This window comes from Comamonas humi (assembly GCF_054782535.1).
Window position 1 is genome coordinate 388,294 of sequence record NZ_BAAGSH010000005.1, and the last position, 55,345, is coordinate 443,638.

General features: G+C 68.3%; 50 protein-coding genes and 2 tRNA genes (2 of these 52 running past the window's edge). 21 read left to right on the plus strand and 31 right to left on the minus strand.

Annotated elements, in window-relative coordinates; all coding sequences use genetic code 11:
- The 6 genes from accB to ACYVKR_RS06135 form a co-directional block, all read left to right on the plus strand.
- On the plus strand, positions 1-410 hold the 3' portion of the coding sequence (gene accB, locus ACYVKR_RS06110; protein WP_460479911.1) for an acetyl-CoA carboxylase biotin carboxyl carrier protein. It extends 52 nt beyond the left edge of the window; the window shows 410 of its 462 coding nt (coding positions 53-462); its start codon lies off the left edge, out of view; the stop codon is at positions 408-410.
- 10 nt (positions 411-420) lie between these two features.
- Positions 421-1,776, plus strand: a complete 1,356-nt coding sequence (accC, locus tag ACYVKR_RS06115; protein ID WP_460479912.1) for an acetyl-CoA carboxylase biotin carboxylase subunit — start codon at positions 421-423, stop codon at positions 1,774-1,776.
- A gap of 186 nt (positions 1,777-1,962) precedes the next feature.
- Positions 1,963-2,853, plus strand: coding sequence for a 50S ribosomal protein L11 methyltransferase (gene prmA / locus ACYVKR_RS06120; RefSeq protein WP_460479913.1), 891 nt, complete (start codon positions 1,963-1,965; stop codon positions 2,851-2,853).
- A 19-nt stretch (positions 2,854-2,872) separates the two neighbouring features.
- Positions 2,873-4,192, plus strand: a complete 1,320-nt coding sequence (locus ACYVKR_RS06125; RefSeq protein ID WP_460479914.1) for a DUF3426 domain-containing protein — start codon at positions 2,873-2,875, stop codon at positions 4,190-4,192.
- 27 nt (positions 4,193-4,219) lie between these two features.
- Positions 4,220-5,128: a carbohydrate kinase family protein gene (locus ACYVKR_RS06130; RefSeq protein ID WP_460479915.1), complete on the plus strand. Its 909-nt coding sequence runs from the start codon at positions 4,220-4,222 to the stop codon at positions 5,126-5,128.
- Positions 5,125-5,640: a GNAT family N-acetyltransferase gene (locus ACYVKR_RS06135; RefSeq protein WP_460479916.1), complete on the plus strand. Its 516-nt coding sequence runs from the start codon at positions 5,125-5,127 to the stop codon at positions 5,638-5,640. Before ACYVKR_RS06130 ends, ACYVKR_RS06135 begins: the two co-directional genes overlap by 4 nt.
- A gap of 104 nt (positions 5,641-5,744) precedes the next feature.
- Here ACYVKR_RS06135 and ACYVKR_RS06140 read toward each other — a convergent pair whose 3' ends face one another.
- The 8 genes from ACYVKR_RS06140 to ACYVKR_RS06175 form a co-directional block, all read right to left on the minus strand.
- Positions 5,745-6,530, minus strand: a complete 786-nt coding sequence (locus tag ACYVKR_RS06140; RefSeq protein ID WP_460479917.1) for a hypothetical protein — start codon at positions 6,528-6,530, stop codon at positions 5,745-5,747.
- A 193-nt stretch (positions 6,531-6,723) separates the two neighbouring features.
- Positions 6,724-7,803 carry a ribonucleotide-diphosphate reductase subunit beta gene (locus tag ACYVKR_RS06145; protein ID WP_460479918.1) on the minus strand — a complete coding sequence of 360 codons (1,080 nt, stop codon included), beginning with the start codon at positions 7,801-7,803 and terminating at the stop codon, positions 6,724-6,726.
- A gap of 122 nt (positions 7,804-7,925) precedes the next feature.
- Positions 7,926-10,832 carry a ribonucleoside-diphosphate reductase subunit alpha gene (locus ACYVKR_RS06150; protein WP_460479919.1) on the minus strand — a complete coding sequence of 969 codons (2,907 nt, stop codon included), beginning with the start codon at positions 10,830-10,832 and terminating at the stop codon, positions 7,926-7,928.
- Between the two features lie 396 nt (positions 10,833-11,228).
- Positions 11,229-11,801, minus strand: coding sequence for an N-acetylmuramoyl-L-alanine amidase (gene ampD, locus ACYVKR_RS06155; RefSeq protein WP_460479920.1), 573 nt, complete (start codon positions 11,799-11,801; stop codon positions 11,229-11,231).
- Positions 11,801-13,282 (minus strand): sigma-54-dependent transcriptional regulator, encoded by a 1,482-nt coding sequence (locus tag ACYVKR_RS06160; RefSeq protein WP_460479921.1) that lies wholly within the window; start codon positions 13,280-13,282, stop codon positions 11,801-11,803. The genes ampD and ACYVKR_RS06160 overlap by 1 nt, the downstream gene beginning before the upstream one ends.
- A 28-nt stretch (positions 13,283-13,310) precedes the next feature.
- Positions 13,311-14,981 (minus strand): two-component system sensor histidine kinase NtrB, encoded by a 1,671-nt coding sequence (locus tag ACYVKR_RS06165; protein ID WP_460479922.1) that lies wholly within the window; start codon positions 14,979-14,981, stop codon positions 13,311-13,313.
- Between the two features lies 1 nt (position 14,982).
- Positions 14,983-15,219 carry a PP0621 family protein gene (locus tag ACYVKR_RS06170; protein ID WP_460479923.1) on the minus strand — a complete coding sequence of 79 codons (237 nt, stop codon included), beginning with the start codon at positions 15,217-15,219 and terminating at the stop codon, positions 14,983-14,985.
- Positions 15,216-16,010 (minus strand): cytochrome C assembly family protein, encoded by a 795-nt coding sequence (locus ACYVKR_RS06175; RefSeq protein WP_460479924.1) that lies wholly within the window; start codon positions 16,008-16,010, stop codon positions 15,216-15,218. The genes ACYVKR_RS06170 and ACYVKR_RS06175 overlap by 4 nt, the downstream gene beginning before the upstream one ends.
- 98 nt (positions 16,011-16,108) lie before the next feature.
- On the opposite strand from ACYVKR_RS06175, the gene ffh reads away from it, so the two are divergent.
- The gene (gene ffh / locus ACYVKR_RS06180) at positions 16,109-17,500 is read left to right on the plus strand and encodes a signal recognition particle protein (protein ID WP_460479925.1); all 1,392 of its coding nucleotides are present in this window, start codon (positions 16,109-16,111) and stop codon (positions 17,498-17,500) included.
- A gap of 139 nt (positions 17,501-17,639) precedes the next feature.
- On the opposite strand, the gene selD is transcribed toward ffh, so the two are convergent.
- Positions 17,640-18,701 (minus strand): selenide, water dikinase, encoded by a 1,062-nt coding sequence (selD, locus tag ACYVKR_RS06185; protein ID WP_460479926.1) that lies wholly within the window; start codon positions 18,699-18,701, stop codon positions 17,640-17,642.
- Positions 18,702-18,862: 161 nt separating this feature from the next.
- On the opposite strand from selD, the gene ACYVKR_RS06190 reads away from it, so the two are divergent.
- The 3 genes from ACYVKR_RS06190 to ACYVKR_RS06200 are packed head-to-tail and all read left to right on the plus strand — an operon-like array spanning position 18,863 to position 21,181.
- Positions 18,863-19,426, plus strand: coding sequence for a YfiR family protein (locus tag ACYVKR_RS06190; protein ID WP_460479927.1), 564 nt, complete (start codon positions 18,863-18,865; stop codon positions 19,424-19,426).
- A complete protein-coding gene (locus tag ACYVKR_RS06195) occupies positions 19,423-20,664 on the plus strand; it encodes a diguanylate cyclase domain-containing protein (RefSeq protein WP_460479928.1) in 1,242 nt (413 codons plus the stop codon). Before ACYVKR_RS06190 ends, ACYVKR_RS06195 begins: the two co-directional genes overlap by 4 nt.
- Before the next feature lie 22 nt (positions 20,665-20,686).
- Entirely contained in the window at positions 20,687-21,181 is a 495-nt protein-coding gene (locus ACYVKR_RS06200) for an OmpA family protein (RefSeq protein WP_460479929.1), read from the plus strand.
- A gap of 7 nt (positions 21,182-21,188) precedes the next feature.
- Here the strand turns inward: ACYVKR_RS06200 and ACYVKR_RS06205 are convergent.
- The 3 genes from ACYVKR_RS06205 to selA form a co-directional block, all read right to left on the minus strand.
- Positions 21,189-21,284 (minus strand) — tRNA-Sec (locus ACYVKR_RS06205).
- Positions 21,285-21,316: 32 nt separating this feature from the next.
- Entirely contained in the window at positions 21,317-23,245 is a 1,929-nt protein-coding gene (gene selB, locus ACYVKR_RS06210; RefSeq protein ID WP_460479930.1) for a selenocysteine-specific translation elongation factor, read from the minus strand.
- A gap of 39 nt (positions 23,246-23,284) precedes the next feature.
- Entirely contained in the window at positions 23,285-24,694 is a 1,410-nt protein-coding gene (gene selA, locus ACYVKR_RS06215) for an L-seryl-tRNA(Sec) selenium transferase (RefSeq protein ID WP_460479931.1), read from the minus strand.
- 184 nt (positions 24,695-24,878) lie between these two features.
- On the opposite strand from selA, the gene ACYVKR_RS06220 reads away from it, so the two are divergent.
- From ACYVKR_RS06220 to ACYVKR_RS06245, 6 genes are all read left to right on the plus strand, one after another.
- Positions 24,879-26,225 (plus strand): carbohydrate porin, encoded by a 1,347-nt coding sequence (locus ACYVKR_RS06220; protein WP_460479932.1) that lies wholly within the window; start codon positions 24,879-24,881, stop codon positions 26,223-26,225.
- A 331-nt stretch (positions 26,226-26,556) separates the two neighbouring features.
- On the plus strand, positions 26,557-27,531 hold the full coding sequence (locus tag ACYVKR_RS06225) for a tripartite tricarboxylate transporter substrate binding protein (RefSeq protein WP_460479933.1): 975 nt from the start codon (positions 26,557-26,559) through the stop codon (positions 27,529-27,531).
- A 19-nt stretch (positions 27,532-27,550) separates the two neighbouring features.
- Positions 27,551-28,639, plus strand: a complete 1,089-nt coding sequence (locus tag ACYVKR_RS06230; protein ID WP_460479934.1) for a Zn-dependent alcohol dehydrogenase — start codon at positions 27,551-27,553, stop codon at positions 28,637-28,639.
- Between the two features lie 27 nt (positions 28,640-28,666).
- Complete coding sequence (locus tag ACYVKR_RS06235; RefSeq protein ID WP_460479935.1) at positions 28,667-30,235, plus strand: flavin-containing monooxygenase; 1,569 nt, start codon at positions 28,667-28,669, stop codon at positions 30,233-30,235.
- Between the two features lie 35 nt (positions 30,236-30,270).
- Complete coding sequence (locus ACYVKR_RS06240) at positions 30,271-31,023, plus strand: SDR family NAD(P)-dependent oxidoreductase (protein ID WP_460479936.1); 753 nt, start codon at positions 30,271-30,273, stop codon at positions 31,021-31,023.
- Between the two features lie 108 nt (positions 31,024-31,131).
- The gene (locus ACYVKR_RS06245; protein WP_460479937.1) at positions 31,132-31,851 is read left to right on the plus strand and encodes a TetR/AcrR family transcriptional regulator; all 720 of its coding nucleotides are present in this window, start codon (positions 31,132-31,134) and stop codon (positions 31,849-31,851) included.
- A 12-nt stretch (positions 31,852-31,863) separates the two neighbouring features.
- Here the strand turns inward: ACYVKR_RS06245 and fdhE are convergent, their stop codons facing one another.
- From fdhE to fdnG, 4 genes are all read right to left on the minus strand, one after another.
- The gene (gene fdhE / locus ACYVKR_RS06250; protein WP_460479938.1) at positions 31,864-32,790 is read right to left on the minus strand and encodes a formate dehydrogenase accessory protein FdhE; all 927 of its coding nucleotides are present in this window, start codon (positions 32,788-32,790) and stop codon (positions 31,864-31,866) included.
- 67 nt (positions 32,791-32,857) lie between these two features.
- Positions 32,858-33,484 (minus strand): formate dehydrogenase subunit gamma, encoded by a 627-nt coding sequence (locus tag ACYVKR_RS06255; protein WP_460479939.1) that lies wholly within the window; start codon positions 33,482-33,484, stop codon positions 32,858-32,860.
- On the minus strand, positions 33,481-34,380 hold the full coding sequence (gene fdxH / locus ACYVKR_RS06260; RefSeq protein ID WP_460479940.1) for a formate dehydrogenase subunit beta: 900 nt from the start codon (positions 34,378-34,380) through the stop codon (positions 33,481-33,483). Before fdxH ends, ACYVKR_RS06255 begins: the two co-directional genes overlap by 4 nt.
- Before the next feature lie 10 nt (positions 34,381-34,390).
- The gene (fdnG, locus tag ACYVKR_RS06265) at positions 34,391-37,459 is read right to left on the minus strand and encodes a molybdopterin-binding domain-containing protein (RefSeq protein WP_460479941.1); all 3,069 of its coding nucleotides are present in this window, start codon (positions 37,457-37,459) and stop codon (positions 34,391-34,393) included.
- Between the two features lie 157 nt (positions 37,460-37,616).
- On the opposite strand from fdnG, the gene ACYVKR_RS06270 reads away from it, so the two are divergent.
- Positions 37,617-38,192 (plus strand): C40 family peptidase, encoded by a 576-nt coding sequence (locus tag ACYVKR_RS06270; RefSeq protein WP_460479942.1) that lies wholly within the window; start codon positions 37,617-37,619, stop codon positions 38,190-38,192.
- Between the two features lie 82 nt (positions 38,193-38,274).
- Here ACYVKR_RS06270 and ACYVKR_RS06275 read toward each other — a convergent pair whose 3' ends face one another.
- From ACYVKR_RS06275 to ACYVKR_RS06295, 5 genes are all read right to left on the minus strand, one after another.
- The gene (locus ACYVKR_RS06275; protein WP_460479943.1) at positions 38,275-39,021 is read right to left on the minus strand and encodes a DUF1266 domain-containing protein; all 747 of its coding nucleotides are present in this window, start codon (positions 39,019-39,021) and stop codon (positions 38,275-38,277) included.
- Positions 39,021-40,217, minus strand: a complete 1,197-nt coding sequence (locus ACYVKR_RS06280; protein WP_460480081.1) for a hypothetical protein — start codon at positions 40,215-40,217, stop codon at positions 39,021-39,023. Before ACYVKR_RS06280 ends, ACYVKR_RS06275 begins: the two co-directional genes overlap by 1 nt.
- Positions 40,199-42,544: a hypothetical protein gene (locus tag ACYVKR_RS06285; protein ID WP_460479944.1), complete on the minus strand. Its 2,346-nt coding sequence runs from the start codon at positions 42,542-42,544 to the stop codon at positions 40,199-40,201. The genes ACYVKR_RS06280 and ACYVKR_RS06285 overlap by 19 nt, the downstream gene beginning before the upstream one ends.
- Before the next feature lie 103 nt (positions 42,545-42,647).
- Positions 42,648-43,184 carry a rhodanese family protein gene (locus tag ACYVKR_RS06290; protein ID WP_460479945.1) on the minus strand — a complete coding sequence of 179 codons (537 nt, stop codon included), beginning with the start codon at positions 43,182-43,184 and terminating at the stop codon, positions 42,648-42,650.
- 14 nt (positions 43,185-43,198) lie between these two features.
- Entirely contained in the window at positions 43,199-43,510 is a 312-nt protein-coding gene (locus ACYVKR_RS06295; protein ID WP_460479946.1) for an ArsR/SmtB family transcription factor, read from the minus strand.
- Between the two features lie 69 nt (positions 43,511-43,579).
- On the opposite strand from ACYVKR_RS06295, the gene ACYVKR_RS06300 reads away from it, so the two are divergent.
- Entirely contained in the window at positions 43,580-44,461 is an 882-nt protein-coding gene (locus ACYVKR_RS06300) for an MBL fold metallo-hydrolase (RefSeq protein WP_460479947.1), read from the plus strand.
- An 88-nt stretch (positions 44,462-44,549) separates the two neighbouring features.
- Positions 44,550-45,446 carry a DUF3014 domain-containing protein gene (locus ACYVKR_RS06305; protein ID WP_460479948.1) on the plus strand — a complete coding sequence of 299 codons (897 nt, stop codon included), beginning with the start codon at positions 44,550-44,552 and terminating at the stop codon, positions 45,444-45,446.
- Between the two features lie 51 nt (positions 45,447-45,497).
- Here ACYVKR_RS06305 and miaB read toward each other — a convergent pair whose 3' ends face one another.
- From miaB to ACYVKR_RS06325, 4 genes are all read right to left on the minus strand, one after another.
- Positions 45,498-46,835 (minus strand): MiaB/RimO family radical SAM methylthiotransferase, encoded by a 1,338-nt coding sequence (gene miaB, locus ACYVKR_RS06310; RefSeq protein ID WP_460479949.1) that lies wholly within the window; start codon positions 46,833-46,835, stop codon positions 45,498-45,500.
- 70 nt (positions 46,836-46,905) lie between these two features.
- Positions 46,906-47,316, minus strand: a complete 411-nt coding sequence (locus tag ACYVKR_RS06315) for a hypothetical protein (RefSeq protein WP_460479950.1) — start codon at positions 47,314-47,316, stop codon at positions 46,906-46,908.
- Positions 47,317-47,395: 79 nt separating this feature from the next.
- Entirely contained in the window at positions 47,396-47,668 is a 273-nt protein-coding gene (locus ACYVKR_RS06320; RefSeq protein ID WP_460479951.1) for a hypothetical protein, read from the minus strand.
- Positions 47,669-47,741: 73 nt separating this feature from the next.
- Positions 47,742-48,560 (minus strand): DODA-type extradiol aromatic ring-opening family dioxygenase, encoded by an 819-nt coding sequence (locus ACYVKR_RS06325; RefSeq protein WP_460479952.1) that lies wholly within the window; start codon positions 48,558-48,560, stop codon positions 47,742-47,744.
- A 184-nt stretch (positions 48,561-48,744) separates the two neighbouring features.
- Between ACYVKR_RS06325 and ACYVKR_RS06330 the strand changes: the two genes are divergently transcribed.
- Complete coding sequence (locus tag ACYVKR_RS06330) at positions 48,745-49,713, plus strand: Bug family tripartite tricarboxylate transporter substrate binding protein (protein ID WP_460479953.1); 969 nt, start codon at positions 48,745-48,747, stop codon at positions 49,711-49,713.
- The gene (locus ACYVKR_RS06335) at positions 49,713-50,912 is read left to right on the plus strand and encodes a M24 family metallopeptidase (protein WP_460479954.1); all 1,200 of its coding nucleotides are present in this window, start codon (positions 49,713-49,715) and stop codon (positions 50,910-50,912) included. Before ACYVKR_RS06330 ends, ACYVKR_RS06335 begins: the two co-directional genes overlap by 1 nt.
- On the opposite strand, the gene ACYVKR_RS06340 is transcribed toward ACYVKR_RS06335, so the two are convergent.
- The 6 genes from ACYVKR_RS06340 to ACYVKR_RS06365 all read right to left on the minus strand — a co-directional run.
- Positions 50,899-51,459: a hypothetical protein gene (locus ACYVKR_RS06340; protein WP_460479955.1), complete on the minus strand. Its 561-nt coding sequence runs from the start codon at positions 51,457-51,459 to the stop codon at positions 50,899-50,901. The two genes, ACYVKR_RS06335 and ACYVKR_RS06340, sit on opposite strands and share 14 nt — an antisense overlap.
- A gap of 56 nt (positions 51,460-51,515) precedes the next feature.
- Positions 51,516-51,592, minus strand: a tRNA-Met gene (locus tag ACYVKR_RS06345).
- Positions 51,593-51,619: 27 nt separating this feature from the next.
- Positions 51,620-52,399: an enoyl-CoA hydratase gene (locus tag ACYVKR_RS06350; RefSeq protein WP_460479956.1), complete on the minus strand. Its 780-nt coding sequence runs from the start codon at positions 52,397-52,399 to the stop codon at positions 51,620-51,622.
- Between the two features lie 33 nt (positions 52,400-52,432).
- The gene (locus ACYVKR_RS06355; protein WP_460479957.1) at positions 52,433-54,250 is read right to left on the minus strand and encodes a M61 family metallopeptidase; all 1,818 of its coding nucleotides are present in this window, start codon (positions 54,248-54,250) and stop codon (positions 52,433-52,435) included.
- Between the two features lie 138 nt (positions 54,251-54,388).
- Complete coding sequence (locus ACYVKR_RS06360; RefSeq protein ID WP_460479958.1) at positions 54,389-55,123, minus strand: DsbC family protein; 735 nt, start codon at positions 55,121-55,123, stop codon at positions 54,389-54,391.
- Between the two features lie 50 nt (positions 55,124-55,173).
- On the minus strand, positions 55,174-55,345 hold the final stretch of the coding sequence (locus ACYVKR_RS06365; RefSeq protein ID WP_460479959.1) for an FAD-dependent monooxygenase. The gene runs 962 nt beyond the window's last position; the window shows 172 of its 1,134 coding nt (coding positions 963-1,134); its start codon lies off the right edge, out of view; it ends in the stop codon at positions 55,174-55,176.

Genomic DNA, 55,345 nt, shown 5'->3' on the forward strand with positions numbered 1-55,345 from the left:
TGTCCGAGTTGGAAATCACCGAAGCAGAAGGCAAGGTGCGCATCGTCAAGGGCGGTGGCGCGGTAGCCCAGCAATACATTCCGGCCATGCCCATGCCGGTGCAGCCCGCGGCGGCCGTGCCTGCTGCCGCCGCGCCTGCGGCCGGTGCCGAGCCCGCTGCAGCCCCGGCTGCGGAAGGCCACACGGTCAAGTCGCCGATGGTCGGCACCTTCTACCGTTCGTCGAGCCCCGGCGCCAAGCCCTTTGTCGAAATCGGCAGCGAGGTGAAGGAGGGCGAGACCCTGTGCATCGTCGAGGCGATGAAGATCCTCAACGAGATCGAGTCCGACAAGTCGGGCATCGTCAAGCGCATCCTGGCTGAGAATGGCCAGGCGGTCGAGTTTGGCCAGCCTTTGTTCGTGATTGAATAAGGCTGTGCCTATGTTCAAGAAAATACTGGTTGCGAACCGTGGGGAGATTGCCCTGCGGATCCAGCGCGCCTGCCGCGAGCTGGGCATCAAGGCGGTGATGGTCTATTCCGAGGCCGACCGCGATGCCAAGTACGTGAAGCTCGCGGACGAGGCCGTGTGCATCGGCCCGCCGCCGTCCACGCACAGCTACCTCAACATGCCGGCGATCATTTCCGCCGCCGAGGTGACGGATGCCGAGGCCATCCACCCCGGCTACGGCTTCCTGAGCGAGAACGCGGACTTCGCCGAGCGCGTGGAAAAAAGCGGCTTCCAGTTCATCGGCCCGACGCCCGAGAACATCCGCATCATGGGCGACAAGGTGTCGGCCAAGCAGGCGATGATCAAGGCCGGCGTGCCTTGCGTGCCCGGCTCGGACGGCGAGCTGCCCGATGATCCGGTGCAGATCCGCCGCATCGCCAAGGCCATCGGCTACCCCGTCATCATCAAGGCGGCGGGCGGCGGCGGCGGGCGCGGCATGCGCGTGGTGCACACCGAGGCAGCGCTGGTCAATGCGGTGCAGATGACCAAGGCCGAGGCCGGCGCGGCGTTCGGCAATCCTGCGGTGTACATGGAAAAGTACCTGCAGAACCCGCGCCACGTCGAGATCCAGATCATGGCGGACAAGCACCGCAACGCCGTCTACCTGGGCGAGCGCGACTGCTCCATGCAGCGCCGCCACCAGAAGGTGATCGAGGAGGCGCCCGCCCCCGGCATTCCGCGCAAGCTGATCGAGCGCATCGGCGAACGCTGCGTGAGCGCCTGCAAGCGCATCGGCTACCGCGGCGCCGGCACCTTCGAGTTCCTGTACGAGGACGGCGAGTTCTACTTCATCGAGATGAACACCCGCGTGCAGGTCGAGCATCCGGTGACCGAGCTGATCACCGGCATCGACATCGTCAAGACCCAGATCATGGTCGCGGCCGGCGAAAAGCTGCCGTTCACGCAGCGCCAGATCAACGGCCAGCTGCGCGGCCACGCCATCGAGTGCCGGGTGAACGCGGAAGATCCGTACAAGTTCACGCCGTCGCCGGGCCGGGTCACGACCTGGCATATGCCGGGCGGCCCGGGCGTGCGCGTCGATTCGCACGTCTATGCCAACTACTTCGTGCCGCCGAACTACGACTCGATGATCGGCAAGATCATCGTGCACGGCGACACCCGCGAAGAGGCCATCGCCCGCATGCGCACCGCGCTGCTGGAGACCGCCGTGGAAGGCATCACCACCAACCTGCCGCTGCACCGCGAGCTGATGGTGGATGCGCAGTTCAATGTGGGCGGCACCAACATCCACTACCTCGAAGAGTGGCTGGCGGCTCGCAAGCGCTGAAAAAGCATAGCGGCTTGCGCTCATCGTGCAAGGTTTTTCAAATGAAAACATGTTGAAAACCTTATACAGTGAGCGCAAGCAGCTCTTGATTCCATAGTGATGGATGCTGGCATTTCGTTGGGAATGCCAGCTTTTTACTTTCTGAGGACTTGCCCTGCGCAAGCCATGTTTGCAAGGATGCCCACCATGTTCGAACTCTGCCTGCTGTGCCCGGAAGACCGGGTGGAGAGCCTCAGCGATGCGCTGGAGGCGCTCGATGCGCTGAGCGTGTCGGTGGAGGATGCCGACGCGCACACCGAGGCCGAGCAGGCGCTGTTCGGCGAGCCCGGCATGCCGCCGCCCAAGGAGGGCTGGAGCCGCAGCCGCGTGGTCGCGCTGTTCCCCAGCCGCGAGGCCGCAGCCGAGGCACAGCAGCTGCTGCAGGTGCAGGACTTCTTCGCCGGCTGCAGCGTGCTGGCCGTGCGCGAGGTGGCACAGCAGGACTGGGTGCGGCTGACGCAGTCGCAGTTCGCGCCGGTGGACATCACACCCGATTTCTGGATCGTGCCGACCTGGCACGAGCTGCCGCCCGAGGCCACGCGCAGCATCCGCCTCGACCCGGGCCTGGCCTTCGGCACCGGCACCCATCCGACGACGCGCATGTGCCTGCGCTGGATCGCGCGCCAGCCCGAGGGCAGCCTCGGCCGCACGCTGGACTATGGCTGCGGCTCGGGCATCCTGGCCATCGGCGCCGCCAAGTTCGGCGCGGCGCAGATCGATGCCGTCGACATCGATCCGGCGGCCGTCGAGTCCACCGACTACAACGCGCAGGCCAACGGCGTGCAGCTGACCGCCGGCCTGCCGGACCGCGCGCAGGGCGTCTACGACACCGTGCTGGCCAATATCCTGGCCACGCCGCTCAAGGTGCTGGCGCCGCTGCTATGCGGCCATGTGGCCGCCGGCGGCAACCTGGTGCTGGCGGGCATCCTGGAGCGCCAGGCCGACGAGCTCAAGGCCGCCTACGCGCCCTACCTGCAGCTTGAGGTGGCGGACACGGAAGACGGCTGGATCCTGATGACGGCCCGGCGCGGCGCCTGACTTCTACAATGCGCAGACCATGAGCCAGATCACGCGTTGCCCGGAGTGCCACACCCGCTTCAAGGTGGTGGACGATCAGCTGCGCATCTCCGGCGGCTGGGTGCGCTGCGGCAAGTGCAAGGCGGTGTTTGACGCGCTGGCACACCTGTCGTCCAGGCCGCAGGCGGATGCGGCCGAGCCGGTGCAGCCGGCTGCCGCGGTGGCGGCCGAAGACCGGACGCCCGCCGATGCCAGCGACGAAGGCGCCTCGGCGGTGCTGGTCACGGCGAACTCCATCGCCATCGATCCCGAGGCACCGGTGCCAGAGCTGTCGGTGCTGGTGTTTCCGCGGCGCGCAGGCTTCGGCGACTCCACCTACGTGGACTCGACCTGGAAGGACTCCTACCTCGATCCCATGCCCGAGCCGGGCCTGGCCGAGCCGCAGCCCGAGTCCGAAGCAGACCCGCAGCCCCATGCGCTGGAAAGCGAGTGGGACGGCGCGCAGGCCGCTGGCGCGCGCATCAGCCCCGCGCTGTTCTCCGCGCACGAGGACATGAAGGAACTGCACGAGCGCGAGGAAAGGCTGCTGTCCGCCGCGGCCGGCCGGCGCGACGATGCAGACCTGGTGGAGCCAGACCCGGAGGCCATCGAGCCGCACGACAGCGGTCTCGCGGCCGCACAGCCCGCGCTGCCGCCGGAGGCCGAGGCGCCGCAGGCACCGGCCCATTCCCGGCTGTCGTCGTGGAGCGCCGCCGAAGACAAGATACTGGACCGCCCCCAGCCGGTCGCTGCCGATGCCGAGGCCGCCGATGGCCTGCTGGCCGGTGCGTCGGCGGCGCCGGCGGACGAACCCCGCTTCGTGCGCGATGCGCGGCGCAAGGCCTTCTGGGGCCGGCCCGGCGTGGTGGCAGTGTCGCTGCTGGCCGCGCTGGTGCTGGTGCTGGCGCTGCTCGCGCAATGGGGCATCCAGCAGCGCGACGGCATCGTGGCCCGCTACCCCGCCGTGCGCGCGGTGCTCGAGCCCTGGTGCGCCTGGGCCGGCTGCCAGATCGCGCCGGTGCGCCAGATCGAGCGCGTGCAGATCGACAGCACGAGCTTTCGCAAGATCGCGCCCCAGCAGTTCGAGCTGAGCGTGGTGCTGCGCAACCAGGCCGCCCATGTGGTGGCCATGCCGGCGCTGGAGCTGACGCTGAACGATGCGGCCGACAAGCTGGTGATACGCAAGGTGCTGCTGCCGGCCGAGCTCGGCGCACCCGCGGCCCTGCCGGCCAGCGGTGAATGGACGGCCAACGCCGTGGTGCAGGTCGTCGCCGGCGAGGCCGAGGTGGTCGGCTACCGCGTGCTGGCCTTCTACCCCTGAATAGATCTCTCTGACAAGAAAGCGAATATGGCTTCGTTGATTTGCGGTTCCCTGGCGTTCGACAACATCATGACCTTCGAGGGCAGGTTTGCGGACCAGATCATGCCCAACCAGATCCACATCCTGAACGTGTCGTTCCTGGTGCCCACGCTGCGCCGCGATTTCGGCGGCTGCGCCGGCAACATCGCCTATGCGCTGAAGCTGCTCGGCGGCGATCCGCTGCCCATGGCCGTGCTGGGCCATGACGGCGGCAGCTACCTGCAGCGCATGCAGGAGCTGGGCATCTCGACGCGCTTCGTGGCGCAGCTGGACGATATCTACACGGCCCAGTGCATGATCACCACCGACCTGGACAACAACCAGATCACAGCCTTCCACCCCGGCGCGATGATGCAGGCGCACACCAACGTGGTGACGGCGGATTGCGGCGCGCGCGTGGGCATCGTGGCACCGGACGGGCGCGATGCGATGCTGCAGCACGCCGAGCAATTGCATGCCGCGGGCATTCCCTTCGTCTTCGATCCGGGCCAGGGTCTGCCCATGTTCAATGGCGAGGAGCTGCGCCGCTTCATCGCGCTGGCCGACTGGGTCGCGGTGAACGACTACGAAGGCCAGATGCTGAGCGAGCGCACCGGCTGGGACTTCGCCACCATCTCGCAGCAGGTGCGCGGCCTGATGGTGACGCTGGGCGCGCAGGGCTGCGCGCTGTGGGAACGCGGCGAGCAGGCCGTGGTGCCCGGCCTGCAGGCGGCCGCCACGGTCGATCCCACGGGCTGCGGCGATGCCTGGCGCGGCGGCCTGCTGTGGGGCCTGGAGAACGGCCGCAGCCTGCGCGACTGCGTGGCGCTGGGCAACCGCATGGGCGCGCTGAAGATCGCCCAGCGCGGCCCGCAGAACTACCAGCTGGACTTCGATCCCGCGGCCCTGTGGGCATGACGCTCCAGCTGCGGCACGAAACCCCGGATGACGTGGCGGCAATCGATGCCGTCACGGTCGCGGCCTTTGCCGATGCGCCGCACACCAGCCACACCGAGCAGTTCATCGTGTATGCGCTGCGCCGAGCGAACGAGCTGGCGCTGTCCATCGTGGCCGAGGAGCAGGGGCAGATCGTCGGCCACGTCGCCGTGTCGCCGGTGGCGATCACCGGAGGCCGTGGCGGCGCCGACGGCTGGTATGGCCTGGGGCCGATCTCTGTGGTGCCGCAGCGGCAAGGGCGGGGCATAGGCGCGCGACTGATGCAGCAGGCGCTGGCCGATTTGCGAGCCATGCAGGCCGCGGGCTGCGTATTGCTGGGCGACCCTGCGTACTACACGCGCTTTGGTTTTCAGACCCATGCGGGCCTGGTGCTGCCGGGCGTGCCGCCCGCGTACTTCCTGGCGCTGGCCCTGCAGGGAGTGGTGCCCGAGGGCACGGTTCGCTACAGCGATGCCTTCGATGCGAGTGCTTGATCCGCAGTGAAAAGGCCGTACGGCGACGGGCTTCGGCCCATGCCGAGGGACCATGAAAAAAACCGGCCGAGGCCGGTTTTTTTAGGCGTGTCCCGTGATCGGAATCAGGGACGGTTGCTGGTCGGGAAGGGCCATGCGGCGTTGGTGCTCAGCACCGTCTTCACCTGCTCGGGGGCTGCAGCTTCAGCCTTCTTTTCAGGGGCAGGCTTGGCGGCGGCCTTCTTGGCCGATGCGGCCTTCTTGGCAGCAGGAGCCGCCTTCTTCGCAGCAGGAGCAGCTGCAGCCTTCTTGGCCGGAGCGGCCTTCTTCGCAGGAGCAGCGGCCTTCTTGGCCGGGGCAGCAGCCTTCTTCGCAGGAGCAGCAGCCTTCTTGGCCGGGGCGGCAGGCTTCTTCGCAGGAGCAGCGGCCTTCTTGGCCGGAGCAGCCTTCTTCGCAGGAGCTGCAGCCTTCTTGGCCGGAGCTGCCTTCTTCGCAGGAGCAGCAGCCTTCTTGGCCGGAGCAGCCTTCTTCGCAGGAGCAGCGGCCTTCTTGGCCGGAGCAGCCTTCTTCGCAGGAGCAGCAGCCTTCTTGGCCGGAGCAGCCTTCTTCGCGGGAGCAGCAGCCTTCTTGGCCGGAGCAGCCTTCTTCGCGGGAGCTGCAGCCTTCTTGGCCGGAGCAGCCTTCTTCGCAGGAGCTGCAGCCTTCTTTGCGGGAGCTGCAGCCTTCTTGGCCGGAGCAGCCTTCTTGGCAGCGGCGGCCTTCTTGGCGGGGGCAGCCTTCTTCGCAGGAGCTGCAGCCTTCTTGGCGGGGGCTGCCTTCTTCACTGCGGTTTTACCGGGAGCCGACTTCGCTGCCGCTGCTTTTTTGGGTGCGGCGGCTTTGGTGTCAGCGGACTTCTTCGTCGTTGCCATGCTCTTCTCCTTCGGTCAAATGAACAACAGACTTCATGCCCGATAAGAATTCGACACGAAGTTTTGATAGCAATTGCAATTGTGCATCACAGATCCCGTCGCGGCATAGCCCTGTCAAGCATTTTTGCTAGCAATTTTGCAGTTTTTCAACATAAAACCACAATTGCACGGCCGCTGATCCGCGAATTTCCCATCAATCCCACGACAGCGCGCCGCCGGTCTGGTACTCGATCACGCGCGTTTCGAAGAAGTTGCGCTCCTTCTTCAGGTCGATCATTTCGCTCATCCAGGGGAAGGGATTTTCTTCGTTGGGGAACAGCGCATCGAGCCCGATCTGCGTGGCGCGGCGGTTGGCGATGTAGCGCAGGTAGCCCTTGAACATCGAGGCGTTCATGCCCAGCACGCCGCGCGGCATGGTGTCTTCGGCATAGCGGTATTCGAGCTCGACGGCCTTCTGGAACAGCTCGGTGATTTCCTGCTTGAACTCGGCGGTCCACAGGTGCGGGTTCTCGAGCTTGAGCTGGTTGATCAGGTCGATGCCGAAGTTGCAGTGCATGGACTCGTCGCGCAGGATGTACTGGTACTGCTCGGCGGCGCCGGTCATCTTGTTCTGGCGGCCCAGCGCGAGGATCTGCGTGAAGCCGACGTAGAAGAACAGGCCTTCCATCAGGCAGGCGAAGACGATGAGAGACTTGAGCAGGGTCTGGTCGGTCTCGGGCGTGCCGGTGTGGAAGTTCGGGTCCATGATCGCCTCGATGAAGGGGATCAGGAACTCGTCCTTGTCGCGGATGGACTGGACTTCGTTGTAGGCGTTGAAGATCTCGGATTCGTCGAGGCCCAGCGACTCCACGATGTACTGGTAGGCGTGCGTGTGGATGGCTTCCTCGAAGGCCTGGCGCAGCAGGAACTGGCGGCACTCGGGCGCGGTGATGTGGCGATAGGTGCCGAGCACGATGTTGTTGGCGGCCAGCGAGTCGGCGGTCACGAAGAAACCGAGGTTGCGCTTGACGATGCGGCGCTCGTCCTCGGTCAGGCCGTTCGGCGACTTCCACAGCGCGATGTCGCGGTTCATGTTCACTTCCTGCGGCATCCAGTGGTTGGCGCAGGTGGCGAGGTACTTCTCCCAGGCCCACTTGTACTTGAACGGAACCAGCTGGTTCACGTCGGTCTTGGCGTTGATGATGCGCTTGTCGGAGGCCTTGACGCGCTGCGACTGCGCCGCGCCTTCGGCGGCCGGGGAGGTGGTGTTGGAGTCGTCGTCGAAGGACAGCATGGGGTGTTCCGGTGATTCAAAAAGAAGAGCTGCTGGCGCTCATGTTTCTTCGGTTATGAAGTGATTTCATATTGAAATCATTGGAACATGAGCGCTGGCAGCTATGGTTTTTCAATGAGCGCTTACTGGCAAGCCTCGCAGCCCGGGTCGTCGATGGCGCAGAACTTGATGTCGGTGGCCGGGGCCTGTGCGAGCGCGGCGGCGGCTGCGGCATCGAGTGCGCTCATCGCCGGCGCGGCCTGCGAGGCGCTGGGCACGGCGTTCAGCACGCGGCTCTGCACGGTGGACTTCTCGACCTGCGTGGCACTGGTGGTGCGCAGGTAGTAGGTGGTCTTGAGGCCACGCAGCCAGGCCAGCTTGTAGGTCTCGTCGAGCTTCTTGCCCGAGGCGCCGGCCATGTAGATGTTCAGCGACTGGGCCTGGTCGATCCACTTCTGGCGGCGCGACGCGGCCTCGACCAGCCACTGCGGATCGACTTCGAACGCGGTGGCGTACAGGGCCTTGAGTTCCTGCGGCACGCGGTCGATGGGGTACAGCGAGCCGTCGAAGTGCTTGAGGTCCATGACCATCACCTCGTCCCACAGGCCCAGGCGCTTGAGGTCGCGCACCAGGTACTGGTTGATGATGGTGAACTCGCCCGACAGGTTGGACTTGACCGACAGGTTGCCGAACGAGGGCTCGATCGACGCGTCGACGCCGACGATGTTGGAGATGGTGGCAGTGGGCGCGATGGCGACGCAGTTGGAGTTGCGCATGCCGTCCTTGGCGATCTTCTTGCGCAGGGCATCCCAGTCCAGCGTCATGCTGCGGTCGACCTGCACGTAGTCGGCGTTGCCGCGCGCATCGGCCAGCAGGTTCAGCGAGTCCAGCGGCAGGATGCCCTGGCTCCACAGCGAGCCCTGGTAGCTGGAGTAGCTGCCGCGCTCCTGGGCCAGCTCGGTCGAGGCCCAGTAGGCGTAGTAGCACACGGCTTCCATCGATTCGTCGGCGAACTGCACGGCGGCGTCGCTGGCGTAGGGCGTGTGCAGCAGGTACAGCGCATCCTGGAAGCCCATGATGCCCAGGCCCACCGGGCGGTGGCGCAGGTTGGAGTTGCGCGCCTTGTCCACGGCGTAGTAGTTGATGTCGATCACGTTGTCGAGCATGCGCATCGCGGTGGCGATGGTCTTCTTGAGCTTGTCGTGGTCGAGCGTGCGGCCGCCCTGGCCGTTGTCCTTGAGGTGGCGGCTGAGGTTCACCGAGCCCAGGTTGCAGACGGCGGTTTCCTCGTCGCTGGTGTTCAGCGTGATCTCGGTGCACAGGTTGGACGAGTGCACCACGCCGGCGTGCTGCTGCGGCGAGCGCAGGTTGCAGGCGTCCTTGAAGGTGATCCAGGGGTGGCCAGTCTCGAACAGCATCGACAGCATCTTGCGCCACAGATCGACCGCGGGCAGGGTCTTGTGCAGCTTGAGCTCGCCGCTGGCGGCCTTCGCCTCGTAGCCCCGGTAGGCCTTCTCGAACTCGGTGCCGAACTTGTCGTGCAGGTCAGGGCAGTCGGACGGCGAGAACAGCGTCCACGAGCCCTTCTCGATCACGCGCTTCATGAACAGGTCGGGAATCCAGTTCGCCGTGTTCATGTCGTGCGTGCGGCGGCGGTCGTCGCCGGTGTTCTTGCGCAGTTCGAGGAACTCCTCGATGTCGAGATGCCAGGTCTCCAGGTAGGTGCAGACCGCGCCCTTGCGCTTGCCGCCCTGGTTCACGGCCACGGCCGTGTCGTTGACGACCTTGAGGAAGGGCACCACGCCCTGCGATTCGCCGTTCGTGCCCTTGATGCGCGAACCCAGGGCGCGCACGCGCGTCCAGTCGTTGCCCAGGCCGCCGGCGAACTTGGACAGCAGCGCGTTTTCCTTGATCGATTCGTAGATGCCGTCGAGGTCGTCGGGCACCGTGGTCAGGTAGCACGAGGACAGCTGCGAGCGCAGCGTGCCGCTGTTGAACAGCGTGGGCGTGGACGACATGAAGTCGAACGACGACAGCAGCTCGTAGAACTCGATGGCACGGCCGTTGCGGTCGGCCTCGCCCAGCGCCAGGCCCATGGCCACGCGCATGAAGAAGGCCTGGGGCAGCTCGATGCGGGTCTTCTTGACGTGCAGGAAGTAGCGGTCGTACAGCGTCTGCAGGCCCAGGTAGTCGAACTGCTGGTCGCGCTCGGCCTTCAGCGCCGCGCCCAGGCGCGGCAGGTCGAACTTCAGCATCTCGGGGTTCAGCAGCTCGTTGTCCACGCCCTTCTGGATGAAGCCCGGGAAGTAGTCGGCGTAGGCGGCGCCCATGTCGCTGGCGGCCACGTCCTGGCCGATGACTTCGCGCACGATGGTGTGCAGCAGCAGGCGCGCGGTGACGAAGCTGTAGTCGGGCTCCTTCTCGATCAGCGTGCGCGCGGCCAGGATCGAGGCCTTGAACACTTCGTCCATCTGCACGCCGTCGTACAGGTTGCGCAGCGTCTCGGTCAGGATAGGCGCGGGCTCCACGTCCTTGCCCAGGCCCTGGCAGGCGGCGGCGATGCGGTCGTTGAGCTTCTTCACGTCGAGCACGACGCGTTGGCCGCCTTCCAGCACATGCAGGCTGGGCGAGGATGCCGGGGCGTGCTGGGTCTGCAGCTGCGAGCGTTCCTGGTTGCGGCGCTCGCGGTACAGCACGTAGGCGCGGGCCACTTCGTGCTTGCCGCTGCGCATCAGGCCCAGCTCGACCTGATCCTGCACGTCCTCGATGTGGAAGGTGCCGCCGCCGGGGCGCGAGCGCATCAGGGCGCGCACCACGGTCTGGGTCAGCTCTTCGACTTCTTCGCGCACGCCGGCCGAGGCCGAGCCTTGGGCACCGTGCACGGCCAGGTAGGCCTTCATCATCGCCGTGGTGATTTTCTGCGGCTCGAACGGAACCACGGCGCCGTTGCGGCGCATGATCTGGTAGTCAGGAAGAACCGTGGAACCGGGGATGGATCGGTCGCTGGTGGCGACAGCGGTCAACTCTGCAGAAAGCGGCGCAGCGTTCATGGTGTCCTCTTTGGATGGTACGGAAAAACAGGGGGGAAACAGGCGCGGATGACCAGCAAGGCAGCGATCGGCGTGATGGACTGCAACACTATAGGTAGTGTCTGGAGATCCTGCGAAACACTACTGGTAGTGTACAGCGCAATGGCTGCCTTGTTGGTGTCAGCAATTGTGTTAGGTGGGCACGCGACCCGCCGGGAGCCGCCGCAGCGCCTTGCGGCATCTGCATTTGCGGTGCCGGAATCAGCATCCATGCGATCCGGTGCGGAGCTTTGGCTGCCGGCCCTCGGCACCATGCGGATGGCGGCGGGGCGATGGGGGGCGCAAAAAGGGCGTGATTGTGGCAAAAGCTGCACAACGGGTAAACCCTAGGGGTTTTGTGTGCGTGGCGTTGCCGGCTCAGGCGGGCGGCGGAAACATCTGCGGCGGCCAGCCCAGCTCGTGCCGCAGCCGCTGCCAGTCGAAGCCGGGGCCGGGGTCCTGCTTGCGGCCTGGCGCGATGTGCTCATGGCCCGCGACCTGGGCGATGGGGTAGGCCGCGCGCAGCTCCCGGCCCAGCTGCGCGAGCTGCCGGTACTGCGCCGGCTCGAAGCGCTGGCCTTCCAGGCCCTCGAGTTCGACGCCGATGGAATAGTCGTTGCAGCGCCCGCGCCCCTGCCACTCCGAGGCGCCGGCATGCCAGGCCCTCTGGTCGCAGCTGACGAATTGCCACAGCGCGCCGTCGCGCTCGATGAAGAAATGCGCCGACACCTCGATGCCGCGGATGCCTTGGTAATAAGGATGTGCGTCCCAGTCGAGCCGGTTGGTGAACAGCTGCTGCACCGCGCCGGTGCCGTACTGGCCGGGCGGCAGGCTGATGGAGTGCACCACCAGCAGATCCACCGGCATGCCGGCCGGGCGCTCGCCGAAGTTCGGCGACGGGCAGGGCCGCGCACGCTGCAGCCAGCCATCGTTCCACTGCGGGCCTGGCATCAGCCGGCCCCTTCGCTGTCGTTGATCTGCAGGCGGTCCATGCGGTAGCGGATCTGGCGCAAGCTGATGCCCAGGCGGCTGGCCGCGGCCGTGCGGTTGAAGCCGCTTTCGCGCAGCGCGCGGATCAGGATGTCGCGCTCCTGCTGGTCCATCCAGCCCTGCAAGTCGCTGGGCAGCGGTTTTTCGCGCGGGTAGGCCGGGGTGGCGGCCTCGGGAGCGGCGGGCACGGCGGCTGCCGCGGCCAGCGCCGGCTCCAGCGGAACGGGGCGCGTGCCGCCGTCGGCGGGCGGCTGGGGAGCGGCTTCCGGCATCGGCGGCTCGATCCGCAGCTCGGCGCCATCGCTCAGCGCCGCGGCGCGCTGCAGCAGGTTCTCCAGCTCGCGCACATTGCCCGGCAGCGGGTGGCGGGCGATCTGCTGCAGCGCGGCCGGCGTCAGCCGGGGCAGCGGCTGCGGGCTGTCGGCGCCCAGGCGCTCGAGCAGCACCTCGCACAGTTGCGGCAGGTCTTCGCGGCGCTCGCGCAGCGGCGGGATCACGACCTCGATGACATTGATGCGGTAATAGAGATCCTGGCGGAAGCGCCCCGCCTGCACGTCGCTGGCCAGGTCGCGGTGCGTGGCGCTGACGATGCGGACGTCCACCGACTCCTCCTGGCTGTCGCCCAGGCGGCGCACCTTGCGTTCCTGCACGGCGCGCAGCAGCTTGGCCTGCATGGACAGCGGCAGCTCGCCGATCTCGTCGAGGAACAGCGTGCCGCCGCGCGCGGCCTGGAAGAAGCCGTCGCGGTCGTGCGCCGCGCCGGTGTACGAGCCCTTGCGGGCGCCGAAGAACTCGGCCTCGAGCAGGTTCTCGGGGATGGCGCCGCAGTTGACGGCGATCAGCGGCCCGCCGGCGCGCTGGCTCAGCGCGTGCAGCGCCTGGGCGGCCAGCTCCTTGCCGGTGCCGGATTCGCCGTGGATCAGCACCGGCGCCATGCTGCTGGCCACCTTGGCGACGCGCTCGCGCACCTGCTGCATCGCGGCCGAGGTGCCGACCAGGCGCTGCAGCGCCACGCCGCCCGGGGCCTGCGGCGCCTTCGGCTCGGGCGCCTTTCTGCCGGACTCGGTGGCCACGCCCTGGCTGGCGGAGGCCACGACCTGGCGGAACTGCTTCAGGTCCACCGGCTTGGTGAGGTAGTCGAACGCGCCTTCGCGCAGCGCGGCCACGGCGTTGTCGGCCGAGCCATAGGCGGTGATGACGATGCAGCGCTCGTTGCGCTGCTGCTGGCGCAGCAGCAGCAGCAGCTCCATGCCCATACCGTCGGGCAGGCGCATGTCGGTGATCAGCACATGGAAGGATTGCTGCGCCAGCTGCTCGCGCGCCTCGGTGACGGAGGCTGCGGTGCTGACCCGGTAGCCCTCGCGCAGCAGGGTCAGCTCGTACAGCGTGCGCAGATCGGGTTCGTCGTCGACGACAAGAATATGGGTGCTGTCGGAGGTCATGCGCAACGGGGTCAACGGGGCAGGGGAATCACTCGGTGTAGTTGGACTGGGCCGGCAGCCGGAACTGCACCACGAACGCGTTGCCCGCGACGGCGGGATCGCTGGTCAGCGACTGGCGTTCGTAGCGGATTATGGCGCCGTGCCGCGCGCACAGCTCGCGGCAGATGTACAGGCCCAGGCCGCTGGAGCGGCTCTCGGACGAGAAGAAGGGCTCGAACAGATGGTTCTGCACCGAGGCGTCGATGGTCGGGCCATCGCTCCACACCGTCATCTGCACGGCGCCGGCGGTGTTGCTGCGGGTCACGACGCGCAGCGCGCCGGCTTTGCGGCTGTGGTAGCGCTGGGCGTTGTCCAGCAGGTTCACCAGCAGCTGCCGCAGGTGGCCGGCATCGAACGCCACCAGGCTGGTGTCGGCGGCCAGGTGCAGCGTGAGCTGGCGCTCGCCGGGCGGCTGCGCCAGCCATTCCTCGCCGATGGCGCGCACCTGGGCGTCCAGCTCGAGCACGGTGTCGCCGTCGCGCTGGATCTGGCTCTGCACGCGGGCGATGTCCAGCACCTCCTCGGCGATGCGCGACAGCCGCTCGGCGTTCTGGCGCACGATGGTGGTCAGCCGGGCGAGCGCGGGGTTGCCCAGATCGCGCAGGTCTTCCTCCAGCAGCGCATTGGCCTGCATGATGGCCGACAGCGGGTTGCGGATCTCGTGCGCCACCGCGGCGGACATGCGCCCCATCGCGGCCATCTTCTCGGTGCGCAGCCGCGCCTCCATCTCGCGCACGTCGTGCACGAACAGCACGCACAGCGGCTGGTTGTCGCCCTGGGCCAGGCCGGCTTCGGGGTCGGGGATGGGCTCGGTCAGCCAGCTGTGCACCTGCAGGCCCAGCGGGCTCTCGCCGGGCGCGAGCAGGTTGACCTGGTAGCTCAGCGGCTGCTTCTGCGCGAAGGTCGTGGCGATCTGCTCCAGCACGGGGCGCCAGATGGGCAGCTGGTCCAGCGCCAGCGGCAGCAGCGGCCGGCCGAGCAGCTTGCTGGCCGCCGGGTTCGCGGCAATGATGCGGCAGCGCGCATCGGCCACCATCACGCCGTCGGACAGGTTCTGCAGCACCAGCCCGTTGATCTGCTCCTGCTGGTGCGCGGCCGCCGTGCTGCGCAGGGTCTGCAGGCGTTCGCGCTCCAGGCGGATGGCCAGCACATGCACCAGGATGCCCACGCCGAAATAGGCAGCGCCCGAGATGCCCGCCTGGAACAGGCTGCGGGCCAGGTCGCCGCCGCTGCCGTTCACCGCCGACAGGAAGGCGTGGACCAGCAGGAACAGCGTGGCGTAGGCGCAGGTGGCCAGCACCACCAGCCAGCCGCCCAGCGCGCCGGCGATCAGCACCGGCAGGCCGAGCAGCGGCGTCACGCTGAAGCCGCCGGTGCGGCCGAATTCCAGCACGGTGATGAGCAGCAGGTCCAGGCCCAGCGTGGGCAGCCAGGCATGGACCTTGTCCGGCGCGGGCGGGCTGCGCACCACGGCCGCGTAGATCAGGGCCAGCGCGTCGTAGATGGCCAGCACGCCGATGGGCCACATGCGCGCATGTGAAGGCGTGGTGGAGGCCTCGGCGATCGCCAGCAGCAGCGCCACCAGCAGGCGGCCGGCCAGGAAGCCGCGCCACAGGCGCAGGCGCGGGGCGTCGGAATACGGGGCCGCTGCTGCGCTCACGTCACGGCGCGGAGGTGTCGGCCGCCGCGTGCTGGCGCGAGCAATAGAACTTGCCGCGGCTGGCTACCGCGTCGGATTGCGGCACGTGCACCTGGCAGACGGCGCAGTGCACCATGGGCTCCGGCGGCGCCAGCTTGCGGGGCGGAGGGGGCGGCGCAGCCGTATCGCCGGAGGCCCGGCCGCTGCGCCAGAAATGCCAGGCCACCAGCAGGACGGCCAGCACGAGCAGGTATTTCATGGTCGACTCAGAATGACTTCCAGCACGAAGCGCGAGCCCGCATAGGCCAGCAGCAGCAGGGCCGCGCCGGCATACAGCACGTTGACGGCGCTGCGGCCGCGCCAGCCGAACCGGCGCCGCCCGATCAGCAGCACGGCGAAGGTGACCCAGGACAGCAGCGAGAACACGGTCTTGTGGTCCCACTTCCAGGCGCCGCCGTACAGCACGTCGCCAAACAGCCAGCCGGCCAGGAGCGTGGCGGACAGCAGCACGAAGCCGGCGAGCACGAAGCGGAAGGTCAGGCGCTCGAGCGTGAGCAACGGCAGGCTGCCGGGCTGGGCGGCGGGGTTGCGCATCTGCTTTTCGGCATGGCCCATCAGCACCGCGTGGACCACGGCGGCCGCGAACAGGCCGTACGAGGCCACGCCCAGCGCCAGGTGCAGCGGCAGCCAGGGCGAGGCCTGCATGTGCAGCGGCTGGCCCGGGAACAGCGCGGCCAGCAGCACCGCCGCCGCGCCCAGCAGGCCCAGCGCCCAGCGCATGCGCAACTGCGGGAACATCTGGCGCTCGATGGCATACACGGTCATCACCAGCCAGGCCGTCATCGACAGCGCCGGGCCAAAGCCGAAGCGCGGCGTGCCCAGCAACCAGGCGGCCGCCAGCGTGCAGGCATGCAGCACCCAGGCCAGCCGCAGCACGCCCATGGCCCGGGCTTCGCTGGTGCGCGATCCCAGCAGGGCCGGAATGGCGTATGCCACTGCTGCGCCAATGGCGAGCAGCCAGCCGACAGGTGAGGCACTGGGTAAAATCATGGGTTCACAGTGTAGCCTTTCACACCCGCGGCAATGCGGCGCAGGGCGGCACGCCCCAGGCCTTTTTGACCCGCCCCCACTCTTTTCAGGAAACCCGCATGGCATCCGCGCTGACCGACAAACTTTCGCGACTCGTCAAGGAAATGCGCGGCCAGGCGCGGATCACCGAATCCAACGTGCAGGACATGCTGCGCGAAGTGCGCATGGCCCTGCTCGAGGCCGACGTGGCGCTGCCGGTGGTGCGCGACTTCATCGCCCGCGTCAAGGACAAGGCGCTGGGCCAGGAGGTGCTGGGCTCGCTCAAGCCGGGCCAGACCCTGGTGTCCATCGTCAACAAGGAACTCGCCGCGACCATGGGCGAGGGCATTGCCGACATCAACCTCAATGCGCAGCCGCCGGCCGTGATCCTGATGGCCGGCCTGCAGGGCGCGGGCAAGACCACGACCACGGCCAAGCTGGCCAAGCACCTGATTGAGAAGCGCAAGAAGAAGGTGCTCACCGTCTCGGGCGACGTGTACCGCCCCGCGGCCATCGAGCAGCTCAAGACGGTGACCAAGCAGGCCGGCGCCGAGTGGTTCCCCAGCAGTCCTGACCAGAAGCCGCGCGACATCGCGCTGGCCGCGATCGACTATGCGCGCAAGCACTATTTCGACGTGCTGCTGGTTGACACCGCCGGCCGCCTGGCCATCGACGAAGTGCTGATGCAGGAAATCCAGGACCTGCACGCGGTGCTGAACCCCGTGGAGACGCTGTTCGTCGTCGACGCCATGCAGGGCCAGGACGCGGTGAACACCGCCAAGGCTTTTAAAGAGGCGCTGCCGCTGACCGGCATCGTGCTGACCAAGCTCGACGGCGACTCGCGCGGCGGCGCGGCGCTGTCGGTGCGGCAGGTGACGGGTGCGCCGATCAAGTTCGCCGGCGTATCCGAGAAGATCGACGGCCTGGAGGTGTTCGACGCCGACCGCCATGCGCAGCGCGTGCTGGGCATGGGCGACATCGTCGCGCTGGTCGAGCAGGTGACCCAGGGCGTGGACCTGCAGGCCGCGCAGAAGATGGCCGAGAAGATCAAGAGCGGCGACGGCTTCGATCTGAACGACTTCCTCGCGCAGCTGCAGCAGATGAAGCAGATGGGCGGCCTGTCGACGCTGATGGACAAGCTGCCGACCGAGCTGACCAAGAAGGCCGGCTCGGTGGACATGGACAAGGCCGAGCGCGAGGTGCGCCGCAAGGAGGGCATCATCTGCTCGATGACCGCCAAGGAGCGCGCCAAGCCCGAGATCATCAAGGCCACGCGCAAGAAGCGCATCGCCGCCGGCGCCGGCGTTCAGGTGCAGGAGGTGAACCGCCTGCTCAACGAGTTCGACCAGATGCAGCAGATGATGAAGAAGATGAAGGGCGGCGGCCTGATGAAGATGATGAAGAAGATGGGCGGCATGAAGGCCATGAAAGGCATGATGGGCGGCGGTGGCATGCCCAAGCTGCCGTTCTGAAATGTGAGCATCTAGCGCTTGATCAGTAAGGTTTTTAGATGGATTTCTATTGAAAACCTAGGTGGAATAAGCGAAAGCCGCTATGCTTTATGAAAAAACGCCTGCAGATGCAGGCGTTTTTTCTGGGGGCGGCGAAGCCTCAGGCCACGACCACGCGCGCCGCGCCGGCGCGCATCTCGCCGACCACGGCCGCGTCGGCGAAGCCATGCTGGCGGAAGCTGGCCAGCACCGCCGGCGCCGCTTCGGGCTCGCAGGCCACCAGCAGGCCGCCCGAGGTCTGCGGGTCGGTCAGCAGGTGGCGCGTGGCCTCGGGCAGCTCGGCGGGCAGGTCGACATCGCCGCCATACGCGGCCCAGTTGCGGCCCGAGGCGCCGGTCACCAGGCCCTGTTCGGCCAGTGCGCGCACGCCCGGCAACAGCGGCAGGTGGCGGCTGTCGATATGCGCCGAGAGGCCCGCGCCGCGCGCCAGCTCCAGCGTGTGGCCCAGCAGGCCGAAGCCGGTCACGTCGGTCAGCGCGTGCACGCCCTCGATGCGCGCCAGGTCGGGGCCGGGGCGGTTGAGCTTGGTGGTGTTCTCGATCATCGCGGCGTAGCCGGCGGCGTCGAGCTGTTCCTTCTTGAGCGCGGCCGACAGCACGCCCACGCCCAGCGGCTTGCCGAGGATCAGCACGTCGCCCGCCTGCGCGCTGGCGTTGCGCTTCATCAGCTTGGGGTGCACCAGGCCGATGCCGACCAGGCCGTAGATCGGCTCGACCGAATCGATGGAGTGGCCGCCCGCCAGCGGAATGCCGGCGTCGCGGCACACCGATTCGCCGCCCTGCAAAATCTTGGCGATGACGTCGTGCGGCAGCGTGTTGATCGGCATGCCCACGATGGCTAGCGCCATCAGCGGCGTGCCGCCCATGGCGTAGATGTCGGACAGCGCATTGGTCGCGGCGATGCGGCCGAAGTCGAACGGATCGTCGACGATGGGCATGAAGAAGTCCGTCGTCGCGACGATGGCCTGCTCGTCGTTGATCTGGTAGACGGCGGCGTCGTCGGCCGTCTCGGTGCCCACCAGCAGCTGGGGGAAGAACTGCTTGGGCAGCGCGCTCTTGCTCATCAGCTCGGCCAGCACGCCGGGCGCGATCTTGCAGCCGCAGCCGCCGCCATGCGACAGCGAGGTGAGGCGGGGGAAGGAAGTGTTGGTGTCTGGGGTCATGCCATCTGGCCCGCAAGGGGACGGAAAGGGAGGAACGGCCGCGGGGCGCGGCCGCCTATTATCGGACGCTATCGTGCGCCCGCGGTGCGTGGGGAAAAATGATTCAGAATGCACCATGGTGGGGCGCAGGCAGTGGCTGCGCCGGTTCAAGGAGCCTGCAGTTGGCATATCACGAGCAAACGAGAGCGCTCGCCCGGCCGGGGCGGGCCTGGCGCTGGCTGCTGCTGGCCCTGTGGGGGCTGGCGGCGGCGCTGCCGCTGGCGCGCGCCGACAGCGCGGTGGAAGAGGGCGTGTCGCGCACGGTGCTGGGCATCCTGGGCTATACCCGCTGGCCGGTGGAAGGCCCGGTGCTGCGCCTGTGCGTGGTGGGCGAGACCGACTATGCGCGCACGCTGCTGAACGCCAAGGCGCAGACGGTGGGGAACCGGCCGCTGGAGGTGCTGCGCGCCGACCCTGGGCAGGCCGACGCGCTAGCCAACTGCGACGGCATCTACGCCGGCCACCTGGCCGAGCCCGCCTGGCGCGAACTCATGCGCAACTTGCAGGGCCGCGCCATGCTCACCATCAGCGAACGCGGGGCGCTGTGCCGCATCGGCGCCATGTTCTGCCTCAAGCCGGCCAAGGAGGCCGTGGGCTTCGAGGTCAACCTCGATTCGGTCGCGCGCAGCGGGGTGCGGGTCAATCCACGGGTGCTGCAGCTGGCGCGCCAGGGTGCGGCGCCATGATGAGGCCCGCGATCCTGAGCAATGCCTCGCTGCACGCCGTCATCCGGCGGGCCCACCTGCGCATGGCCTGGGTGTCGATCACGCTGGCCGGAGTGCTGCTGCTGCTCGTGGGGCTGGTGGTGCTGCGGCTGTACCTGGCCAACAACCTGCAGTTGATGGCGCGCTCGGTGGCCTACACGGTGGAGGCCTCGGTGGTGTTCGCCGACCGGGCGGAGGCCGGCCGCGTGCTGGACGACATGCTGCGCCACGAAGGCATCGCGCAGGCCCGGGTTGTCGAGGCCGATGGCCAGGTCTTCGCCGAGTGGCTGCCGCCCGAGCCCGAGGCCTCGGCCCGCGTGGGCGAGTGGCTGGCCGCGGGCCTGCGCCTGCCGCCGGGCAGCGCCGAGATCCGCCAGGCAGGCCGGCTGATCGGCGAGGTGCAACTGCGCAGCGACGGCGCCGGGCTGGCGCGTTTCCTGGGCACGGGCCTGGTGGCGCTGCTGCTGTGCCAGGGCATCAGCGGCTATGTGGGGCTGCGCCTGTCACGCCGTATGCTGGCGGACATTGCCGAGCCGCTGGGCGAACTGGCGCGGGTGGCCCGCGCCGTGCGCCACGACCGCTCGATGGAGCAGCGCGTGCCGCCGGCGCGCATTGCCGAGTTGCGCGAGCTGGGCGACGACTTCAACGCGCTGATGGCCGAGCTGCAGCTGCGCCATCTGCGGCTGCAGCAGCAGAATTCGCTGCTGGCCCAGCAGGCCATGAGCGACAGCCTCACCGGCCTGGCCAACCGCGCGCACTTCGAGCAGGGCCTGCAGCGCGCGCTCGATGAGGCGATGGAGCTGGACCAGATGGTGGCCGTGCTGTTCGTGGATGCGGACCGCTTCAAGGAAGTGAACGACCGGCTCGGCCACGCGGCCGGCGACTGTTTGCTCCGGGCACTGGGCGAGCGGCTGCGCCAGCAGGTGCGCGAGACCGACCTGGTGGCGCGCGTGGGCGGCGACGAGTTTGCGGTGCTGCTGCACCCGGTGCGCGGCGCCGGCGATGTGCAGCCCGTGATCGAGAAGATCGTGGCGGCGATGAAGCCGCCGATCCTGACTGAAAATGGAGACCGGCTCTATCCCGCCGTCAGTGTGGGCATGGCCGTCTACCCGGAGCATGGTGCGGACATGCAGGCCCTGCTGGCGCATGCCGACCGGGCCATGTACGAGGACAAGGCCAGGCGCCGCGAGGTTGGCGCGCACACGTTCAAAGAGGCATGAAGTGCAACGAGATCGATATCTGATGGGACGCGCCGGTGGCATGGCGTGGTTGCGGACGGGGCTGCTGGCCGCCGCCTTGGTCGTGGCGGGCTGCCAGTCGGCGCCGGTGGCGCCCCCCGAGGCGGGGCTGACCCCGCAGCAGCAGGTGCTGCGCAGCCAGGGCTTCGTGCAATCCGACCAGGGCTGGGAGCTGCAGATGCCGGGCAAGCTGCTGTTCGAGTTCGATTCGGCCGATCTGGGCGCCGGGGCGCGGACGCGCATCCTGGAGCTGGGACGGGCGCTGTCGGAGGCGGGGGTCGACCGGCTGCGCATCGAAGGCCATACCGACGACCGCGGCAGCGATGGCTACAACCTGCGGCTGTCGCAGCGCCGCGCCGAGGCCGTGGCGCAGCTGCTGGCCGAGGCCGGCATGGCCCGGGACCGCCTGGAGATCCGGGGCCTGGGCCGCTCCAAGCCCGTGGTGCCCGGCCAGGCCGCCGAGAACCGGCGCGTGGCCATCATCGTGCCCTTGCCCTGAGGGGCGGTGGCGGAAAGCAGCAGGAGTTGAACCTACCCGGGAGCGGCTGACGCCCCCCACCGGGTTTGAAGCCCGGCCGCACCACCGGGTGCGATTGCCTTCCAACATGAAGCGGCGATTGTAGCCAGTGCGCGCTCAGCCTTGGCCGGCCCAGCTCGCATCGGGCCGGATCAGGTGGGCGTCGCGCACGCGGCGGGTGTAGCCCACGCGGTCGAAGTATTCGAGCAGCTGGATCGCGCGCTTGCGGCCCAGGCCCGTGGCGTCGCGGAAGGCCGCGGCCGGCACCTCGCCGGGCCCGCCGGCCTGCCGCGCCTCGGCCGCCAGCCGGGCCAGCAGCGCGGCCAGCTCGTCCATGCGGCCGCTGTCGTAGAACAGGTCCTTGACCACCTGGTGCAGCGCGCCCTGGCGCGCGAGCTTCGGCAGCAACTGGCGCACCACCTCCTCGCCCAGTTGGTGGTCGCGTGCCAGGTCGCGCACCCACGGCGGATCGTAGCGGCCGGCGGCGATCGCCGGCCGCAGCCGCTCGGCCAGGGCCTGCTCGGCGTCGCTGAGCTGCAGCCGGTGGCCGGGCAGGTGCAGCCAGGCGCCCTGGGCGGCGATGGCGCCGTCGGCCGCCAGTCCGGCCAGCAGCGCCTGCCACAGTGCATCCGGCGCCAGCGCGGGGCAGGCCATGCGGCGCAGCCGCGCGGAGTTGACGCCAGGCTCGTCGGGGTACTGCTCATGAAAGCGCTGCAGCACACCGAGCACCTGCGCGGCCAGCTGCTGGCGGCGCGCCTTGGCCACCAGCAGCGCATCGCCGCCGGGCAGGGGCAGGCGCAGCGTGGCGGCGGGCAGGGCCTCGTCGGCCAGCTCGCGGCCGCACAGGCGCTGCAGCCGGCTGCGCTCCATGCCATGCGGCGCCTGGGCGATGAGCGCCCCGGCGTCGCCGTCGTCGACCAAGGTTTGCGCCGCATCGAGCCAGGCCATGCGCTCGGCGCTGCGGCGCTTGCGCGCGGGGGCGTCGGGGTCGAGCACCCGGCCGCCGGCGATGGTCTGGCTGGCCTGGGCGTTGCGCACGATGAAGCGGTCGCCGGGCAGCAGGAACAGCGGCGCGTCCAGCACCAGCTGGGCGCGTGCGGCGCCGGCCGGGGCGATGGCGCCATCCTGCAGCGGCACCACATGCGCGGTGCAATGGCCGGTGGCGGCATGCACATGCACCGAGGTCCAGGGTGCGACGGCGGGCGCGTCGGGCAGCGACTGCCATTGCACGTCGAGGCGCTGGCTGGCCTGCAGCGCGCGCGGGTCGGCCATCCAGTCGCCGCGGGCGATGGCGTCCTTGGCGATGCCGGCCAGCTTGAGCGCGCAGCGCTGCCCGGCGCGGGCCGTGTCGCTGGCGCGGTTCTGCGCATGGATGCCGCGCACGCGCACGGCCTGGCCGCTGGCGCTGTGCTGCACGCTGGCTTCCACGCGCAGCTCGCCGGCAAACACGGTGCCGGTGACGATGGTGCCCTGGCCGGGCAGCGTGAAGACGCGGTCCACGGCCAGCCGGAACAGCCCCTGCGCGCTATGGCTGGCGGCCTGCTGCGCGCGCTGCCACAGGTGCGCCTGCAAGGCCGCCGTGCCCGCATCGCCCGGCTGGGCGGCAGCGGTGCAGAACAGCGGCGCGCCGGCCAGCGGCGTGGCTGCGAGCAGGGCCTGCACCTCTTGCTCCACCGCCTGCAGCCGCGCGCCGTCCACGCGGTCGGCCTTGGTGATGGCGACGGTGCCCTCGCGTACGCCCAGCAGCTGCACGATGGCCAGGTGCTCGCGGGTCTGCGGCATCACGCCGTCGTCGGCCGCCACGACCAGCAGCACATGGTCGATGCCGGCTGCGCCGGCGGCCATGGTGTGCACGAACTTCTCGTGGCCGGGCACGTCGATGAAGCCCAGCACGCCGCCGTCGGCCAAGGGCGCATAGGCGTAGCCCAGCTCGATGGAGATGCCGCGCGCCTTCTCTTCCTGCAGCCGGTCGGTGTCCACGCCGGTCAGCGCGCGCACCAGCGTGGTCTTGCCGTGGTCGATGTGGCCGGCGGTTCCGATGATCATGCGAATACTATGAAAATATGAGCTATTGGCGCTTGTGTATCAAGCGCTGGCGAGCAATTTGGCTTGATTCTCGAACAGTGGCTGCTGGTCGGCCTCCAGGCAGCGCAGGTCCAGCCACAGCGCGCCGTCGCGGATGCGGCCGATCACCGGGCGCGGCAGCTGGCGCAGCCTGGCTTCGAGCTGCTGCAGCAGCTGGCCTTCGCGCTTGCGGTCGGCGGGCGTGATCTTCAGGCCGTGGCTGGGCAGGGTCTCGACGGGCAGCGCGCCGCTGCCGATCTGGCTCAGCATGTCGGCGCCCTCCACCCGGTAGGCCTCGCCCAGCGCCTGCTGCAGCAGCGGCTGCAGCTGCGCGGCCTGGGCGCGCATATCGGCCTGCGGGCGGGTGAAGAGGCGCAGCGTGGTCAGCCGCTGGGCCAGCGTCTCGGGGTGGCGGTACAGGCGCAGCGTGGCTTCGAGCGCAGCCAGTGTGAGCTTGCCCACGCGCAGCGCGCGCTTGAGCGGGTGGCGCTTGATGCGGGCGATCAAATCCTTGCGGCCCACGATCAGGCCGGCCTGCGGGCCGCCGAGCAGCTTGTCGCCGCTGAAGGTGACGAGGTCCGCGCCGGCGGCCAGCGTATCCTGCACCGTGGCCTCGTGCGGCAGGCCCCACTGGCGCAGGTCGACCAGGGTGCCGCTGCCCAGGTCCACGGCCAGCGGCAGGCCGCGCGCGTGGGCGATCTGCGCGGCCTCGGCATCGGGCACGCTCTTGGTGAAGCCGGTGATGGCGTAGTTGCTGCAGTGCACCTTCATCAGCAGCGCGGTGGCGTCGGTGATGGCGTTCTCGTAGTCGCGCGCATGGGTGCGGTTGGTGGTGCCGACCTCGACTAGGCGGGCGCCGGCATGCGCCATCACGTCGGGGATGCGGAAGGCGCCGCCGATCTCGACCAGCTCGCCGCGCGAGACGATGACCTCCTTGCCCGGCGCGAGCGTGGCCAGCGCCAGCAGCACGGCGGCCGCGTTGTTGTTGACCACGGTGGCGGCCTCGGCGCCGGTCAGCTCGCACAGCAGGTCGTTGATCAGGTCGTCGCGGTCGCCACGGCCGCCGCTGGCCAGGTCGTATTCGAGGTTGGCCGGCGCGGTCAGGGCCTGCACGGTAGCGTCCACCGCCTCCCGCGGCAGCAGCGCGCGGCCCAGGTTGGTGTGCAGCACGGTGCCGCTGAGGTTGAACACCGGCACCAGGCGCGAGGCATTGCGCCGTGCCAGTTGGTCGGCGGTGTGCGCGAGGATGCCTTCGTCGCTGCCGGCCCAGTCGGGCAGGGCGTTGCCGTCGCGCCAGTGGCCGCGCAGCTCGGCCACGGCCTCGCGCACGGCGGCGGTGGCGGCCGTGCGGCCATGCTGTGCCAGCAGCGGCGCGGCGGCCGGGGCCTGCAGCAGGCGGTCGACGGATGGGGGCTGGAACGCGGGCGTCATCGAGTCATGGGGGCGGGCAAAAGTCCCGATGGTACGGCAGATGCGGCGAGCGCCCAGTGCTGCCGCGGCCGGGTCATCATTTATTCATTTTTCTGTCATGAAGAGCGCCGATAATTCGCGGCGGCAGCGCGCCCGGGTGCAGGTTTGGGCAACCCGGGCGACGGCCCGTGCCTGGAGAAAAACAATGAACCGCCACCTGCTGCCTGTGCTGACCCTGGCCGCGCTCGCTGTTGCCGCCGGTGCGCGGGCGCAGGAAAACGCCGGCGACGCCGACCGGTTGCGCATCGACGAGCCCGCCAATGTGGAGGCGCACCTGCAGGCCACCTATATCTGGCAGCGCAAGCCCGCGTTCGGCGCGGCCTACAGCGGCGCCAACAGCCTGCGCCCCGAGCGCGAGAAATCCTATTCCTTCTCCGGCACGGCCTTCCTCGGCGTGCGGGCGGCGCCGGGGCTGGAGTTCTACCTGAACCCCGAGGTGATCCAGGGCGTGCCGCTGTCGCACCTGACGGGCCTGGGCAGCCCGACCAACGGCGAGATGCAGAAGGTGGCCGGCGCCAACCCCAAGGGCTATATCCCGCGCGCTTTCGTGCGCAAGACCTGGAATCTGGCCGGCGAGCAGGAGGCCGTGGAGTCGGCGCCGAACCAGATGGCGGGTACGCGCAGCAAGCGGCGCGTGGTGCTGAGCGCGGGCAAGATGTCGGTGGTCGATGTCTTCGATGCCAACCCCTACAGCCACGACGCGCGCAGCCAGTTCATGACCTGGTCGTCGCTGGCGCAGGGCGCCTACGACTACGTGGCCGACGCGCAGGGCTACACCTGGGGCGCGGCGCTGGAGTATTTCCACGACGACTGGGAGCTGCGCGCCGGCCGCTTCGTCGGCCCGCGCGAATCCAACGGGCAGAAGCTGAACTACCGCGTCTTCCGCTTCTACGGCGACCAGGTCGAGGCCGTGCACCACCACGACTGGGACGGCAAGCCCGGCGCGGTGCGCGTGCTGCTGTGGCGCAACCACGAGGAAATGGGCAGCTTCCAGGATGCGCTGGACTTCGCCCGTGCCAACGGCGGCACGCCGGCGCTGGCGAATGTGCGCCGGCCGCAGACCAAGTGGGGCTACGGCCTGCACCTGGACCAGGCGCTGGCGGAGAACATCGGCGCCTTCGTGCGCTACAGCTGGGGCGATGGCCGCACCGAGACCTACTCCTTCGAGGAGGTGGACCGCAGCACGCAGCTGGGCGTGGTCCTCAAGGGCGCGGCCTGGGGCCGCGAGGGCGATACGCTGGGCCTGCTGGCGGTGCGCAACCAGCTGTCGGCATCGCACCGCGGCTACCTGGCGCAGGGCGGCCTGGGCGGCTTCATCGGCGACGGGCGGCTGAACTACCGGCCGGAGCGGGTGACCGAGATCTACTACAACCTGCAGCTGGCCAAGGGCCTGTGGCTGGGGCTCGATGTCCAGCAGGTGCGCAACCCCGCCTACAACGCCGACCGCGGGCCGGTGCGCGCGTATGCGCTGCGGCTGCATGCTGAGTACTGATCAAAAAAAGGAGTGGCTGGCGCTTGCTGTGCAATGGGTTCAATAGGATTTCTATTGAAATTCATCGTCTGACAAGCGCTGGATGCTCTCTTTTTAGATAAACCTCCCAACAGCCCAGGCCGCGCGCTCCTGGCTTCGTTGCGCCAACCCTGCCCTGACTCCAGCCCCGGAATCAGTCGCCTAGGGATAAACACTATCCGGATAAACGATGTGCGGTGGCGGTTTTCTGTCTCTGGACAAAAATTAAATCAACTGATTTAATTTGCTGCAAAGGTTGGCCAGGCATGGCGGCTGGCCTGGTGTGCAGATCAGAACCATCACAGGAGACAACATGCAATCCACGTGGATCACACGCCGCGCCCTGCTGCAGGCGGCCGCGGCAAGCGCCACCAGCGTTTCGCTGCCGTCGATGGCGCAGCTGGGCGGTGGCAAGAAGCCGCTGCGCATCATCGTCGGGACGGCCGCGGGCGGCGCGGCGGATGCGATCGTGCGAGCCATGGGGCCAGGCATCGAGGCCGAGCTGAAGGTGCCGGTGGTGGTCGACAACCGGCCTGGCGGGCAATCGGTGATTTCGCTGGAGGCGCTGGCGGGCCAGCCGGCCGACGGCAATACGCTGCTGTATATCTACAGCGGCTACGTTGCCACCCAGGTGACGCAGCGCTTGTTCGACCTGGACAAGAGCACGATCCCGTTGGCCCGGGTCGGCACCTCGCGCATCGTGATGCTGGTGCGCGGCGACTCGCCCTTCCAGTCCCTGCGCGAGATGCTCGACTTTGCGCGCGCCAACCCCGGCAAGCTGAACTACGCCACCCTGGGCGATGCCGGGGTGGAGCACCTGAAGATGGCGCAGATCACCAAGGCCGCCGGCGTCGTTGCCACGCCCGTGCCCTACAAGACCGGCCCCGATGCGGTCAAGGACCTGATCGGCGGCGCGGTCGATTGCTACATGGCGCCGGGCCTCTTCGCCAAGATGTATGCGCCGTCGAAGCGGGTGAAGGTGCTGGCGGTGTTCGATGCCCAGCGCTGGTCGGATTTTCCCGAGGTACCGACCTTGCAGGAGGCCGGCATTCCGGTGGACCCCTTGCGCTACTGGGGCGGTTACGTGGCCCGCGTGGGCACGCCGCCCGAGACCGTGCAGCGCCTGTCCAAGCTGCTGGGGCGCGTGGCGCAGCTGCCGGAGGTGCGCGAGCGCTTCGAGGGCACGGGGCAGTCGGTGGACGTCGAGGACGACCCCGAGAAGTTCCGCCACCAGATCCAGGGCGACAAAGCCTGGATCACCGATGCCTACCGCCTGATCCGTACTTGATTTGCAAAGGAGTCGCCACATGAAAGCCGCAGTTCTGGAGAAATTCAACGAGCCCTTCGTCATCCGTGACATCGAGTTGGCAGCGCCGGGGCCCGACGAGGTCTTGGTGCGCACCGCCGCCGTGGGCATTTGCCACAGCGACATCCACATGCAGGAAGGCATCCGGCCGAACCTGCCGCTGCCGGCGGTGCTGGGCCATGAGGTGTCGGGCGTGGTCGAGCAGGTCGGCTCCGGCGTGCGCGACCTGCAGCCGGGCGACCACGTGGTGGGCACGCTGGCGGCCTTCTGCGGCCATTGCCCGCACTGCATCGCGGGCCGGCTGGTGCTGTGCCAGGACACCAGCGTCAAGCAGCCGCCGGGACAGGCCAGGCGCCTGCGCGCAGCAGACGCACCGGTCAGCCAGGTCTACAACCTGTCCGGCTTTGCCGAGCAGATGCTGGTGCACCGCAGCACGCTGGTGCGCATCCCCAAGGAGATGCCGCTGGACCGCGCCGCCCTGCTGGGCTGCGCCCTGACGACGGGTGCCGGCGCGGTGTTCCGCACGGCGCAGGTGCGTGCCGGCTCCAGCGTGGCCGTCATCGGCTGCGGCGGCATCGGGCTGGCCGCGATCAATGGCGCGCAGATCGCCGGTGCGGCGCGGATCATCGCGATCGACCGGCTGCCGCACAAGCTGGAGCAGGCGCGGCAGTTCGGCGCCACCGACACCATCGATGCCTCCAGCGGCGATGCGGTGGAGCAGGTGCGGCAACTGACCGGCGGCGGGGTGGACTATGCGTTCGAGTGCATCGGCCTGCCGGCCACCGTCGAGCAGTGCTGGGCGATGCTCAAGCCTGCCGGAGTGGCCACCATCCTGGGGATCTTCGGCCCCGGCGCCAAGGTCAGCGTCGCCGGCATGGACCTGCTGCAGGAAAAGCAGCTGCGCGGCTCGATGCTGGGCTCGGTGCGGCCGCCCGAGGACATTCCGGCACTGGTTGATCTCTACCTGCAGGGGCGGCTCAAGATCGACGAGCTGATCTCGCGCCGGATTCCGCTGGAGCAGATCAACGAGGGGTTCGATGCGCTGCGCCGCGGCGAGACGACCCGTTCCGTCATCGTGTTCGACCTGTAGTCCCCTCCAGTCTTGCCAGGAGTGTCCATGCCTTCCACCTCCCACGTTCGCGGCGACCAAGCCGACCTATCCGCGGAATGCCTCGATGTGCTTTTCATCGGCGCCGGCATCTCCGGCATCGGCGGCGCCTACCACCTGCGCCAGCAGTCGCCCCACCGCAGCTTCGCCATCCTCGACGAGCAGGACAGTTTCGGCGGCACCTGGTGGACGCACCGCTACCCCGGCATCCGCTCGGACAGCGAGCTCTACACCTTCGGCTACCGCTTCAAGCCCTGGGTCGGGGCGCCGATCGCCACCGCGGCGGAGATCCTCAAGTACCTTGGCGATGTCGTCGAGGAGAGCGGCCTGGACCGGCATATCCGCTACCAGCACCGGGTGCTGAGCGCATCGTGGTCGACGGCGGAGGCGCGCTGGACGGTGAAAGGCGTGCGCACGGACACCCAGGAGCCCTTCGCCATCCAGGCCCGCTTCCTGTGGATGGGGCAGGGCTACTACCACCACGACAAGGGCTACATCCCCGAGTGGCCCGGCATGGCGGACTTCCAGGGAACGCTCATCCATCCGCAGCAATGGCCGCAAGACCTGGACATCGGCGGCAAGCGCGTGGTCCTGATCGGCTCTGGCGCCACGGCGGCCACCGTCATTCCCGCGATCGCCGGGCGCTGCGCGCACGTGACGATGCTGCAGCGCTCGCCCACCTATTTCAAGACCGGACGCAATGCCAACGAACTGGCCGACATGCTGCGCGGCCTGTCCATTCCCGAGGAATGGGTGCACGAGATCGTGCGCCGCAAGCTGCTCAAGGAGCAGCAGGACGTGGTGGACGCGGCATTTTCCGATCCCGAGGAACTGCGCGAGCGCCTGCTCGCGGGGGTGCTCGAGCACCTGGGCTCGCAGGAGATGGTGGACCAACATTTCACGCCACGCTACCTGCCCTGGCGCCAGCGGATCGCCTTCGTGCCCGATGGCGACCTGTTCAAGGCCATCCGCTCGGGTGGCGCGTCGGTCGTCACGGACGAGATCGAGCGCTTCGAGGCTGGCGGAATCCGCGTGAAGTCGGGCGATCTGCTGGAGGCCGACATCGTGGTGGCGGCCACCGGCCTGGAGCTGGCGGTGATGGGCGGGATTGCGTTCTCCGTCGATGGCCGGCCGGTCGATTTCGCCGAAACCGTGATGTACCGCGGCGCGATGTTCACCGGTGTTCCCAACTTGCTGTGGGTCTTCGGCTACTTCCGTGCCAGCTGGACACTGCGGGTGGACCTGCTGGGCGATTTCTTCGGCCGCCTGCTGGCGCATATGGACCAGCAGGGGGCAACGCAGGTCACGCCCGCCCTGCGCCCCGAGGATGCCGGCATGCAACGCCTGCCCTGGGTCGAGCCGTCCAGCTTCAACCCCGGCTATCTGATGCGCGTGATGGACCGCATGCCGCAGCAAGGCAGCCAGCAGCCCTGGCAGCACACGCAGGACTACTGGCGCGACAGCGAGGAACTGCCCGCTGCCAGCCTGGAGGATGGGGCGCTGGTCTATGGCGGCAGCCTGCAGCATGGTGTACCGCGGGTGTCCGAGCGCGAGCCCGCCGTCCAGGATCTGGCCTAGAAGTCCATTCGGTAACTTTGCAGGAGAGCAGTTGCATGCGCATGGCCAACAAGCACGTCGTCGTCACCGGCGGCGCCAGCGGCATCGGGCTGGCCACGGCCCGCCGCTGCCTGGAGGAAGGCGCCCGCGTCGCCATCGCCGATCTTGCCGCCAGTGAGCGTGGCTTCGAGGCGGCGCGAGCGGCCGATCCGCTGCTGCGCACCGCGCGCTTCATCGCCACCGATGTCACCTCGGCGGACAGCGTCGATGCGCTCTTTGGCGAGCTGGCCGCTTCCTGGGGCGAGGTACACGGCGTGTTCAACAACGCCGGCATTGCCCTGGCGGGCCCGGCGGTTGATTTCGGGGACGAGGACTATCTGCGTGTGCTCGATGTCAATCTGCACGGCGTGTTCCGCGTCGCCAGGGCGGCCATGCGTCTGATGGGCCGCCAGGGGCAGGGCAGCATCGTGAACTGCGCCTCGGTGCTCGGAGCGTCGGGGCGCGCGGGTGCCTCGGCCTATTGCGCGTCCAAGGGCGGCGTGGTCAACCTCACCCGAGCCCTGGCGATGGAGGCGGCACCGCGGCAGGTGCGGGTGAATTCCGTCAGCCCCGGGTTCATCGATACGCCCCTGCTGGCCGCGATGCCGCACGACAAGCGGCAGGCCTTGGCGAGGCTGCATCCGATGGGACGGCTGGGGTTGGACGGCGAGGTGGCGAACGCCGTGCTGTTCCTGCTGAGCGATGAAGCCAGCTTTGTCACTGGCAGCAATCTGGTCGTCGATGGCGGGTATTCCGCGGGCAAGGACTGAGCGTGCCCGGCTGCAGCGCCGGATACACTCGCTGCGTTGATTCAAGCGCGAGGATGTGGAGTGGAAAGGGACACCGCAGCAGCCGAACCGGGGACGCCGGCCAAGGCCATGAAAACCCGCGAACGCCTGCTGCTGACGGCGGAGCGGTTGATCGCCGAGGAGGGCGCAGGCCAGGTGTCGCTGCGCCGCATCAACGCCGAGGCCGGCGCCCGCAATCTCTCGGCGATCCACTACCACTTCGGCTCGCTGGAGGGCGTGATCACCGCGATCTTCGAGTACCGGGCCCCCACGGTGGAGCAGCAGCGCAGCCACATGCTCGATGAGCTGCAGCGCAGCGGGCGGCAGCCGAGCGTTGAGGACGTTCTGCGCATTGCCGTGTGGCCGTTGGCGGCAACCATGCTGAGCGATGCCGCGGACAACCACTATGTGCGCTTCCTCTCCGCGATCAACCGCGTGCCGCAGCTCGATACCTGGGAGGTGGTGCCGCGGCGCAATCGCCGCAGCATCATCCGCTGCTACCTGTTGCTGCGGCGCATGCCGCTGGCCGTGCCCGCGGACATCCTGCACCTGCGCATCATCATGGGGCTGCGCGAGATGTTCCACGTCCTTGCGGATGTGGATCACAACGTCCGCGAACGCCACCCGGGTCTGCGTGACCCGCTGGTGGTCTTCCATGCGAATGAGCTGATCACCCGGCTGATGAGCGCGCTGCAGGCCCCGGTCAGCGAGGCCTCGCAGGTGGCGCTCGATACCCTGCGGGCCAGCGCCGCGCCTGGCAAAGCCTCGGTCTATGGCGTGGACTCGATCCTGCTGCCCGAAATCCGCTGAACAGCCCCGGGACTATTGCGGCTCGGCCACCGCCACATACAGCAGCGGATTGCCGCTGGCGCGCTGGAACGCGGTGTCGCTCATCAACAGATCGAGCGTGAGCGTGGCCAGGTCGTCGGCCAGCGGCTCGGCGAACGGGTCCTTCTCCTGGTTGACCAGCTTGCGGTAGCTGCCGCACTCACCGCAGGTCTCGGCCACGACCACGTCCTTGCCGCCATCGATGCCCTGGTAGTGGATGCCCTTGGTCGATTCGCAGTGCGAGCACTTGACGCGCACCATGTGCCACTCGCTGGCGCAGCAGCCGCAATGCAAGTAGCGGTGGCCCGCGGCCTGGCCGCCGATGCGCAGCACCGAGGCCACCGGCTCGCCGCCGCAGACCGGGCAGACCGTGGCGGGGTCGGTGTAGGGGATGTCCGCCACGTCAAGCCGGCTGGCACGCACAGCAAAGACGACCTGCAGCGCGGCCATCACGAAGGGCGCCAGGCCCACGTCGCGCGCGGCCAGCTCCTTGGTGAGCAGGCGGTTGGCGATGGCGTCGCGGCCTGCGGCGTCCAAGGCCTGCAGCTCGGCGATCAGCGGCTGCAGTGCCGCCGGCAGGCCGTGTTCGCCCGACAGCGCCTGCAGCATGGTGTCCAGCACCTGCTGCCAGGCGGGATCGAGGTGCTCGGCGGCGGGCAGCAATGGCATCGAGAACTGCTGTGCCCGCGCGATCAGCGCGGCATCGGGCGCGCTCAGTTGCAGCGACTGCGCCGCCGCGTGCTGGGCCTGCACCAGCTGGGCCACGAAGCGCAGGTAGTCGGCGATCGGGTTGCCTTCGGCCAGCTGGAGGATGCGCGCGGCGCGCTCGCCGAACAGGGTCTGCGGCTGCGGCAGCACCACGCGCGGAAAGCTGGTGCGGTCCAGCGATTCGATGTCGCCGGGCTGGAGAATGCGTTGCATGGGGATTCCAAATGAAGACCGGCAGCACCCGGGGGATGCTGCCGGCAGGGTCAGCCAATGGCAGGGCTCAGTCCTTGCCGCCGGTCATGCGGCGGAACCACAGCGGATGGTGGTGGCGTGCCCAGGCGCGGGTCACGGTGCCGCGCACCATGGCACCCATGGTGCCCTTGGTCCAGATCGCCGCGTAGACGTGCAGGATGATCAGGCCGATCATCCACACGGCGGCAATGGCGTGCACCAGGGCCGCGGCGCGCACCACGTCCACCGGCAGGTTCCACCAGGAGCGCCACATCAGCACGCCGGTGACGGTGATCAACAGCATGCCGATGACCAGGCCCCAGAACAGCAGCTTCTGGCCGCCGTTGTACTTGTCCTGCTCGGGCATGGGGTGGTGGCTGTCGGCGGCGAGCTTGGGCACCTGCTTGAGCCACTGGATGTCGCGCTCGCGCACCACGTTGGCGCAGGCGAAGCGCGCCGCCAGCACCAGGAAGCACACGGCCATCACCACGCCGATGTAGGGGTGCAGGATGCGCGTCCACGGGCCGCCGCCGAAGAGCTGCGCCAGCGGAAAGAACGCCGGGTGGAAGAACGCCAGGCCGGACAGCGCGAGCAGCACGAAGCAGATCGCCACGATCCAGTGGTTGATGCGCTCCGATGCCCGGTAGCGCACGATGTCACGGGGATTGCGGTTCATACGCCTGTCTCCTTTCGTGCCTCGTCTTCGTCCTCTTCCGGCACCTCCAGCGGACCCTTGGCGACGTAGTGGAAGAAGCTGCCGACGGCAGCCACGCCCAGCGCCGCCAGGGCCAGCGGCTTGGCCACGCCCTTCCACAGTCCGACCATGGGGCTGATCTTCGGATCGTCGGGCAGGCCGTGGTAGATCGACGGCTTGTCCGCATGGTGCAGCACGTACATCACGTGCGTGCCGCCCACGCCTTGCGGGTCGTACAGGCCGGCCTTGGCGAAGCCGCGCTCCTTTAGGTCGGCGATGCGGGTATCGGCCTGGGCCTTCATGCCTTCCTTGGTGCCGAACATGATGGCGCCGGTCGGGCAGGTCTTGACGCAGGCCGGCTCCTGGCCCACGGCCACGCGGTCGGAGCACAGCGTGCACTTGTAGGCCTTGTGGTCCTTCTTGGAGATGCGCGGCACATCGAACGGGCAGCCGGTGACGCAGTAGCCGCAGCCCACGCAGTTCTCCTGGTGGAAGTCGACGATGCCGTTGCTGTACTGGATGATGGCGCCGGGCGACGGGCAGGCCTTGAGGCAGCCGGGGTCTTCGCAGTGCATGCAGCCGTCCTTGCGGATCAGCCATTCCAGGTTGCCCGATTCCTCGTTCTCATACTCGGTGAAGCGCATCACCGTCCACGAGTTCTCGGTCAGGTCGTTGGGGTTGTCGTACACGCCGTGGTTGGAGCCGACCTCGTCGCGGATGTCGTTCCATTCCATGCAGGCCGACTGGCAGGCCTTGCAGCCAATGCACTTGGAGACGTCGATCAGCTTGGCGACTTCGCCCGAGCGCGGCGAGCGCGCGCTGGGCGAGGACGTGGTGGTGGCCGAGCGGCGCTTGATGTCGAGGGATTGCAGTGACATCGGTTTCTCCTTACGCCTTCTCGACCTTCACGAGGAAGGTCTTGAACTCGGGGGTGTTGGTGTTGCCGTCGCCCACGAAGGGCGTCAGCGTGTTGGCGATGAAGCCCGGCTTGGTCACGCCCTTGAAGCCCCAGTGGATCGGGATGCCCACGTGGTGCACGGGCTTGCCCTCGATCTGCATGGGCTTGATGCGCTTGGTGACCACGGCCACGGCCTTGATGTACCCGCGCTTGGAGCTGACCTTGACGCGGTCGCCCGCGACGATGCCGATCTCCTTGGCCAGCGCCTCGCCGATCTCGACGAACTGCTCGGGCTGCGTCACCGCGTTCACCAGCGCATGCTTGGTCCAGTAGTGGAAGTGCTCGGTGATGCGGTAGGTCGTGCCCACGTGCGGGAAGTCCGCGGCCTTGCCGAAGGTCTCCCAGACATGCGGGAACACGCGCGCCGCGGGGCTGCTCGTGGCCTTGGGGTTCTTCGGGTGCAGCGGGTTGTAGCCCAGCGGCGTGTCGAAGGGTTCGTAGTGCTCGGGGAACGGCCCTTCGGCCATGCCCTTGCGGGCGAAGAAGCGCGCCACGCCCTCGGGGTTCATGATGAACGGGCCGGTGCCGGCCTCAGGCTTGATGGCCAGGCCGTAGTCGGGCACGTCGGCGCCGCCCCAGGACGAGCCGTTCCACTTGACCAGCACGCGCTTGGGGTTGAAGGGCTTGCCCTCCAGGTCGGCCGAGGCGCGGTTGTACAGCACACGCCGGTTGGCCGGCCAGGCCCAGGCCCAGTTCAGCGTGTTGCCGATGCCGGTGGGGTCGCTGTTGTCGCGCCGCGCCATCTGGTTGCCGGCCTGCGTCCAGGCGCCGGCGTAGATCCAGCAGCCGCTCATGGTGCTGCCGTCGTCGCGCAGTTCGCCAAAGCCGGAGACCTGCTCGCCAGCCTTGCGCAATACCTTGCTCGAGTCGGCTGGATCGGTCAGGTCGACCAGCGCACGGCCGTTGTACTCCTTGGCCAGCTCTTCGGAACTGGGGTGCTTGGCCTGGGCATAGGGCCACCAGAGATTGAGCATGGGGTCAGGGAACTTGCCGCCGTCCTTGCGGTACATCTCGCGCAGGCGCAGGAACAGCGTGGACATGATCTCCACGTCGGTCTTGGCCTCGCCCGGCGGCTCGGCCGCCTTCCAGTGCCACTGCAGCACGCGCGACGAGCTGACCACCGCGCCTTCCTCCTCGGCGAAGCAACTGGTGGGCAGGCGGAAGACCTCGGTCTGGACCTCCTCGGTCTTGATGTCGTTGAACTCGCCGTAGTTCTTCCAGAACTCCGAGGTCTCGGTGGCCAGCGGGTCCATGATGACTAGGAACTTGAGCTTGGCCAGGCCCGAGCGCACGCGGTTCTTGTCCGACAGCGCCGCCAGCGGGTTGAAGCCCTGGGCGATGTAGCCGTTGACCTTGCCTGCGTTCATCAGGTCGAAGACCTGCAGCATGTCGTACTCTTTGTCGAGCTTGGGCAGGTAGTCGAAGGCCCAGTTGTTCTCGGCCGTGGCGGCCGAGCCGTACCAGGCCTTCATCAGGCTGACGTGGAACTTGGGGTAGTTCTGCCAGTAGCTCATCTGGCCCGGGCGCAGCGGTTTCTGCGTGCGCGCGGTGATGTACTTGCCGTAGTCCTGCTCGGCCTGGCGCGGCAGCGTCAGGTAGCCGGGCAGGCTGGACGACAGCAGGCCCAGGTCGGTGAGGCCCTGGATGTTGGAATGCCCGCGCAGCGCGTTCATGCCGCCGCCGGCGATGCCGATGTTGCCGCACAGCAGCTGCACCATCGCGCCGGTGCGCAGGATCTGCGCGCCGATGGAGTGCTGCGTCCAGCCCAGTGCGTACATGATGGTGGCCGCGCGGCCCGCCACCGCCGTGCTGGCGAACTGCTCGCAGACGTGCAGGAACTTGGCTTTGGGCGTGCCGCAGACGCTCTCGACCACCTCGGGCGTGTAGCGCGAGTAGTGGGCCTTGAGCAGCTGGTAGACACAGCGCGGGTGCTGCAGCGTGGTGTCGGTCTTGACGAAGCCGTCCTCGCCCAGCTCATAGTCCCACGAGCTCTTGTCGTACGTGCGCTTGCTTTCGTCGTAGCCGGAGTAGATGCCGTCGTTGAACGCGAAGTCCTCGCGCACGATGAAGCTCATGTCCGTGTAGTTGCGGACATAGTCGTGGTGGATCTTGTCGTTGCTGATCAGGTAATTGATCACGCCGCCCAGGAAGGCGATGTCCGAGCCCGAGCGGATCGGCGCGTAGAAGTCCGCCACCGAGGCCGAGCGGTTGAAGCGCGGATCGACCACCATGAAGTGCGCCTTGTTGTGCGCCTTCGCTTCGGTCACCCACTTGAATCCGCAGGGGTGTGCTTCGGCGGCATTGCCGCCCATGATCAGGATAACGTCCGCATTCTTGATGTCGACCCAATGGTTCGTCATCGCTCCACGGCCAAACGTCGGGGCAAGACCTGCCACCGTCGGGCCGTGTCAGACACGGGCTTGGTTGTCGAATGCGAGCAAGCCCCAGGAGCGGGCGATCTTGGCGGTGAGGTAGCCCACTTCGTTGCTCGCGGCCGAGGCGGCGAGCATGCCGGTGGTGGTCCAGCGGTTCACGGTGAGGCCGTCGTCGGTCTTCTCGACGAAGTTAGCGTCGCGGTCGGCCTTCATCAGGCCGCCGATGCGCTCGAAGGCCTCGTCCCACGAGATGCGCTTCCACTCGGTGGAGCCGGGCGCGCGGTACTCGGGGTAGTGCAGGCGGTTGGGGCTGTTGATGAAGTCCAGCAGGCCTGCGCCCTTGGGGCACAGCGTGCCGCGGTTGACGGGGTGGTCCGGGTCGCCTTCGACGTGGATCACGGCCTGGCGGGAGTTCTTGCTGCCGTCGCCGAGCGCGTGCATCAGGATGCCGCAGCCGACGGAGCAGTAGGTGCAGGTCTGCCGCGTGACCGTGGTCGCTGCGAGCTTGTACTGGCGGACTTCGGCGAGTGCGGCGGTGGGCGAAAAGCCCATCACCGCCAGGCTCGATCCCGCCAGCGTGGAGCCGGTCACTTGCATGAACCGGCGTCTGGAGAGTTGCTTCATGGGGCGTCCTCGCTTTCTCTGGGAAGGAGGTTATAGAAATGGAAACAGTTTGCCAAGCAACGATTCTACGGTCGATATGTTTTGCGTTGCGTGAATATTGTTTTGATAGAAAACGGCTTTTGTCCCGGCGGCGGCCCACTTGTGAATAATAGGCCGCATGAACGACGACGGTATGTACAAGGAAGGCGCGGCCTCGCGGCGCGAATGGCTGCTGGCCGCGGTGCTGGGGGCGGGCGCGCTGCTGGCGGGCTGTGCCTCGCGGCCGGCGGGGCAGGGCGGCGCGGCGCGCGGCTCGGGGCCGGTGCGCCAGGGCGGGGCGGTGGCCGAGGGCGTGAGCCTGGGGCTGGACGGCCAACTGCGCGAGCCGCTGTATGCGCGGCTGATGATGGTGGTGAACACGCCCTACACCTATGGCGGCAACACGCCCGAGGGCGGCTTCGACTGCAGCGGCCTGGTGCTGTATGCGGTGCAGGGCATCACCGACCGCCGGCTGCCGCGCACCACGGCGCAGTGGGCGACGGTGAGCGCGTCCATCGATCCGGGCCGGCTGCAGCGCGGCGACTTCGTGTTCTTCAACACGCTGGGCGGGCGCTATTCGCACATGGGCATCTATGCGGGCAACGACCAGTTCGTGCATGCGCCGTCTACGGGCGGCATCGTCAGGACGGTGCCGATGAACAACCCGTATTTCTCGCGCCGCTTCACCGATGCGCGCACGGTGTTTGCCGTTTAAAAACCATAGCTGCTGGCGCTTGCCATATCTCGATTTCAGTATCAAATAGTATTGAAATCAAGATGGAATGAGCGGTAGCTGCTCATGTTTTTGAAAGCTCGTCCAGCGGCAGCTGCCAGGGCATCGCGTGCCAGGGATGCTGCGGCGAGGCGGTCCAGTCGGCCACGTCGGCCTCGCTGAAGGCCTTGCCCAAGGTGTCGGCGCGGCCCTGGGCGATCCACTGCGCGCGGCCCCGCGCCCAGGCCTGGCCGTAGGCCAGCCAATCGCCGAAGCATTGCTGGGCGCGGCAGGCGTTGAGCCGCAGCACCTCGCGGTGCATGTCTTCGGGCAGCCAGCCGAGCAGGAAGGCGCAGCGCACATAGAAGGCCACGCGCGCGCAGGCGAAGGCCATGGCGGCGCGAGGGTCGTCGCCGGCCTGCAGCTTGTGCAGGTCGAGCGTGAACCAGCGCTGGCGCAGCAGGTCGGGCAGCAGCTTGGCGATGCTGGCGTCGTCCAGGTCGGTGCGCATGCCGAGGTGGTGCAGCACCATGGGGCGCAAGCTGCGGGTCAGCGCATCGTCGGCGCCGGCGAGCTCGCGGTGGGCAAAGCCGCCGTGGATGCTGTGGAAGGCCATGGGGTGGGCCAGGGCCAGCGACCAGTCCAGCGTTGCGCTGCCCGCGCTGTAGCTGGTGGAGGCGTCACCGCGGCGGCGTGCCTCCTGGACCCGGCGCCAGCTGCCGCGCACGATCCAGAGCAGGCCCAGCAGGGCCACGGTGCCGAGCAGCCAATGGATGCGGCCCAGCAGGTAGACCAGCACCCAGGGCGTGACGAGGAAGAGGAACTTGCGCATCAGGGCACCGTCCTGGCACGCCTTTCGCGCTTTTTCGCCAGCTGCAGCGCCTGCTGCAGCGCGGCGGTCTTGGGCATGTGCTCGACGATGGCCGCATCCACGTCGTCCTTGCGCGCGGCCACCATCCACTGCAGCAAGGGCGAGCGCAGGTCGAGCCGGGGCAGCAGGTCGGGGTGCTCGGCGAGCAGCCACAGCTGTTCGGCCTCGGTGTGCAGCTCGGCCACGGCGCACCAGGGCGCGGCCTCCTGGCCGGGGGGCAGCAGGTGGACAGGGCGGCGCACGACGCCCATGGCGATGGCGTCGTCCGGTTCCTCGCCGCGCGGCTGCAGGTGGTTGAGCAGGGCCACCACGTCGCCCGCGTAGCGCGCGATCGGCGGGCGGTTCTGCTTGCCCTTGATCTGCTCGACCTGCAGGCTGCCGTCCTTTTGCACCTGGGCGTTGACGGTGATGCGCGGCTGGGCCTGGCCGGTGCGGTAGCTGAACAATCGCATGCGGCCCTGCTCGCAGGCCTCGGCATAGTGCTCGCCATAGCCGCCTCGCAGCTGCTTGCGGTCAGCAAACTGGCCCACGCAGTGGCCCATCATCTGGCTTTCGTAGGCCATCTCCTGGCGCAGCTGGGGGCTGCGGCCATCGAACTCGACGAAGCTGCCGTGCTGGCCGGGCAGCAGGCCGCGCACGGCGGCCGGCGTGTGCTCGACCCAGCCACGGCTTTGTTTTTGCGCAAAGGCCAGGTGCTCCAGCGTCCAGCGCGCCAGCGCCTGCGGGCAGTTGACGCGCTGCAGCTTGCCTTCGAGCGAGGTGCCCTGGCGCGTGGACAGGAACTCCACCAGGCGCGCCTCCAGCGCCAGCACCACGGGCGCGTCGGGGTCCACCCACCAGAGCCGGGGCAGGGCTAAGCCGCGGGATTGCTGCTCCAGGCGCTCCAGCACCCAGCCGGGCGGCGTCTGGCGGCCGAACACCGCGGCCAGCGCCTGGCCGTCGGCGATGGGCTGCAGCGCCGGCGGCTCGGCCTGGAGGTTGCCGACGACATGGCGGTAGAAGTGGTTGCCCAGCCAGGCCGTGATCTCGGGCGCATCGCCGCGCGCGGCGCTGCGTTCGCGGATGCGCGCCTTGATGTGCGGGGCGTTGACCACGTCGCGCGCCTGGTAGGCGCTGCCTGCCTGGGCGCCGGCCTGGCTCACCAGAACTTCCACCAGGGCTTGCGGCCGGCGGCCGGGGACTGGCCCCGGGCTTCGGCCAGCTTGCGCTCGGCCTTTTCCAGGCCGTCCTGCGACATGCGGGCTTCGGCCTCGTTGTCGTTGCCCAGTGCGAATTGCCGCTTGGCGTTCCGTCCCAGATGGGTCGCGGACTCGCGGTGCAGGGCCACGGCTTCTTCGAGGTGCTCGGGCCAGGCTTCGAGCGCGCCGGCCAGCCGGCGCAGGGGGTAGCTGTCCTGCAGGGCGCGCACCTCGGCCTGGTGGGCGCGCAGGCGCGGCAGCACCAGCTCGGGGCGGAAGACCGAGAAGAAGTCCAGCAGCGACATCATGCAGGCCAGGTAGTCGCGGCGCTCGTCGCGCTGCTCGTCCTCGTCCAGCCCGGCATACCACTCGTCCAGGCGTTCGAGCCAGATGCTGATCTCGTCGCCGCGATCGAGCTTGTACAGCGACAGCGCCACGGTGGGGAAGTAGCGCGTCGGCTCGTGGCGTCCGTAGCCATGGTCCTGCGCAAAGTGCCAGAGCTGTTCGGCCTCGGCGACGATGCCGGCATCGTCGTCGCGGCCGTTCGCGCACCACCACAGGCCGTCATGGTGCTCGGCGAACGGGCTGGCGGCCAGGCCCTTGCGGTGCAGTTCGGCCGCCTCGTCCCAGCGCTCCTGGTCGCGGTACTTGATGGCCAGGTTGTTGCACAGCATCGAGTACACGTGCAGGTCGGCATCCTTGAAGCGGCCCTGGCCCGTGGCCCAGAAATGCTCGAAGCGCGCCAGGCCTTCCTCGTAGTAGCGCAGCACCAGCGGCTCGCGCACCTCCTGCGCGGGCACGTGCTTCTTGCCGCCCATCAGCGGGGCGAGGTCGTCCTCGTCGTCCAGCACCACGCCGGCCGCATAGCACCAATGGGCGCCGTGGGCCTCGGGGAAGGGGCGGGCCAGCGCCTCCTGCAGCGGCAGGGCCGCAAAGCGCGCGGCCCACAGCGTGGGCAGCTTGTCGCTATCGGCGATCTCGGGGTGCAGGCCCACGGACTGCTCCAGCAGCGGCAGGGCCTGGTCCATGCGGCGCTTGGCCGCGTGGCCCATGCCTTCGATCAGCGCCAGCACGGGATGCCCGGGCTCGCTGGCGCGCACGCGCGCCAGGTAGTCGTCGGCCGGCAGCGGCGGCAGGCGTTCATCGGCCTGGGCCAGCAGCCGGCGCATGTCTTCCTCGATCTGCGCCCAGGCGAGGATCAGCGCCCAGGTGTTGGCCTGGGGGGAATCGGTGTCCGCCAGCTCCAGCGCGATGCGGTAGGCGGCCTCGGCCGAGCCGGGGCGGGCGTGGAGCACGCTCTCGAGCGCCAGCGGGGCCAGCTCGTCCAGGCGGCCGGCGTCGAGCAGCCATTGCAGCAACTGCGCGGTGAACGGGTCGCCGTCGTCGTCGGTCAGGCTGAAGCGGCCCTGCGGCGCGAGCTGCAGCGCGGCGTCTTGCTGGCCCATCTGCTCGCAGGCCTGGGTCTGCAGGCGGGCGATCCTGACCCGGCGGTGGGCCTTCACGGCCTGCGACGGCGGCGGCACCTCGGCGCGCGCCAGCCATTGCTCGCAGGCCAGCAGCAGCGCCGGCAGGCTTTGCGGGGCCAGCGGCAGCAGGCGCTGGGCCACCCGCATCCAGCGGTCGAAGTCCAGCGCCTGGCCGGCATCGGCCTGGCGCAGGCCGTCGATGGCCGCCTGCACCTGGCGGGCCTGGGCGGTGTCGTCGGCGCGCAGCTGGGCCAGCTCGGCTTTCTGCAGGCAGGCCCAGGCTTCGCCGAAGGCCTGGTCGGCCTCGTGCTCGGAGCGGCTGCGCTCGTATTCGCGGCGCAGGTCTATGCCTTGCTCGGCAATGCCGTAGGCCTCGGCCTGCTGGGCCAGGGTCTGCCAGCCGTTCCAGTAGATCTCGGGGTCGGCGCTGTCGGGCAGCTGCGCCAGCAGCGTGGCCGCGGGCAGCAGCAGCGCGCAGGCGCCATCGCGGTCGAAGCGCAGGCGGCTCTGGATGTCGCTCAGCGCCAGGCTGGCCGCGCCGGTGGCGCGGTCGGTCCCTTCGTGGGCCTGCAGGGCCGCCTCGCGGTGGGTTTGCAGCAGGGCGTTGGCGGCCTGCGGCTGGTCGAGCAGCAGCCAGAAATCGTGCAGGCGCTCCAGCTCGGGCACGCTGGCCGGCGCGAAGCTCTGCTGCTGCATCAGCTCGACGGCCGCGGCCACGCGGTCGCGGTGGTCGATGGCGCCACTGCCATGCCCGTCGTCGTGGAGCAGCTCATGGGCCTGGTCCAGAAAAGCGTGCAGGGCGTCGCCGTGCAGCGCGGCGGCTTGGCGTGTGGAATTCATGGAGCCTCGGTTGCAAAAGGGGGCGGCAGCCCCCACAAAAAACCTGCATCCTAGCCGCTGCGCACGCCGCCCCGGGGGCCGGCGGCCAGAGTTTCACCGCCTGTTACAAACCGGTGGCGGCCAGTGCGCGACGGTTCCAGGGCATCTTCATCAGCAGCCGCGCCATGCCGCAGAACCCGGTCAGGCCGGCGAAGACCAGGCCGCAGCCGACGAAGCCCGGCAGCAGGTAGAACCAGGGCGAAACCACGGTGCCCAGCGCCGTGCCGCCCGTCACCAGGGTGCCGGCTGCGATCATCACCTGGCGCTGCAATTCCAGAGGCTGCGAGGTGTCGCGCCGGACCGGCAGGCCGGCCTGCTTCCAGCCGTCGAGGCCGCCTTCGAGTACATAGGCCTCGCCGCTGGTGGCGGCCCGCAGCGCCTGGGCGTTGAGCCGGGTGCGCTGGCCCGAGCGGCAGTGGAAGACGACGGCCCGGCCCTGCAGCGCCGGCGCGGCGGCGGGCAACTGGTCCATGGGGATGTTGCGGGCGATGGCGATGTGCTCGCGCGCATGCTCGTCGGCCGGGCGGATGTCCACCAGCACGGCCTTGCCTTCATCAAGCAGGGCCTTGGCGGCCTGGGGGGAGAGGGTCTGGAGGGTCATGGCAGTGCTCGCTTTCAGGGGCAGAAAATGTCTTTGAGCGTGGCGATCAGCCGGGCCACGTGCGGGTTGGCGATGCGGTAGTACAGGGTCTGGGCTTCGCGCCGGTAGCTCACCAGTCCTTCGTCGCGCATGCGCGCCAGGTGCTGCGACAGCGCGGACGGGCTCAGGCTCACCTGCTCGAGCAGCGCGCCCACGGTCATCTCGCCGTGGCTGAGCAGCAGGCACAGCACCAGCAGCCGGTTTTCGTTGCCGACGGCGCGCAGCAGCGCGGCGGCCTGGGCCGCGCCTTGCTGCATGAAGAGCTGTTGGGGGTCGGTGCTTGACATATTTGGTTTAGATATTTCTAATTTAGATTATTCTAAATAAATGCGCAAACCCCTGCGGACATCGCTGCCATGAACCCTTCCAGTCCTTCGCCCCGCATCCAGGCCTTCTTCGACCCGGCCACGTTCACGGTCACGTACCTGGTGTCCGATCCAGGCAGCGGCGAGGCCGCGGTCATCGACCCGGTGCTGGACTACGACCACCGCAGCGGCCGCATCAGCACCGCGTCGGCCGACCGCGTGCTGCAGGCCATCGCCGACCAGGGGCTCGCGCTGCGCTGGATCCTGGAGACCCACGCCCATGCCGATCACCTGAGTGCGGCGCCGTACCTCCAGCGGCACACCGGCGCGCCGGTGGCCATTGGCGAGCACATCCGCGAGGTGCAGGCCCTCTTCGGCCCGGTGTTCCATGCGGACGACGTGTCGGGCGACGGCCGCGAGTTCGACCGGCTGCTGCGCGACGGCGAGGTGCTGGCGCTGGGCGCGCTGTCCATCGAGGTGCTGCACACGCCCGGCCACACGCCGGCCTGCGTGGCCTACCGCGTGGGCGATGCGGTGTTCGTCGGCGACACGCTGTTCATGCCCGACTACGGCACGGCGCGGGCCGACTTTCCGGGCGGCAGCGCGCGCCAGCTCTACCGTTCCATCCAGCGCCTGCTGGCGCTGCCGCCCGCCACGCGCCTGTTCCTGTGCCACGACTACCTGGCGCCGGGGCGCGAGGACTATGCCTGGGAAACCACGGTGGTCGCGCAGCGCGCGAGCAATGTGCATGTGCACGAGGGCGTGGACGAAGACGCCTTTGTCGCACTGCGCGAAAAGCGCGACGCCACGCTGGCAGCGCCCGCGCTGCTGCTGCCGTCGGTGCAGGTGAACATGCGCGCGGGGCGGCTGCCGCCGGCCGAGGCCAATGGCGTGTCGTACCTGAAAATTCCGGTGCGGGTGGATGGCAGGTAAAAGTGTTGCAACAAAGGGTGAAGCGCGGGATGCAGGCCCGCAAATGGCTTTAAGGTAGCTGCCATTGGCCCTTGAGAGAGACCTGCCCATGGAAGAGATCAACGCGCACGAACCCGTGTCCCGCCAGTACCAGCGCCAGCGCCGCCGGGGCGGCATGGGCAAGGCCGTGGCGCTGCTGGTCCTGGTGCTTGCCGCCGGTGGCTACGGCTGGTGGAAATACGGCCGGCAGATGGTGGCGCCGGCCCCGCAGGCCGAGACACCGGCGCAGCCCGCGCCCGAGGCTGCCAGCCCGCCCAGCGCGGCTGACAAGGCTGCGTCCGAGGCCGAGGAGCACCACCCGCTGGAGCCCGCCGCGGATGCCCAGGGCAACCCGCCGCTGGCGCCCGATGCGAACACCGCCTTCGACAGCGCCGTCACCGGCTGGCTGGGCCGCGAGCGCAGCCTGCGCTTCGTGGCGGCCGACGGGCTGGCGCGGCGCATCGTCGCCACCATCGACAACCTGCCGCGCAGCCACGTGGCCTCGCAGCTGTGGCCGCTGCATCCGGTGGGCGGGCGCATGGCGGTCGAGGGCAGCGGCGCGGACCTGCACATCGCCGCCGGCAACGCCGCGCGCTATGGCGCGGTGGTGGATTTCGTGACTGGGCTGGACCCGGCGCCGGGCGTGGCGCTGTACAAGCGCGTCTACCCGGTGCTGCAGCGTACCTATGAAGAGCTGGGCTACCCCGGCAAGCACTTCAACGACCGGCTGGTGGCGGTGATCGACCACCTGCTCAAGACGCCCGAGCCGGTGCAGCCGCTGGCGCTGAAGCTGGTGCAGGTGCAAGGACAGGTGGCACCACAGCAGCCCTGGCTGCGCTACGAGTTTGCCGATCCGCAGTTGCAGGCGCTGTCCTCGGGGCAGAAGATCCTGCTGCGCATGGGCCCGGAGCATGCAAGCCGCGTCAAGGCCAGCCTGCGCGCCGTGCGCGCGCAGATCACAAAATGATAGCTGCTCGCGCTTGATGGACGGGTGCTGGAGGCCGATTTTTCTTGAAAATCAGCCCTGCGTGACGACCTCGCCGCGCAGCGTGTAGGCCTTGGCCTCGGTGATCTTCACGTCGATCATCTGGCCGATGAGGCGCTCCTGTTTCCCATGCGCGGGGAAGTTCACCACGCGGTTGCACTCGGTGCGGCCCATGAGCTCGCTGCCGTCGCGCTTGCTGATGCCCTCGACCAGCAGGCGCTGCACCGTGCCCACGCGCTCCTCGCTGATCTCGCGGATGTGGGTGTTGATCACGGCCTGCAGTTCCTGCAGGCGGCGCAGCTTCACGTCGTGCGGCGTGTCGTCGTGCAGGCTGGCGGCGGGCGTGCCGGGGCGCGGGCTGAAGATGAAGCTGAAGCTGTTGTCGAAGCGCACGTCGTGGATGAGCTTCATCATCTTCTGGAAGTCGTCCTCGGTCTCGCCGGGGAAGCCGACGATGAAGTCGCTGCTCATCGCCATCTCGGGGCGGATGGCGCGCAGCTTGCGGATGGTGCTCTTGTACTCCATGGCCGTGTAGCCGCGCTTCATGGCCATCAGGATCCGGTCCGAGCCGTGCTGCACCGGCAGGTGCAGGTGGTTCACCAGCTTGGGGAGCTTGGCGTAGGCCTCGATCAGGCGCGGAGTGAACTCGTTGGGGTGGCTGGTGGTGTAGCGGATGCGCTCGATGCCGGGGATCTCGGCCACGTATTCGAGCAGCAGCGCAAAGTCGGCCATCTCGGTGGTGTCGCCCATCTTGCCCAGGTAGGCGTTCACGTTCTGGCCCAGCAGCGTGACTTCCTTCACGCCCTGGTCGGCCAGGCCCGCGACCTCGACCAGCACGTCCTCGAACGGACGGCTGACCTCCTCGCCGCGCGTATAGGGTACGACGCAGTAGCTGCAGTACTTGGAGCAGCCTTCCATGATGGAGACGAAGGCCGAGGCGCCTTCGACGCGCGCGGGCGGCAGGTGGTCGAACTTCTCGATCTCGGGGAAGCTGATGTCCACCTGCGGCTTGGCCTTGGCCGCGCGGGCGTTGAGCAGGTCGGGCAGGCGGTGCAGGGTCTGCGGGCCGAAGACCACGTCCACGTAGGGCGCGCGCTTGATGATCTCTTCGCCCTCCTGGCTGGCCACGCAGCCGCCTACGCCGATGAGCACGCCTTTTTCCTTCAGGTGCTTGTAGCGGCCGAGGTCGGAGAACACCTTCTCCTGCGCCTTCTCGCGCACCGAGCAGGTGTTGAACAGGATGAGGTCGGCCTGCTCCGGATCGTCGGTGGATTCATAGCCCTGGGCCGCGCCCAGCACGTCGGCCATCTTGTCCGAGTCGTACTCGTTCATCTGGCAGCCAAAGGTTTTGATGAAGACTTTTTTGGACATGGTGTTCTTGCAATGAAAATGGCTGCCAGCGCTTGCTGGGAAAGCGCTGGCAGCTATCAAAAATAGAGGATTACTTCAGCAGGCCGCTGAAGAAGCCGTTGTCGGCGCTGTCGCGCTTCTGCTGCGCCTCGGCGGGGTTCAGCACCCACGCGGCGTGCAGGCGGCCGGTGGCTTTCTCGATCACGTAGTTGACCTTGAGCGGCTGGCCGATCACCGTGTTTGGGCGGGCCAGCGTGTTCTGCGGCGTGTAGAGCTTGAAGGCCGGCGCCAGCAGCATGGCCTTGCCGTCGACCGTGGCCTCGCTCAGGCTGGCGACCACCAGGGTGCCGCGCAGCGCGGCGGCGGGAAAGTTGCGCACCGGGCCGTTGAAGCCCGCATAGGTCTGGGCCTGCGCCCAGGTGGCGAAGGGCGCGAGCAGCGCGGCCGACAAGGTGGCCAGCGCGAGCCGGCGCAGGGAGCGGTGGGGGGAGCAGCGTTGCATGGTGTATATCCAGGGGCTGGGGCTCGCATTCTACAAAGCCCGGCGGTGCCGCAGTCGGCCGCTGGGGCTTGCCGGGCCTTCAGCCACGCGACAGCAACCAGGCCGCCAGGGCGGCGGCAACCACCGCCGGCACCGCGAAGACGATCAGCAGGATGGGCAGCTCCTCGCGCACGCTGTAGCCCGCATGGGTGACGCCGACCCACATGTTGGCGAGCGCGACCGCCAGCCAGGCCGGCACGAACCATTTGGCGCCCAGCGCCACATTGGCCGTGCTGGCGCCCCACAGCCAGCCGAACAGGGCAAAGAGGCCGAGCAGCACGATGCCGCCGCCGATCACCAAGGCCATATGCATGGGATGCTCCTTCGTGGACAGACAGGGATGGGCGGACCGCGCCGGACCGCCCTGGATGGCACTATAGCGGGCCTCAGGCGTCCAGGCGGTAGCTCGACACGGCCAGCCCGCCCATGAAGGCATCCTCGTGGTAGACGCGGGTGGCGGCTTCGTTCTCGGCCGCGCCCACGGCCACCATCAGCGGCAGCAGGTGCTCCTCGCGCGGGTGCGCCAGGCGTGCGGCGGGCGCGGCTTCCCAGTCGACCAGCCGCTGGCTGCGCTCGGCGGGTGCGGCGCGCATGGTGTCGTCCAGCCAGTCGTCGAAGGCCTTGGACGGCGCATGCGCCTGCGGGCCGAAGGCGCGCAGGTTGTGGTACGAAAGGCCGCTGCCGATGATGAGCACGCCCTCGTCCCGCAGCGGCGCGATGGCGCGGCCCAGTGCCAGGTGCTCGGCCGGGTCGAGCCCGCGCCTGAGCGACAGCTGCACCACCGGGATCCGGGCCTCGGGGTAGATGGCCTGCATGGGCGAGAACATGCCGTGGTCGTAGCCGCGCTCGGCGTCGAGCGCCTGGGGCAGGCCGGCCGCCTGCAGCAACTGCGCCACGCGCTGCGCCAGCGCCGGCGAGCCGGGCGAGCGGTAATGCACGTGGTAGGTGTGCGCGGGAAAGCCGCCGTAGTCATAGAGCATGCCCGGCTGCGGCGTGGCCTGCACGGTGAACGCCGGCTCCTCCCAGTGGGCCGAGACCATCAGCACGGCCTCGGGCGGGCGCGGCAGCTGGTTCGGCATGTCGGCCAGCGAGTCTTCCAGCAGCCGGTAGGTGTCGCCCATCTCGGCCTTCATCCACGGCCAGGGGCCGCCGCCGTGGGAGATGAAGTACACGGGCATGCGGGCGGTGGAGACGGTATTGGTCATGGTGGGGTGGGGCCAGGGTTGCGGCGCGGTTCAGTATGGCATGTAGATGAGGGCGCCTGCCGCCTTTCAAGGCCAGCCTTGCCGGCCGTCGATTGCATCGGTCATGGGTCCCTGGTATTTACCCCAGGCCAGCGTGCCTGGCTTTCTTCGATAATCTATGTACCAGTTGGTACATGAGGAAAAAATGCGTAGAACCTATCTGAAAACGGCGCTGGCGGCGATGCTGCTCGGCAGCGCGGCGGCGGGGGCCTGGGCGGACGGCGCCTGGCCCGCCAAGCCCATCCGATTCGCAATCCCGCAGGCGGCCGGATCGGCCAACGACGTGCTGGCGCGCACGCTGGCAGAGCAGTTGTCCCGCGAGCTGAAGCAGGCCGTCGTGGTGGAAAACAAGCCGGGTGCCAACGGCTCGCTGGCGGCCAGCTTTCTGCTGTCGCAGCCGGCCGACGGCTACACCTTGTTCATGGCCGGGGTCTCCAACCTGTCGTGGAACCCGTACCTGTACAGCAACCTGTCCTACGATCCGGCCCGCGATTTCGACGGGGTGGCGGTGTTTGCCGATACGCCCTTCGTGTCCATCGTCTCACCCAGGCTGGGCGTGAAGAACTTCGCCCAGTTCAAGGAGCTGGTGCAGAAGCATCCCGGCAAGTACACCTATGCCTCGGCCGGCATCGGCAACTCCACCCACCTGGCCACCGAGCTGATCAAGAAGCAGGTCGGCCTGCAGATGGAGCACGCGCCGTTCAATGGCGCCGGCAGCACCACCAGCGTGATCGCCGGGGACACGCCGTTCATGACCACGCCGCCGGGCGCGATTTCGGAAATGATCAAGTCCGGCAAGCTGGTGGCGGTCGCCGTCACCGGTGACAAGCGCCTGAAGGCCCTGCCCGACGTGCCGACCTACAAGGAATTGGGCTACGACGTCGTGGTGCCGGGCTGGTACTCCATCGTGGCGAAGAAGGGCACCGACCCGCAGATCGTCAAGCGCCTGAACCAGGCCATCAACCAGGCCCTGCAGACCCCGGCCGTGCAGGACCGCATGCAGGCGCAGTCGCTCGACGCGGTGCGCTCGCAACCGTCCGACGTGAAGGCCTTCATGGAGCGCGACGCCAAGGGCTGGGGCGCCTTGATCAACGAACTGGGAATCAAGCAGTAATGCCGAAGCTGAGCACCAGAACCTTCCAGCAGCGCCTGCAGACCATGCAGGCCCTGATGCAGAGCCACGCCGCCGATGCGATCGTGTTCACCTCGGCCGACTTCATCCAGTACGCGACAAACTTCGCCGTCGACGTGCTGCCCTGGGAGCGCCCGATCTTCGCGGTGGTGACCGCCGATGGCCAGGTGCGCGTGGTCTTCAACGAGTTGTCCACTAACCACACGCGCTTTTCGATCGAGAAGGGCGACCTGTGGGTGGGACTGGAGCAGATCAGCTTCTACGCCGAGCACCCGCGCATCACCAACCGCCTGCCGCTGGCCAGCGAGCTGCCGGCATTGCTCGCCTCCGTGCTGCGCCGGCTGGGCCTGGCGGGCGGGCACCTGATGGCCGATGGGGTGGGCGGTGTGCTGCAGCAGGCCGTGGCGCAGCTGCCTGCGACCCGCGTGAGCGCCATGCCGCAGGCCCTGCGCTCGCTGCGCTGGGTGAAGAACGATGAGGAGCTGGCCATCATGCGCGCGCTGGCCGGGCTGACCGACTGGACGCAGCAGCGCTTCAAGGAACTGTACCGCCCGGGCCTGCAGACCCAGGTGCTGGACTTCCAGGTGGCGGCGCTGATGGCCGAGGAAGCGGCCCGGCGCTTTCCCGGCGAGAGCTTCGACGTGCTGCGCTGCTGGACGCTGAGCGGCCCGGCATCGGCCTCGCCGCACGGCGACGGGGCGAATTGCGGCGCCGTCATCAGCAAGGGCGATACCATCGTCAACTTCGTGCTGCCGCGGCTCAATGGCTACTACGTCGAGAACGAGCGCACCTGGTTCGTCGGCAAGCCGGGCGACATGCAGAAGCGCTGCTTCGAGGCTGCGCGCGAGGCCACCGAAGCCGGCGTGGCGGCGGCGCGGCCGGGCAACCGGGTCTGCGACATCGATGCGGCGGCGCTGGCGGTGATCTGCAAGGCGGGGCTGGATGAATACGTGTTCCACCGCACCGGCCACGCCGTGGGCCTGATGCTGCACGAGTACCCGGAGGACATGGCCTTCAACTACCGCGAGCTGCTGGTGGGCGAGGTCTATTCGTCGGAGCCCGGCCTGTATGTGCACGGGCTGGGGGGCTTCCGCATCGACGACACCGTGGTGGTGGGCGGCACGCCCGAGGTGCTGGTGGCTACGCCCAAGACGCTGGAGTTCGCGACTATCGACGCTTGAGCTGGCCCGCGAGCATCTGGTCGAACAGCTGAGCGGCCTGGGCGATGCTCTCGGCCTCCTGCGTCAGCAGCAGGTCGAGCATCAGCCCGCGGATGCAGGCCAGGCGCAGGCGCGCATACTGCAGGGCTTCGCCGGCGGGCAACTGGTAGTGCTGCGCGTAGCTGGCCGACAGCAGGCCCAGCCACTCGTCGACAAAGGAGCGCGCGAAGGCCTCGTGGCCCTGCGGCGAACGCAGCACCTTCACATAGATCTCGAAGATGATGCGGAAGATCTTCTGGTATTCCGGCGTCGAGAAATAGGCCCAGGCCCGCGAGATGCCGTGGGCGGGCTCCGCCTGCTGGTCGGCGAAGTACTTGCGCGACTTGTCCAGCTCGATGCGGCGGATCTCGTTGATCAGTGCCTCCCAGAAGCCCTCGGAGCCGCCGAAGTGGTAGTTGATCATGCGGTGGCTCGTGCCTATGCCCTGCGCGATGGTGCGGATGGACTCGTCGGCCAGGCCGTGCTCGAGCACATGGGCGGCGGCATTCTGGATGATGCTTGTCTTCATGGCCAGACTCCGGAAAGCAAAAAGCCCTGTCTTGCGACAGGGCTTGGTGCTTGAAATGGTGGTCGTAGTGGGACTTGAACCTACGACATCAGCATTATGAATGCTGCGCTCTAACCAACTGAGCTATACGACCGGAAGACCAGCATTATATACACAATTTTCAGCTGTGGCTGAAATTCGCTGCGCGTTTGTTGACGAAGGCGTCCATGCCTTCCTTCTGGTCGTTGGTGGCGAACAGCGCGTGGAACAGGCGGCGCTCGAACATCACGCCGTCGGACAGGCCGCCCTCGAAGGCGCGGTTGACCGATTCCTTGGCCGCCATCACCGCGATCTGCGAGAAGCCGGCGATGATGATCGCCGCGCCCAGGGCTTCTTCCATGAGCTTGTCGGTGGGCACCACGCGGCTGACGAGGCTGGCACGCTCGGCCTCGTTTGCGTCCATCATGCGGGCGGTGAGGGCCATGTCCATGGCTTTGCTCTTGCCCACGGCGCGGGGCAGGCGCTGCGTGCCGCCGGCGCCGGGGATGACGCCGAGCTTGATCTCGGGCTGGCCGAACTTCGCGTTCTCGGCGGCGATGATGAAGTCGCACATCATCGCCAGCTCGCAGCCGCCGCCCAGCGCGAAGCCGCTGACGGCCGCGATCACCGGCTTGCGGATGCTGCGGATGGTTTCCCAGTTGCGGGTGATGTAGTCGCCCTTGTAGGCATCGGCAAAGCTGTACTTGGCCATGGCGCCGATGTCGGCGCCGGCGGCGAAGGCTTTTTCGCTGCCGGTGATGATCATGCAGCCGATCTTCTCGTCGGCGTCGAAGGCCTTCAGGGCTTCGCCCAGTTCGTTCATGAGCTGGTCGTTCAGCGCGTTGAGCTGCTTGGGGCGGTTCAGCGTGATGATGCCGACTTTGTCCGCCTCGGTGCGGACCTCGATCGTTTCGTATGCCAAGGGAGTCTCCTGTTGATGCATGGGCGGTGCTAACTATACCGAGGGATTCAGCCAGCGATCCACCAGCGCCGCGTCGCGGATCGCGAGCGTGACGGTGGAGCCGTCGCCCTTGGCGGCATCGGCCTGCTTTTTGGCAGCTTTTGCCGTGCCGGCGCCGGGGAGCGCGAGCGGCAGGCGCAGCAGGCGCTGGTCGCGCGCCACCAGCGCCTGCACGCTGGCGGCCGTGCCGGCGTACAGCGGCAGGTCGTCGAGCCGACGCAGGCGCCAGGCCTGCGGCTGGCCTTCGTGGACGTGTTCGATGCCCAGCCATTCGTCGCCGGCCATCATGCCGGCGGCCTCGGCCGCGCCGCCGCGCAGCACGGCCTTGATGGTGATGCTGCCATTGGCCTCGGCCACGCGCAGGCCCAGCCGCTGCGCGAGCTGGGGCCGGTCGTCCTGGCAGTGCACGCCGTGCGCGGCCAGCAGTTCGGCCAGCGGCAGGTCGGCCGTGCCGTGCGCCCAGGCGGCGATCTCGCCGGCCCAGCTGCGGCCGCTCAGCTCCTGCAGCACCTGCAGCAGGTCTTCCTCGCGCATCGGGCCGCCTTTGCAGCGCTTGTAGACGGCGCGCATCACGTGGTCGAGCGTGGTAGCGCCTTCCTGGCGCAGGGCCAGGTCGAGGCACAGGGCCACCAGGCTGCCCTTGGTGTAGTAGCTGACAGTGGCGTTGGGCGTGTTCTCGTCCTGGCGGTAGTACTTGACCCAGGCGTCGAAGCTGGCCTGGGCCACGCTCTGCACCAGCCGGCCGGGGGTCTGCAGCACCTGGTTGGCGGTCTTGTTGATGAGCTTGAGGTACTCGGCGTTGTCGATCAGGCCGGCGCGGCGCAGCACCAGGTCGTCGTAGTAGCTGGTGAAGCCTTCGAAGAACCACAGCAGTTCGGTGTAGTTCTCCTGCTCGTAGTCGTACTGGGCCAGCTCGATGGGGCGCAGGCGCTTGACGTTCCAGGTGTGGAAGTATTCGTGGCTGATGAGGCCGAGCAGCGTGGTGTAGCCGGCGCTGGGCTTGGCCTCATCCACGCGCGGCAGGTCGCGGCGGTTGCAGACCAGGGCGGTGGAGTTGCGGTGCTCGAGGCCGCCGTAGCTGTCGTCGAGCACGTTGAGCATGAAGACGTAGCGCGCGAACGGCGGCTTGCCCTTGGGGTGCCACAGGCGGATCTCGGCCTCGCAGATCTTCTTGGTGTCGGCGATCAGGCGTTTGCCGTCGAAGCTGGGCGCGGCGCCCGCGACGACGAAGCGGTGCGGCACGCCGCAGGCGGTGAACTCGGCGCTCCAGAAGTCGCCCATCTCCACCGGGCAGTCCACCAGCTCGTCGTAGCCGGCGGCGTGGTACAGGCCGAAGCCGCGCTGGTTGACCCTAGCGGGCGCGAGGCCGGTGGCCAGCTGCCAGCTCCGGGCCTGCGGCTGGCCGGCGGGCGCGCGGATGTGGACGGCGTGCAGTTCCTGCTCGTGGCCGTGCACGCGCAGGAAGACGCTGGTGCCGTTGAAGAAGCCGCGCTGGCTGTCGAGCCAGGCGGTGCGCACCGAGGTGTCGTAGGCGCAGACCTGGTAGCGCAGCGTGAGCATGGCGCCGGCCGCGCAGTCCAGCTGCCAGGTGTTCTTGCCGAGCTGCTGCGCGGCGATCTGCTGGCCGCTCTGGAAGGCCTGCAGGCCCTGCAGGTTCTTGGCGAACTCGCGCACCAGGTAGCTGCCCGGTATCCACACCGGCAGCGAGACGCGCTGCCCGGCCTGGGGCCGCGCCACGTTGAGCGTGATCTCGTACAGGTGTGCGTGCAGGTCGGCGGGGGCGATGGTGTACTGGATTGCGGGGATGGCCATGGTGGTGGAGTAGGTTCTTATAAAAACAATAGCTGCTTGCGCTTGGTATACCTAGGTTTCAGATGAATTTATATCTGAAACCCAATGCAAGCAAGCGCCAGCAGCTATATTTTTGTGGCTATCGGTGTGGGCGCGGGCTCAGCCGCCGGCGGCCTTCATGCGCTTTTCCAGCTCGGGCGCGGTGATGGCGCCGGGCACGCGCGTGCCGTTGGCGAAGAAGATCGTCGGCGTGCCGGTGATCTTGTACTTGCGGCCGAACTCCATGTTGCGCTGCACGGCGGCCACGTCGCACGAGGAGGGCGCGGCGGCGGCGTCCTTGCCCTTGGTCATGTGGTCGGTCCATTCCTTGGCCGGGTCCTTGGCGCACCAGATGTTGCGCGACTTCTCGACCGAGTCGGGGCTGAGGATGGGGTAGAGGAAGGTGTAGATGGTGACGTTGTTCACGCCCTGCAGCTCCTTCTCGAAGCGCTTGCAGTAGCCGCAGTTCGGGTCTTCGAACACGGCGATCTTGCGCGAGCCGTCGCCGCGCACGACCTTGATCGCGTCCTTCAGCGGCAGGCTGCTGAAGTCCACGGCGGTGAGCTTGTTCAGCCGGTCCTCGGTCAGGTTGCGGTGCGCCTGGGTGTCGATCAGCTCGCCCTGGATCAGGTAGTTGCCCTTGGCATCGCTGTAGAACACGTCGGTGCCCACGCGCACCTCGTACAGGCCAGCCATGGGCGTGGCCGACACCTCGTCGATCTTCTGCAGCTGGGGAATGCGCTCGGACAGTGCCTTGCGGATGGCGGTTTCCTGCGCCTGGGCCGACAGGCCCAGCAGCAGCGCCGCGCCGCCCAGCAGGGCGGGAAGAAGTCGCGTGGTGGTCTTTGCTTGCATATGCGTATTTGTGTAAAGAGTGGGCCTGCGCCGTTCGAGCAGGTGCGCGGTCAAAAGTTCATTCCCATCGCCTGGCGGGTCACCCAGGCCTTCAGCGGACCGCTGCGCTCGAAACCATTCATGCCCCAGTTGCGCAGGCTGGACAGCGCCGGCTCGGAGCGCGCGAACAGCTGCTGCAGCCCGTCCATCACCAGGCCCATGGGCAGCAGGCCGGCCTTGCGT

What these genes read in the sequence shown, in the direction of transcription:
- accC (WP_460479912.1), top strand. Translation starts at nt 421, where the DNA reads ATGTTCAAGAAAATACTGGTTGCGAACCGTGGGGAGATTGCCCTGCGG.
- prmA (WP_460479913.1), top strand. Translation starts at nt 1,963, where the DNA reads ATGTTCGAACTCTGCCTGCTGTGCCCGGAAGACCGGGTGGAGAGCCTC.
- ACYVKR_RS06125 (WP_460479914.1), top strand. Translation starts at nt 2,873, where the DNA reads ATGAGCCAGATCACGCGTTGCCCGGAGTGCCACACCCGCTTCAAGGTG.
- ACYVKR_RS06130 (WP_460479915.1), top strand. Translation starts at nt 4,220, where the DNA reads ATGGCTTCGTTGATTTGCGGTTCCCTGGCGTTCGACAACATCATGACC.
- ACYVKR_RS06135 (WP_460479916.1), top strand. Translation starts at nt 5,125, where the DNA reads ATGACGCTCCAGCTGCGGCACGAAACCCCGGATGACGTGGCGGCAATC.
- ACYVKR_RS06140 (WP_460479917.1), bottom strand. Translation starts at nt 6,530, where the DNA reads ATGGCAACGACGAAGAAGTCCGCTGACACCAAAGCCGCCGCACCCAAA.
- ACYVKR_RS06145 (WP_460479918.1), bottom strand. Translation starts at nt 7,803, where the DNA reads ATGCTGTCCTTCGACGACGACTCCAACACCACCTCCCCGGCCGCCGAA.
- ACYVKR_RS06150 (WP_460479919.1), bottom strand. Translation starts at nt 10,832, where the DNA reads ATGAACGCTGCGCCGCTTTCTGCAGAGTTGACCGCTGTCGCCACCAGC.
- ampD (WP_460479920.1), bottom strand. Translation starts at nt 11,801, where the DNA reads ATGCCAGGCCCGCAGTGGAACGATGGCTGGCTGCAGCGTGCGCGGCCC.
- ACYVKR_RS06160 (WP_460479921.1), bottom strand. Translation starts at nt 13,282, where the DNA reads ATGACCTCCGACAGCACCCATATTCTTGTCGTCGACGACGAACCCGAT.
- ACYVKR_RS06170 (WP_460479923.1), bottom strand. Translation starts at nt 15,219, where the DNA reads ATGAAATACCTGCTCGTGCTGGCCGTCCTGCTGGTGGCCTGGCATTTC.
- ACYVKR_RS06175 (WP_460479924.1), bottom strand. Translation starts at nt 16,010, where the DNA reads ATGATTTTACCCAGTGCCTCACCTGTCGGCTGGCTGCTCGCCATTGGC.
- ffh (WP_460479925.1), top strand. Translation starts at nt 16,109, where the DNA reads ATGGCATCCGCGCTGACCGACAAACTTTCGCGACTCGTCAAGGAAATG.
- selD (WP_460479926.1), bottom strand. Translation starts at nt 18,701, where the DNA reads ATGACCCCAGACACCAACACTTCCTTCCCCCGCCTCACCTCGCTGTCG.
- ACYVKR_RS06195 (WP_460479928.1), top strand. Translation starts at nt 19,423, where the DNA reads ATGATGAGGCCCGCGATCCTGAGCAATGCCTCGCTGCACGCCGTCATC.
- ACYVKR_RS06200 (WP_460479929.1), top strand. Translation starts at nt 20,687, where the DNA reads ATGGGACGCGCCGGTGGCATGGCGTGGTTGCGGACGGGGCTGCTGGCC.
- selB (WP_460479930.1), bottom strand. Translation starts at nt 23,245, where the DNA reads ATGATCATCGGAACCGCCGGCCACATCGACCACGGCAAGACCACGCTG.
- selA (WP_460479931.1), bottom strand. Translation starts at nt 24,694, where the DNA reads ATGACGCCCGCGTTCCAGCCCCCATCCGTCGACCGCCTGCTGCAGGCC.
- ACYVKR_RS06220 (WP_460479932.1), top strand. Translation starts at nt 24,879, where the DNA reads ATGAACCGCCACCTGCTGCCTGTGCTGACCCTGGCCGCGCTCGCTGTT.
- ACYVKR_RS06225 (WP_460479933.1), top strand. Translation starts at nt 26,557, where the DNA reads ATGCAATCCACGTGGATCACACGCCGCGCCCTGCTGCAGGCGGCCGCG.
- ACYVKR_RS06230 (WP_460479934.1), top strand. Translation starts at nt 27,551, where the DNA reads ATGAAAGCCGCAGTTCTGGAGAAATTCAACGAGCCCTTCGTCATCCGT.
- ACYVKR_RS06235 (WP_460479935.1), top strand. Translation starts at nt 28,667, where the DNA reads ATGCCTTCCACCTCCCACGTTCGCGGCGACCAAGCCGACCTATCCGCG.
- ACYVKR_RS06240 (WP_460479936.1), top strand. Translation starts at nt 30,271, where the DNA reads ATGCGCATGGCCAACAAGCACGTCGTCGTCACCGGCGGCGCCAGCGGC.
- ACYVKR_RS06245 (WP_460479937.1), top strand. Translation starts at nt 31,132, where the DNA reads ATGAAAACCCGCGAACGCCTGCTGCTGACGGCGGAGCGGTTGATCGCC.
- fdhE (WP_460479938.1), bottom strand. Translation starts at nt 32,790, where the DNA reads ATGCAACGCATTCTCCAGCCCGGCGACATCGAATCGCTGGACCGCACC.
- ACYVKR_RS06255 (WP_460479939.1), bottom strand. Translation starts at nt 33,484, where the DNA reads ATGAACCGCAATCCCCGTGACATCGTGCGCTACCGGGCATCGGAGCGC.
- fdxH (WP_460479940.1), bottom strand. Translation starts at nt 34,380, where the DNA reads ATGTCACTGCAATCCCTCGACATCAAGCGCCGCTCGGCCACCACCACG.
- ACYVKR_RS06270 (WP_460479942.1), top strand. Translation starts at nt 37,617, where the DNA reads ATGAACGACGACGGTATGTACAAGGAAGGCGCGGCCTCGCGGCGCGAA.
- ACYVKR_RS06275 (WP_460479943.1), bottom strand. Translation starts at nt 39,021, where the DNA reads ATGCGCAAGTTCCTCTTCCTCGTCACGCCCTGGGTGCTGGTCTACCTG.
- ACYVKR_RS06285 (WP_460479944.1), bottom strand. Translation starts at nt 42,544, where the DNA reads ATGAATTCCACACGCCAAGCCGCCGCGCTGCACGGCGACGCCCTGCAC.
- ACYVKR_RS06290 (WP_460479945.1), bottom strand. Translation starts at nt 43,184, where the DNA reads ATGACCCTCCAGACCCTCTCCCCCCAGGCCGCCAAGGCCCTGCTTGAT.
- ACYVKR_RS06295 (WP_460479946.1), bottom strand. Translation starts at nt 43,510, where the DNA reads ATGTCAAGCACCGACCCCCAACAGCTCTTCATGCAGCAAGGCGCGGCC.
- ACYVKR_RS06300 (WP_460479947.1), top strand. Translation starts at nt 43,580, where the DNA reads ATGAACCCTTCCAGTCCTTCGCCCCGCATCCAGGCCTTCTTCGACCCG.
- ACYVKR_RS06305 (WP_460479948.1), top strand. Translation starts at nt 44,550, where the DNA reads ATGGAAGAGATCAACGCGCACGAACCCGTGTCCCGCCAGTACCAGCGC.
- miaB (WP_460479949.1), bottom strand. Translation starts at nt 46,835, where the DNA reads ATGTCCAAAAAAGTCTTCATCAAAACCTTTGGCTGCCAGATGAACGAG.
- ACYVKR_RS06315 (WP_460479950.1), bottom strand. Translation starts at nt 47,316, where the DNA reads ATGCAACGCTGCTCCCCCCACCGCTCCCTGCGCCGGCTCGCGCTGGCC.
- ACYVKR_RS06320 (WP_460479951.1), bottom strand. Translation starts at nt 47,668, where the DNA reads ATGCATATGGCCTTGGTGATCGGCGGCGGCATCGTGCTGCTCGGCCTC.
- ACYVKR_RS06325 (WP_460479952.1), bottom strand. Translation starts at nt 48,560, where the DNA reads ATGACCAATACCGTCTCCACCGCCCGCATGCCCGTGTACTTCATCTCC.
- ACYVKR_RS06330 (WP_460479953.1), top strand. Translation starts at nt 48,745, where the DNA reads ATGCGTAGAACCTATCTGAAAACGGCGCTGGCGGCGATGCTGCTCGGC.
- ACYVKR_RS06335 (WP_460479954.1), top strand. Translation starts at nt 49,713, where the DNA reads ATGCCGAAGCTGAGCACCAGAACCTTCCAGCAGCGCCTGCAGACCATG.
- ACYVKR_RS06340 (WP_460479955.1), bottom strand. Translation starts at nt 51,459, where the DNA reads ATGAAGACAAGCATCATCCAGAATGCCGCCGCCCATGTGCTCGAGCAC.
- ACYVKR_RS06355 (WP_460479957.1), bottom strand. Translation starts at nt 54,250, where the DNA reads ATGGCCATCCCCGCAATCCAGTACACCATCGCCCCCGCCGACCTGCAC.
- ACYVKR_RS06360 (WP_460479958.1), bottom strand. Translation starts at nt 55,123, where the DNA reads ATGCAAGCAAAGACCACCACGCGACTTCTTCCCGCCCTGCTGGGCGGC.